This window comes from Kribbella italica (assembly GCF_014205135.1).
Taxonomy (GTDB): Bacteria; Actinomycetota; Actinomycetes; order Propionibacteriales; family Kribbellaceae; genus Kribbella; species Kribbella italica.
Genome location: NZ_JACHMY010000001.1, coordinates 4,948,196 through 5,004,546, shown reverse-complemented (window position 1 = coordinate 5,004,546; position 56,351 = coordinate 4,948,196). Strand labels below are relative to the sequence as shown.

At 69.9% G+C, this 56,351-nt stretch carries 52 protein-coding genes (2 of these 52 running past the window's edge); 27 read left to right on the top strand and 25 right to left on the bottom strand.

Annotated elements, in window-relative coordinates; translation table 11 throughout:
• Window positions 1-151: the beginning of a GNAT family N-acetyltransferase gene (locus HDA39_RS23275; protein ID WP_184798374.1), read on the bottom strand. 629 nt of this gene lie to the left of the window's left edge; 151 of the gene's 780 nt are visible here — the first part of the coding sequence; its start codon is at window positions 149-151; its stop codon lies off the left edge, out of view.
• Between the two features lie 86 nt (window positions 152-237).
• Between HDA39_RS23275 and HDA39_RS23270 the strand changes: the two genes are divergently transcribed.
• Window positions 238-1,020 carry an alpha/beta fold hydrolase gene (locus HDA39_RS23270; RefSeq protein ID WP_184798371.1) on the top strand — a complete coding sequence of 261 codons (783 nt, stop codon included), beginning with the start codon at window positions 238-240 and terminating at the stop codon, window positions 1,018-1,020.
• Here the strand turns inward: HDA39_RS23270 and HDA39_RS23265 are convergent.
• The 4 genes from HDA39_RS23265 to HDA39_RS23250 all read right to left on the bottom strand — a co-directional run bounded on the left by HDA39_RS23265 (window position 1,007) and on the right by HDA39_RS23250 (window position 3,034).
• Window positions 1,007-1,384: a DUF427 domain-containing protein gene (locus tag HDA39_RS23265; RefSeq protein WP_184798369.1), complete on the bottom strand. Its 378-nt coding sequence runs from the start codon at window positions 1,382-1,384 to the stop codon at window positions 1,007-1,009. The two genes, HDA39_RS23270 and HDA39_RS23265, sit on opposite strands and share 14 nt — an antisense overlap.
• A 63-nt stretch (window positions 1,385-1,447) precedes the next feature.
• A complete protein-coding gene (locus tag HDA39_RS23260) occupies window positions 1,448-2,254 on the bottom strand; it encodes a metallophosphoesterase (protein WP_184798366.1) in 807 nt (268 codons plus the stop codon).
• Window position 2,255: 1 nt separating this feature from the next.
• On the bottom strand, window positions 2,256-2,393 hold the full coding sequence (locus HDA39_RS23255) for a hypothetical protein (RefSeq protein WP_184798364.1): 138 nt from the start codon (window positions 2,391-2,393) through the stop codon (window positions 2,256-2,258).
• A gap of 20 nt (window positions 2,394-2,413) precedes the next feature.
• Entirely contained in the window at window positions 2,414-3,034 is a 621-nt protein-coding gene (locus HDA39_RS23250) for an SIMPL domain-containing protein (protein ID WP_184798362.1), read from the bottom strand.
• Between the two features lie 114 nt (window positions 3,035-3,148).
• On the opposite strand from HDA39_RS23250, the gene HDA39_RS23245 reads away from it, so the two are divergent.
• Window positions 3,149-4,090, top strand: coding sequence for a DUF6454 family protein (locus HDA39_RS23245; RefSeq protein WP_184798360.1), 942 nt, complete (start codon window positions 3,149-3,151; stop codon window positions 4,088-4,090).
• Here the strand turns inward: HDA39_RS23245 and HDA39_RS23240 are convergent.
• Both HDA39_RS23240 and HDA39_RS23235 read right to left on the bottom strand, forming a co-directional pair.
• Window positions 4,083-5,549: a restriction endonuclease gene (locus HDA39_RS23240; protein ID WP_184798358.1), complete on the bottom strand. Its 1,467-nt coding sequence runs from the start codon at window positions 5,547-5,549 to the stop codon at window positions 4,083-4,085. The genes HDA39_RS23245 and HDA39_RS23240 overlap by 8 nt on opposite strands.
• Before the next feature lie 157 nt (window positions 5,550-5,706).
• Window positions 5,707-6,900: an integrase core domain-containing protein gene (locus tag HDA39_RS23235; RefSeq protein ID WP_420488705.1), complete on the bottom strand. Its 1,194-nt coding sequence runs from the start codon at window positions 6,898-6,900 to the stop codon at window positions 5,707-5,709.
• 321 nt (window positions 6,901-7,221) lie between these two features.
• Here HDA39_RS23235 and HDA39_RS23230 point away from each other — a divergent pair, with 321 nt between their 5' ends.
• The gene (locus tag HDA39_RS23230) at window positions 7,222-8,847 is read left to right on the top strand and encodes an AMP-binding protein (protein ID WP_184798356.1); all 1,626 of its coding nucleotides are present in this window, start codon (window positions 7,222-7,224) and stop codon (window positions 8,845-8,847) included.
• Between the two features lie 26 nt (window positions 8,848-8,873).
• Here the strand turns inward: HDA39_RS23230 and HDA39_RS23225 are convergent, their stop codons facing one another.
• On the bottom strand, window positions 8,874-9,734 hold the full coding sequence (locus tag HDA39_RS23225; protein WP_273482841.1) for a LysR family transcriptional regulator: 861 nt from the start codon (window positions 9,732-9,734) through the stop codon (window positions 8,874-8,876).
• Between the two features lie 109 nt (window positions 9,735-9,843).
• Between HDA39_RS23225 and HDA39_RS23220 the strand changes: the two genes are divergently transcribed.
• Entirely contained in the window at window positions 9,844-11,049 is a 1,206-nt protein-coding gene (locus HDA39_RS23220) for an MFS transporter (RefSeq protein WP_184798354.1), read from the top strand.
• On the opposite strand, the gene HDA39_RS23215 is transcribed toward HDA39_RS23220, so the two are convergent.
• The 3 genes from HDA39_RS23215 to HDA39_RS23205 are packed head-to-tail and all read right to left on the bottom strand — an operon-like array spanning window position 10,980 to window position 13,502.
• Window positions 10,980-11,939, bottom strand: a complete 960-nt coding sequence (locus HDA39_RS23215) for a R2-like ligand-binding oxidase (protein WP_184798352.1) — start codon at window positions 11,937-11,939, stop codon at window positions 10,980-10,982. The two genes, HDA39_RS23220 and HDA39_RS23215, sit on opposite strands and share 70 nt — an antisense overlap.
• Window positions 11,939-12,517 carry a TetR/AcrR family transcriptional regulator gene (locus tag HDA39_RS23210; protein ID WP_184798350.1) on the bottom strand — a complete coding sequence of 193 codons (579 nt, stop codon included), beginning with the start codon at window positions 12,515-12,517 and terminating at the stop codon, window positions 11,939-11,941. Before HDA39_RS23210 ends, HDA39_RS23215 begins: the two co-directional genes overlap by 1 nt.
• Before the next feature lie 55 nt (window positions 12,518-12,572).
• Window positions 12,573-13,502: a TauD/TfdA dioxygenase family protein gene (locus HDA39_RS23205; protein ID WP_184798348.1), complete on the bottom strand. Its 930-nt coding sequence runs from the start codon at window positions 13,500-13,502 to the stop codon at window positions 12,573-12,575.
• Window positions 13,503-13,586: 84 nt separating this feature from the next.
• Here HDA39_RS23205 and larE point away from each other — a divergent pair, with 84 nt between their 5' ends.
• Together larE and HDA39_RS43375 are read left to right on the top strand one after the other, a co-directional pair.
• Entirely contained in the window at window positions 13,587-15,056 is a 1,470-nt protein-coding gene (larE, locus tag HDA39_RS23200) for an ATP-dependent sacrificial sulfur transferase LarE (RefSeq protein ID WP_337925858.1), read from the top strand.
• Between the two features lie 224 nt (window positions 15,057-15,280).
• Entirely contained in the window at window positions 15,281-15,664 is a 384-nt protein-coding gene (locus HDA39_RS43375; RefSeq protein ID WP_184798346.1) for a cold shock domain-containing protein, read from the top strand.
• Between the two features lie 120 nt (window positions 15,665-15,784).
• Here HDA39_RS43375 and HDA39_RS23190 read toward each other — a convergent pair whose 3' ends face one another.
• Window positions 15,785-16,495 carry a TetR/AcrR family transcriptional regulator gene (locus tag HDA39_RS23190; RefSeq protein WP_184798344.1) on the bottom strand — a complete coding sequence of 237 codons (711 nt, stop codon included), beginning with the start codon at window positions 16,493-16,495 and terminating at the stop codon, window positions 15,785-15,787.
• Between the two features lie 97 nt (window positions 16,496-16,592).
• Between HDA39_RS23190 and HDA39_RS23185 the strand changes: the two genes are divergently transcribed.
• A complete protein-coding gene (locus tag HDA39_RS23185) occupies window positions 16,593-18,122 on the top strand; it encodes an MFS transporter (RefSeq protein WP_184798342.1) in 1,530 nt (509 codons plus the stop codon).
• Window positions 18,123-18,402: 280 nt separating this feature from the next.
• On the opposite strand, the gene HDA39_RS23180 is transcribed toward HDA39_RS23185, so the two are convergent.
• On the bottom strand, window positions 18,403-20,274 hold the full coding sequence (locus HDA39_RS23180; protein ID WP_238356130.1) for an MFS transporter: 1,872 nt from the start codon (window positions 20,272-20,274) through the stop codon (window positions 18,403-18,405).
• Between the two features lie 86 nt (window positions 20,275-20,360).
• On the opposite strand from HDA39_RS23180, the gene HDA39_RS23175 reads away from it, so the two are divergent.
• On the top strand, window positions 20,361-21,248 hold the full coding sequence (locus HDA39_RS23175) for a DUF3027 domain-containing protein (protein WP_184798340.1): 888 nt from the start codon (window positions 20,361-20,363) through the stop codon (window positions 21,246-21,248).
• Between the two features lies 1 nt (window position 21,249).
• Here HDA39_RS23175 and HDA39_RS23170 read toward each other — a convergent pair whose 3' ends face one another.
• A complete protein-coding gene (locus HDA39_RS23170) occupies window positions 21,250-21,570 on the bottom strand; it encodes a DUF2530 domain-containing protein (protein WP_184798338.1) in 321 nt (106 codons plus the stop codon).
• A gap of 71 nt (window positions 21,571-21,641) precedes the next feature.
• Between HDA39_RS23170 and HDA39_RS23165 the strand changes: the two genes are divergently transcribed.
• Both HDA39_RS23165 and HDA39_RS23160 read left to right on the top strand, forming a co-directional pair.
• A complete protein-coding gene (locus tag HDA39_RS23165; RefSeq protein ID WP_184798336.1) occupies window positions 21,642-23,108 on the top strand; it encodes an NCS2 family permease in 1,467 nt (488 codons plus the stop codon).
• A gap of 92 nt (window positions 23,109-23,200) precedes the next feature.
• Window positions 23,201-25,267: a S9 family peptidase gene (locus HDA39_RS23160; protein WP_184798334.1), complete on the top strand. Its 2,067-nt coding sequence runs from the start codon at window positions 23,201-23,203 to the stop codon at window positions 25,265-25,267.
• On the opposite strand, the gene HDA39_RS23155 is transcribed toward HDA39_RS23160, so the two are convergent.
• Window positions 25,209-26,297, bottom strand: coding sequence for a hypothetical protein (locus HDA39_RS23155; protein WP_184798332.1), 1,089 nt, complete (start codon window positions 26,295-26,297; stop codon window positions 25,209-25,211). The genes HDA39_RS23160 and HDA39_RS23155 overlap by 59 nt on opposite strands.
• A gap of 91 nt (window positions 26,298-26,388) precedes the next feature.
• Between HDA39_RS23155 and HDA39_RS23150 the strand changes: the two genes are divergently transcribed.
• The 3 genes from HDA39_RS23150 to HDA39_RS23140 all read left to right on the top strand — a co-directional run bounded on the left by HDA39_RS23150 (window position 26,389) and on the right by HDA39_RS23140 (window position 29,642).
• Window positions 26,389-26,838 (top strand): MarR family winged helix-turn-helix transcriptional regulator, encoded by a 450-nt coding sequence (locus tag HDA39_RS23150; RefSeq protein ID WP_238356129.1) that lies wholly within the window; start codon window positions 26,389-26,391, stop codon window positions 26,836-26,838.
• Window positions 26,835-28,136, top strand: a complete 1,302-nt coding sequence (locus HDA39_RS23145; RefSeq protein WP_184798328.1) for an MFS transporter — start codon at window positions 26,835-26,837, stop codon at window positions 28,134-28,136. Before HDA39_RS23150 ends, HDA39_RS23145 begins: the two co-directional genes overlap by 4 nt.
• Before the next feature lie 105 nt (window positions 28,137-28,241).
• Window positions 28,242-29,642: a mycothione reductase gene (locus HDA39_RS23140; protein ID WP_184798327.1), complete on the top strand. Its 1,401-nt coding sequence runs from the start codon at window positions 28,242-28,244 to the stop codon at window positions 29,640-29,642.
• Here HDA39_RS23140 and HDA39_RS23135 read toward each other — a convergent pair.
• A complete protein-coding gene (locus HDA39_RS23135) occupies window positions 29,639-31,099 on the bottom strand; it encodes an LLM class flavin-dependent oxidoreductase (RefSeq protein ID WP_184798325.1) in 1,461 nt (486 codons plus the stop codon). The two genes, HDA39_RS23140 and HDA39_RS23135, sit on opposite strands and share 4 nt — an antisense overlap.
• 32 nt (window positions 31,100-31,131) lie before the next feature.
• Here HDA39_RS23135 and thpR point away from each other — a divergent pair, with 32 nt between their 5' ends.
• From thpR to efeB, 4 genes are read left to right on the top strand one after another with little or no spacing between them, the layout of a single operon-like run.
• Window positions 31,132-31,695, top strand: a complete 564-nt coding sequence (gene thpR, locus HDA39_RS23130) for an RNA 2',3'-cyclic phosphodiesterase (RefSeq protein WP_184798323.1) — start codon at window positions 31,132-31,134, stop codon at window positions 31,693-31,695.
• 42 nt (window positions 31,696-31,737) lie between these two features.
• Window positions 31,738-32,574, top strand: a complete 837-nt coding sequence (gene efeU, locus HDA39_RS23125) for an iron uptake transporter permease EfeU (RefSeq protein WP_184798321.1) — start codon at window positions 31,738-31,740, stop codon at window positions 32,572-32,574.
• A 28-nt stretch (window positions 32,575-32,602) separates the two neighbouring features.
• Window positions 32,603-33,745 carry an iron uptake system protein EfeO gene (gene efeO / locus HDA39_RS23120; RefSeq protein ID WP_184798319.1) on the top strand — a complete coding sequence of 381 codons (1,143 nt, stop codon included), beginning with the start codon at window positions 32,603-32,605 and terminating at the stop codon, window positions 33,743-33,745.
• On the top strand, window positions 33,745-35,013 hold the full coding sequence (gene efeB, locus HDA39_RS23115; protein WP_184798317.1) for an iron uptake transporter deferrochelatase/peroxidase subunit: 1,269 nt from the start codon (window positions 33,745-33,747) through the stop codon (window positions 35,011-35,013). Before efeO ends, efeB begins: the two co-directional genes overlap by 1 nt.
• A 47-nt stretch (window positions 35,014-35,060) precedes the next feature.
• Here efeB and HDA39_RS23110 read toward each other — a convergent pair whose 3' ends face one another.
• The 4 genes from HDA39_RS23110 to HDA39_RS23095 all read right to left on the bottom strand — a co-directional run bounded on the left by HDA39_RS23110 (window position 35,061) and on the right by HDA39_RS23095 (window position 39,617).
• Entirely contained in the window at window positions 35,061-35,900 is an 840-nt protein-coding gene (locus HDA39_RS23110; RefSeq protein ID WP_184798315.1) for an ABC transporter permease subunit, read from the bottom strand.
• Window positions 35,893-36,873, bottom strand: coding sequence for a carbohydrate ABC transporter permease (locus tag HDA39_RS23105; RefSeq protein ID WP_184798313.1), 981 nt, complete (start codon window positions 36,871-36,873; stop codon window positions 35,893-35,895). Before HDA39_RS23105 ends, HDA39_RS23110 begins: the two co-directional genes overlap by 8 nt.
• An 85-nt stretch (window positions 36,874-36,958) precedes the next feature.
• Window positions 36,959-38,275, bottom strand: a complete 1,317-nt coding sequence (locus HDA39_RS23100; protein WP_184798312.1) for an extracellular solute-binding protein — start codon at window positions 38,273-38,275, stop codon at window positions 36,959-36,961.
• Window positions 38,276-38,534: 259 nt separating this feature from the next.
• Complete coding sequence (locus HDA39_RS23095; RefSeq protein WP_184798310.1) at window positions 38,535-39,617, bottom strand: LacI family DNA-binding transcriptional regulator; 1,083 nt, start codon at window positions 39,615-39,617, stop codon at window positions 38,535-38,537.
• Between the two features lie 97 nt (window positions 39,618-39,714).
• Between HDA39_RS23095 and HDA39_RS23090 the strand changes: the two genes are divergently transcribed.
• Both HDA39_RS23090 and HDA39_RS23085 read left to right on the top strand, forming a co-directional pair.
• Complete coding sequence (locus tag HDA39_RS23090; protein WP_184798309.1) at window positions 39,715-41,400, top strand: acyltransferase; 1,686 nt, start codon at window positions 39,715-39,717, stop codon at window positions 41,398-41,400.
• Window positions 41,401-41,510: 110 nt separating this feature from the next.
• Window positions 41,511-42,614 carry a hypothetical protein gene (locus HDA39_RS23085; RefSeq protein WP_238356128.1) on the top strand — a complete coding sequence of 368 codons (1,104 nt, stop codon included), beginning with the start codon at window positions 41,511-41,513 and terminating at the stop codon, window positions 42,612-42,614.
• Here HDA39_RS23085 and HDA39_RS23080 read toward each other — a convergent pair.
• Both HDA39_RS23080 and HDA39_RS23075 read right to left on the bottom strand, forming a co-directional pair.
• The gene (locus HDA39_RS23080; protein WP_184798307.1) at window positions 42,550-43,887 is read right to left on the bottom strand and encodes an MFS transporter; all 1,338 of its coding nucleotides are present in this window, start codon (window positions 43,885-43,887) and stop codon (window positions 42,550-42,552) included. The two genes, HDA39_RS23085 and HDA39_RS23080, sit on opposite strands and share 65 nt — an antisense overlap.
• Entirely contained in the window at window positions 43,884-44,447 is a 564-nt protein-coding gene (locus HDA39_RS23075; RefSeq protein WP_184798305.1) for an ArsR/SmtB family transcription factor, read from the bottom strand. Before HDA39_RS23075 ends, HDA39_RS23080 begins: the two co-directional genes overlap by 4 nt.
• A gap of 156 nt (window positions 44,448-44,603) precedes the next feature.
• Here HDA39_RS23075 and HDA39_RS23070 point away from each other — a divergent pair, with 156 nt between their 5' ends.
• From HDA39_RS23070 to HDA39_RS23055, 4 genes are all read left to right on the top strand, one after another.
• Window positions 44,604-44,969: a hypothetical protein gene (locus HDA39_RS23070; protein WP_184798303.1), complete on the top strand. Its 366-nt coding sequence runs from the start codon at window positions 44,604-44,606 to the stop codon at window positions 44,967-44,969.
• 72 nt (window positions 44,970-45,041) lie between these two features.
• Window positions 45,042-46,307: a class I SAM-dependent methyltransferase gene (locus HDA39_RS23065; RefSeq protein ID WP_238356127.1), complete on the top strand. Its 1,266-nt coding sequence runs from the start codon at window positions 45,042-45,044 to the stop codon at window positions 46,305-46,307.
• Complete coding sequence (locus tag HDA39_RS23060; RefSeq protein ID WP_184798301.1) at window positions 46,304-47,422, top strand: hypothetical protein; 1,119 nt, start codon at window positions 46,304-46,306, stop codon at window positions 47,420-47,422. Before HDA39_RS23065 ends, HDA39_RS23060 begins: the two co-directional genes overlap by 4 nt.
• A 1,518-nt stretch (window positions 47,423-48,940) precedes the next feature.
• Window positions 48,941-49,582 carry a DUF1345 domain-containing protein gene (locus HDA39_RS23055; protein ID WP_184798299.1) on the top strand — a complete coding sequence of 214 codons (642 nt, stop codon included), beginning with the start codon at window positions 48,941-48,943 and terminating at the stop codon, window positions 49,580-49,582.
• 1,088 nt (window positions 49,583-50,670) lie between these two features.
• Here HDA39_RS23055 and serC read toward each other — a convergent pair.
• Complete coding sequence (gene serC / locus HDA39_RS23050; RefSeq protein ID WP_184798296.1) at window positions 50,671-51,795, bottom strand: phosphoserine transaminase; 1,125 nt, start codon at window positions 51,793-51,795, stop codon at window positions 50,671-50,673.
• Window positions 51,796-51,948: 153 nt separating this feature from the next.
• Between serC and HDA39_RS23045 the strand changes: the two genes are divergently transcribed.
• Window positions 51,949-52,419 carry a YkvA family protein gene (locus HDA39_RS23045; RefSeq protein WP_184798294.1) on the top strand — a complete coding sequence of 157 codons (471 nt, stop codon included), beginning with the start codon at window positions 51,949-51,951 and terminating at the stop codon, window positions 52,417-52,419.
• 1 nt (window position 52,420) lies between these two features.
• Here HDA39_RS23045 and HDA39_RS23040 read toward each other — a convergent pair whose 3' ends face one another.
• Window positions 52,421-53,254: a phytanoyl-CoA dioxygenase family protein gene (locus HDA39_RS23040; protein WP_184798292.1), complete on the bottom strand. Its 834-nt coding sequence runs from the start codon at window positions 53,252-53,254 to the stop codon at window positions 52,421-52,423.
• 79 nt (window positions 53,255-53,333) lie between these two features.
• Between HDA39_RS23040 and HDA39_RS23035 the strand changes: the two genes are divergently transcribed.
• A complete protein-coding gene (locus HDA39_RS23035) occupies window positions 53,334-54,194 on the top strand; it encodes a helix-turn-helix domain-containing protein (RefSeq protein WP_184798290.1) in 861 nt (286 codons plus the stop codon).
• A gap of 220 nt (window positions 54,195-54,414) precedes the next feature.
• On the opposite strand, the gene HDA39_RS23030 is transcribed toward HDA39_RS23035, so the two are convergent.
• Entirely contained in the window at window positions 54,415-55,527 is a 1,113-nt protein-coding gene (locus HDA39_RS23030; RefSeq protein WP_184798288.1) for a citrate synthase 2, read from the bottom strand.
• A 101-nt stretch (window positions 55,528-55,628) separates the two neighbouring features.
• Between HDA39_RS23030 and HDA39_RS23025 the strand changes: the two genes are divergently transcribed.
• Both HDA39_RS23025 and pdxH read left to right on the top strand, forming a co-directional pair.
• Window positions 55,629-56,255, top strand: a complete 627-nt coding sequence (locus tag HDA39_RS23025) for a hypothetical protein (RefSeq protein ID WP_184798286.1) — start codon at window positions 55,629-55,631, stop codon at window positions 56,253-56,255.
• A 25-nt stretch (window positions 56,256-56,280) separates the two neighbouring features.
• Window positions 56,281-56,351, top strand: the 5' end (the start) of a protein-coding gene (gene pdxH / locus HDA39_RS23020) for a pyridoxamine 5'-phosphate oxidase (RefSeq protein WP_184806458.1). 553 nt of this gene lie beyond the right edge of the window; only the first 71 of its 624 coding nucleotides appear in the window; its start codon is at window positions 56,281-56,283; the stop codon falls past the right edge of the window.

The window sequence follows — 56,351 nt, the reverse complement described above, 5'->3', positions numbered from 1 at the left end:
GCTCGACCGCACCGCCGCCGGGCAGCGGGCGGGCGTAGTACGGCCAGATGGTGGTCGTCCGGAAGAGGGTGAACGGCCCGAGCTGCTCGCCGGTCGCACCGGACAGCGGGACCGCATGTAAGTACTCGTCAACGCGCGTCAGCTCAGTCATCGCCCGCAGTGAAGCGCACCAGGGTCGATCATGTCGAGCAATTTCCTGCGGCTCCGACGTACCGACCAAGACCCAGGGAGGAACCGATGGAGAACGTTGTATCCGCCGACGGCACCCGGATCGCCTACGAGCGCTCCGGCAGCGGCACGCCACTGATCCTGATCGGCGGCGCACTCTGCGACCGCGCCGTCACCCGGCCGCTGGCCCAGGCACTGGAGCCTGACTTCACCGTCGTCTCGTACGACCGGCGCGGCCGTGGCGACAGCGGCAACACCAGCCCGTACGCCGTCGCCCGTGAGGTCGAGGACCTCGCCGCACTGATCACCGCGCTCGGTGGGACCGCAGCCGTCTACGGGCACTCGTCCGGCGCGGGCCTGCTCGTGGAGGCCGCGGCGACCGGCCTGCCGATCAGCAAGCTCGTCCTGCACGAGCCGCCGTACAGCCCGGACGACGCCGCGGCGCAGCAGGAGTCCGACGAGAGCGCGGCCGTCGTCGAGCGGCTCATCGCGGCGGGCCAGAACCTGCGGGCCGTGACCGAGTTCCTGCAGATGACTGGCATGCCGGAAGACGCCGCCAAGGAGTGGGCAGCGTCGAACGGCCTCGCGGAGCTGGCGCCGACCATCCTTCACGACTTCGCCGTGATGGACAGCTCACCCGGCGGCACCGTGCCGGTCGGCAAGCTCGCGCGGCTCACCCAGCCTGCACTCGCGCTGTGCGGCAGCGTCAGCCCGCCGTTCATGGTCGACGCCGCTCGGCTGGTCGCCAAGTCGTTGCCGAACGGGCAGTACGTCGAGCTGGAGGGTCACCACCACGTCGTACCGCCCGAACTGCTGGCGCCTGTGCTGACGAACTTCGTCAGTCCGCGATGATCTCCAGCTCGACCCGGTCGGCGTAGAACGCGACGTGGTCCTTGATGTCGGCGACCGCGGCGTACGGCTGCTCGTAGGTCCACACCGCGTTCACGCCGGCCTCACCGAGCGCCGGGATGCTGTAGTACGCCGCGTCGCCCTTGTACGGGCAGTACGTCGTGTGGTCGGTGCGCTCGAGCAGGCTCAGGTCGACGTCACCGCGCGGGACGTACTGCACGGCCGGGTACGTCGACTCCTGCAGCGACAGCGCACCGCGGGTGTCGGCCAGCACCTGGCCGGCCACCTTCACCAGCACGCGGTCCGGGTTCTTCTCCACCGTGATCGGGTGGTCCGGGCCAGGGATCTTGACCGGCTTGTCCGACATCTGGGTCTCCGCTCTCCGCAGGCAAATACGTCCTCGAAGGAGCAACCCCGGCGCCGGCCGGATTCATTCCCCGGAGTCGCCGAGCGGTTCGAGCTCGACCACCAGCGACGGCCCACCGTCGAAGGTCCCGGCGTCGATGCCGAGCACCAGGTCGTCGCAGTACAGCAGCGGGCCGGTGACCCAGGCCGGGTCGATGCCCATCTGGTCGGCGACGATGCTGTGCCCGTGCACGATCCGCTCGCCGCCGAGGTGCTGCAGCAGGGTCCGGGCGAGCTCCGGCCCCTCCGGCCCGCGGAAGGCGTAGCGCGACGTCATCCGGCGCCAGGTCTCCCACCACACGGTGATGTCGTCGCTGTGCAGGTCGGCCCGAGCGGACGCGTTGATCTCGTCGATCGTGCTGCCCCACTCGACGTACTCGGCGGTGTCGGAGTGCATCAGCAGGTGCCCGGCGTCGAGCCCGAGCATCGGCTGGTCCAGCAGCCAGGCGACGTCCTCGTCGGTGAGCAGCTCCTGGTCGCGGTCGATGCCGCCGTTCAGCGCCCAGCTGCGCTCGAAGCTGCGCAGCGTGATCCCGTCGTGCGGCACCGCCTCGTCGCCGAACTTGTGCATGCCCAGCGCGAGGATCTCGTGGTTGCCGAGCAGCATCCGGATCTCGCCGGTGCCCTGCGAAGCCTGCGCGCTCAGGCGTTGTACCAGGCGCAGGACGCCGATCCCGTCCGGGCCGCGGTCGAAGAAGTCGCCGAGCAGCCACAGCCGCGCGTCCCGGCCGGACCAGTTGCCCTCGGCGTCGACCAGCTCGGCCTCCAGCAGCGAGGCGGCCAGCTTGTCCGGGTGCCCGTGCACGTCGCTCACGACGAACGACGCGGTCATGTCAGCCTCGCGGCGTCAGCACGATCAGTACGACGTTGAGGACCGAGACGGCGGTGGCGACCAGACATGCGGTGAGAGTAGTCGGCAACCGGTTGACCAGGCTGCCCATGATGCGCCGTGTTGCCGTCGACTTCACCAACGGCCGACTGTCAGTTGGACTCAGGCCCAGTTCCAGCGGACCTCGACGGTGACGTCGACGGTCTGCTCGCCCGGGCTGACTCCCATGTCGGCAGCGAAGCCACCGGTGCTGGCCGCCTTGGCCGACATCTCCCGCAGCGGGACGTAGCCCTGCGACTCACTGACCGCCGCGATCCCGCCGATCGACTGGCCGGTCAGCTCCGCCAGCTGCTCGGCCTTCAGTTGCGCCTGCTTGAACGCGAGTTGCCGGGCCTTGTCGACCAGTGCGGCCTTGTCCTCCACGTCGAACTGCAGGAAGTCCAGGCCCAGGCTGTTGCCCACGGCAGCGACCGCGGCGTTCAGCAGGCGGCCGAAGCCGGTCAGGTCGCGTGTGGTCACCGCCATCGAGTGCGAGGCCCGGTAGCCGGTGACGGTCATCGACTCGCCGTACTGCGGGTGCACGGACACGGAGCTGGTGGCGATGTCGCCGGCGGCGACGCCTTCGGCCAGCAGCGCGGCCATCACGGACGCGGTGCGTTCGGCGACCTGTGCGACCGCGTCGGCGACGTCGGGCGCGTCCTGCCCGACGCTGAGCGTGAGACGCAGCAGATCGGCCGGCGCGGTGGCCTGACCGGTTCCGGTGACGGTGATCCCAGTGTCCATGCGTGCAGTCTGACACTTCACCCGGCGCACAGCCTCTGGTCAGCTGGTGTCGGCCGGACCTTCTCCGGCCGGGCAGATGCTGCCCGGACCACCAGACCGCCCAGGGAGACCACCATGCGCCGGAAGACCTTGCTCGCCACCGTCATGGCGGGCGCACTGCTCGTCGGACTGACCACTGCCGGGGCGGAGGCGGGCGGACGCGACGACAAGGTCGCCAGGGCCTTCGAGGCGACCACCCGCAGTACGCCGTGGACGCAGGTGGCCAAGATCCCGCTGAAGTTCCCGACGTACCACCCGCAGGGCTTCGCGCTGGTCGGCGACCTGATCTACCTGTCCAGCGTGGAGGTGCTGGAGGCGCCGGTGAAATACCCGGTGCCGGTGGACGGATACGACCGGAGCCCGGGCAAGGGCATCGGGCACCTGCTCGTGATCGACCGCCAGGGCCGGCTGAAGAAGGACATCCGGCTGGGTGAGGGCACGGTGTACCACCCGGGCGGGATCGACTTCGACGGCGAGAACGTCTGGGTCCCGGCCGCGGAGTACCGGCCGAACAGCAAGGCGATCGTCTACAAGGTGAACCCGAAGACCTACCGGGTCACCGAGCAGTTCCGCGTCCGCGACCACGTCGGCGGAGTCGTGCGCGACCGCCGTACCGGCCGGGTGCACGGGGTCAGCTGGGGCTCGCGGACCCTGTACGAGTGGACGGCATCGGGCAAGCAGCTGGACGCTCAGCCGAACCAGAGTCACCTGCTGGACTACCAGGACTGTGACTACGTCAGCCGGAGCAAGCAGCTCTGCGGCGGGGTCACCGGACTGCCGACGGCGACCGGTGGCGGCTACGAGCTCGGCGGGCTGGCCCTGATCGATCTGAAGGACGACAACCGGATCCTGCACGAGATCCCGTTCCCGGCGTTCTCCTCCGCCGGGCACAGCGCCACCCGCAACCCGGTGGCGCTGGAGGTCGAGGGCAAGAAGCTCCGGCTCTTCACCGCTCCGGACGACGGCGAAGAGGTCAACGGGACCGAGCTGTACGTCTACGAGTCGCCGATCAGCTAGCGCGCGGCACGATACGGGCCGGGATGTCGTGCTGGTGGCACAGCGCGAGCAGCCCGGTCCCGTCGATCAGCTGCAGCGGTTTGCCGTTGGCGAACTGGTAGCTGGACGGGCCGAACCCGCTGGTGGTGATCAGGATCCCCTTCGTCGCCCCGGCGTCGACCACGGTGCCGAACAGGTCCCGTACGGCGCTGGGCGGCACGGTCCGCGTGTAGAGCTTGGCCTGGACGACGAACTTGCCGCCGGTGATCGGCCGCGGGTCGTACGCGACGCAGTCGATCCCGCCGTCGTTGCCCCGCCGAAACAGCCGGGTCTCCAGCCCCATCCGGGTGAGCAGGTTGTGCACCAGATGCTCGAACTCCTCTGGGCTCAGGTCCAGCAGGTTCGGCCGGCTGTCGAGCTCGCTGACCACGTCGACCGGCTCCACCGTGCGCGGGTCGGTCAGGTCGAACTCCAGCACGGGTTCGACCGGCTGCAGCTCCTCCGGGTGCCGGGAGACCTCCGCACCGAAGTAGTGCCGCACACAGGCGACCGGGTCGAGCTGGTCGAGCACCAGCGAGGTGAACTGCTCCCGCGTGGCCCGCAGGGTGATCAGGCACGGCCGGACCGTCCGCCCGGTGGCCGCGTCGACTGCCTCGACCATCCCGTTGAAGACGACGGTGTCGACCACGCCGTACCGGTCGTGCGCGAAGACCAGGTGCAGCGCCCGCAGCGCGCACTGCGCGACAAGCTGCTGGTAGAGCAACCGCAGCTCGCGCTCCTCTCGCGGTACGGCGAGCACGGCGTCGGAGGCCTCGTCGTAGCGGTAGGCAACTGCCGGCGGGATCACGCTGATGTCCGGCAGGTCCCACTCGAGTGCCAGCAGCGTCGACTCCGGCACGTACCCGGCCCGCCGGTGCCGTGGGAAGTCGAGCGGCTCGGCCGTCCGGTCCAGCGCCTTCTGGAAGTACCGGCTGACCGCCCGCCGGTCCTTGGCCCGCACGCACCGCTCGTACTCGTCGACGCGGGTGTGCTGCTCGGCAGTCGCCTCGTCCAGCCGGCGCTGCTGGTCCGCCTGCTCCCGGACCGCCCGGGCGACCCGCAGCTGCCGGGCCTCCTCGGCCAGCCGGTGCCGCTCGATGGCTTCGGCGAACCTGTCCTCGGCGTCGCGCAATCGCCGGGCATACCGCCTGTTGCCACCGACCCAGCTCGCGAACGGGCCTGGTGGACTCGGTAGGAACGCCGCCCAGTCCGGGCCCGGGTGCGGCTGCAGGTCCGCCGTCGCCAGCCGTGGCGGAGCCCGGCGCGGCGCCCGCTTCAGGGTCTGCAGGTCGGTGCCGCGGACTTCCTCGGCCAGCGCCGAAGCCAGGACGCCCTCCAGCAGGCGGACACGCTCGTGCGCCGCAGCGGTCCGCTGCGCCGCCTCGGCCGTACGTCCGGGCGGACGCTCGCTGCGGGCATGTCGATCCACCGACCAGCCCATGGCCTCACACCTCTCCTTCTCCAGCGTAAGCGCGGCTTCACGCTCTGCGACCGCCGATGACGCAGAGTTGGTCATGACATTGCTTGCCGTCCACACCTGTGATGTCTCAGGACATGGGTGACAGTTCTGGATCAGGAGATCGGTGACACTGGATGTGTCAGGACATCGGTGACGGTTTAGAGGTTTGGCGTGGGCCGCTGGGGCGGCCGTTGCCGACGTAGGTCACTCCGGGCGCGGGCCTGGTGTGCTCGATGAGGATCTCGCCTTCGAGGTCGGCAACGGTGATCTTGTCGCCGGCTGTGATGACGAGGACCTGCTGGAAACCTCGTCGCCCGTCGACCATGTACTGGACCTTGTTCAGCATGAAGACGCCGTTGCTGGCCAGCTTCTTGACGACGGTGCCGTCGGGCAGGTCGGTAGGCACCGGTGTCCGGGCGGGTCGGGGCCGGGTGACGGGACGGCGGAACAGATCGCGGGTGGGGCGGGGTGCCTCGGTCTTCTCGGTGGCCTGCCAGGCGGTCAGGGGTGTGATGCGGCCGGGCAGTCCTTGGTGGGGGCGCTGGGTGTTGTAGATGTGGTCGAAGGCGTCGACCTGGGTCTGCAGCTGGGCCAGATCGGCGGCCAGTGGCTGCTTGTCGAGGTAGCGGAACAGGGTCTGGTGGAAGCGTTCGTTCTTGCCCTGGGTGGTTGGTTTGTAGGGCTTGCCGGTGATCGGCTCGACGCCTAGGGCCATCAGGTGGACGACGAGCTGGCCAAGGAGTCCGCGCCGCGAGGGGTTGAGCGCCGATCCGTTGTCGGACAACAGCCGCTGGGGCACGCCATAGGCGGTCACGGCCTTGTCGAACACGACGATCGCCGCCTCGGAGGTCTCGCCCCACGCGACGTGGGAAGCGACCGCGTAGCGGGAGTGGTCGTCGATGAGCTGGAAGATCACGCATTTGCGGCCGCGAGTGAGCACGTACTCGGTGGCGTCGAGCTGCCAGCAGGCGTTCGGGGCCGGATAGACGAACCGGCGCCACGCAGCCCTTGGCTTCTTCCTTGGTTCCAGCCGTGCCACGCCGGCCTCGCGGAAGATCCTGGCCAGCGACGCGACCGAAGGCACCACCTCTAGGCCCATCGCGTGCATCTTGTCGTGCACGCTGATCGGGCCGCAGTCCAGCCCGGACTGCTCGAGTGCAGCCCGGACCCCGATCGCCTGCTGCTTGACCTCATCGGCCAGCTTCGACGGGCTCGACTTCGGTCGCCGCGATCTCGGCTCCAGCGCCGCCGCGGGCCCGTCGGTGAGGCTGCGCCGCCGGATCTCATAGAACGTCTTGCGCGAGATGCCGTGCTCGGCACAGAAGGTCGTCACCGCCCCACGTGGAGCGTTAGACGGCCACTGTGCGATCGCGAGACGGACACGAGGATCAACAAGCTCATTCTTCGACACCCGCGGAGTCGACCGAGCCAGGACACCACCGACCCCGACGACTCACCGAAGTGTCACCACCAAGATCCCCGAAAGTGTCACCGATGTCCTGATGTGGATCCGTCACCTATGTCCTGCGACATAACACTTGCCGTCCACACCCTGTTCGCCTTCACTCGAACACGTGTTCGACTCTGCTGCTAGTGTATCCGCGACAGGCCGAAGGGGGTTGTCGCGTTGCTACCGCGGAGTCACTATGGCGCCATGGGTGTGCCTTCTTATGCGTCCGGAGTGTCCGACGTTGCGTTGCTGGGCGAGACGATCGGCGCGAACCTGCGCCGGACCGTCGCCGCGTACGGCGGGCAGGAGGCGCTGGTCGAGGTCGCCTCGGGCCGGCGCTGGACGTACGCCGAGTTCGGTGTTGCCGTCGACACCTTCGCGAAAGGCCTGCTGGCGCGGGGGATCCGCACGGGCGACCGGGTCGGCATCTGGGCGCCGAACTGCGCCGAGTGGACGATCACGCAGTACGCGACGGCAACGATCGGCGCGATTCTGGTGAACATCAACCCGGCGTACCGCACGCACGAGCTGTCGTACGCGCTGAACCAGTCCGGCGTGCGGCTGCTGATCTCGGCGACCGAGTTCAAGACCAGCGACTACCGGGCGATGGTCGACGAGGTCCGCGGTGACTGCGCGGCCCTCGAGGACACCGTCTACATCGGTACGCCGGACTGGGACGCCGTCGTCGCCGCGGCCGGCGGGACGACCGACGAGCAACTGGCCGCGCGAGAGGCGGAGTTGAGCTTCGACGACCCGATCAACATCCAGTACACGTCGGGCACGACCGGTTTCCCCAAGGGGGCAACGCTTTCGCACCACAACATCCTCAACAACGGGTACTTCGTCACCGAGACGATCGGCTTCACCACCGAGGACCGGCTCTGCATCCCGGTGCCCTTCTACCACTGCTTCGGCATGGTGATGGCCAACCTCGGCTGCACCACGCACGGCGCGTGCATGGTGATCCCGGCGCCCGCCTTCGACCCGGCGGCGACGCTGCAGGCCGTCCAGGACGAGCGCTGCACCGGCCTGTACGGCGTACCGACGATGTTCATCGCCGAGCTCGGGCTGCCGGACTTCGCCGACTACGACCTGAGCTCGTTGCGCACCGGTGTGATGGCCGGGTCGCCGTGCCCGATCGAGGTGATGAAGCGGTGCGTCGCCGACATGCACATGGCCGAGGTCGCGATCTGCTACGGCATGACCGAGACGTCGCCGGTGTCCACGCAGACCCGCCGCGACGACGACCTCGACCGGCGGACGTCGACCGTCGGTCAGGTGATGCCGCATGTCGAGGTGAAGCTCGTCGATCCCGCCAGCGGCCTCGTCGTACCGCGGGGTGAGCCGGGCGAGCTGTGCACCCGTGGGTACTCGGTGATGCTCGGCTACTGGGACGACGACGAGAAGACCGCCGAGGCGATCGACCGGGCCCGCTGGATGCACACCGGCGACCTCGCGACGATGCGCGACGACGGGTACGTGAACATCGTCGGCCGGATCAAGGACATGGTCATCCGCGGGGGCGAGAACGTGTACCCGCGGGAGATCGAGGAGTTCCTCTACACCCACCCGTCGATCGCCGACGTCCAGGTGGTCGGCGTCCCGGACGCCAAGTACGGCGAGGAGTTGTGCGCCTGGATCAAGCTCAAGGACGGCGCGGATCCGCTGGACGCCGACGCCGTGCGCGACTTCGCCACCGGCAAGCTGGCCCGCTACAAGATCCCGCGCTACGTGCTGCTCGTCGACGACTTCCCGATGACGATCACCGGCAAGATCCGCAAGGTCGAGATGCGCGAGCGGTCCGTCGAACTGTTGGGACTCACCAACTAATCAGGCGGCGACATGTCGACAAAGATCTAGTCGCCCATCAGTGCGGCCGCGAAAGCCTTCAGGGACGGGGTTTCCTCGCCGCGCCGCCAGACCAGACCCAGCGCCGAGTCCGGCAGCCCCGTGATCGGGATGTGCACGATGTCGGTGCGCTGGTTCTGCTCGGCGGTCGGCCGGCACAGCAGCATGCCGCCGCGGTTCGCGGCGATCATCGACAGCCCCTCCTGCAGCGTGCGGACCTCAGGGCCGCGCCTAACGAGCGCACCTGAGGGCGTCTGCGTCGGTGCCTGGGCCTGGCGCCAGTAGCCAGGCGCAGGTGACGCGACCGAGATCAGCACGGTGCCGGCGAGGTCCTCGACATCGAGCAGCGACCGGCCGGCCAGCGGGTGCTTCACCGAGACGGTCAGCGTCTGCGGCTGCTCCGAGAAGACCGGCCCGAGGATGAGATCGTCCTCGGCGACCGGCAGCAGCACCACCGCGCTGTCGACCTCACCGCGCCGCAACGCCCCGAACGGATCGTTGAGCGGCAGCTCCGTCACCTCGATCAGGCAGCACGGGTGCTCCTCCTGGAAGACGGCGACGGCCGCCAGGATGTTGTCGTTCGCCGTGCCCTGGAAGCCGATCCGCAGCTGCCCGCCACCACCGGCGGCCGTCTCCTGCGTGGTCGCGACCACCCGCTCCAACGCGGCGTACGCCGGACGCAGCGACTCCAGGAACTCCTGCCCGAGCGGCGTCAGCGACACGCGCCGACTGGTCCGCTCGACCAGCCGGCCGCCGATCCGGCGTTCGAGGGCACGCAGCAGCTGGCTGACCCGGCTCTGGGTCAGGTAGAGCCGCTCGGCCGTCCGCCCGAAGTGCAGCTCCTCGGCCAGGACCAGGAAGCACTCCAGCTCACGGAGCTCCAGGCTGATGACGGCCTCCTCGATCGATGAGTGTGACTACTCCAAGGATGACCACATCGTCGTTGTTCCCGTCCAGCAGGTCCCGTTGGCTGGAACCATGACAACCCTGTGCGTCGACGAGACTCGGACCGAAGGCTGGGCCGCGGCCGTGACGATGGCGGTCACCGTGTTCACCGTCGTCACTGCCGAGATGCTCCCGGTCGGCCTGCTGACCCCGATCGGAGCGTCGCTCGGCGTGAGTGAGGGCACCGCCGGCCTGACCCTCACCGTGACCGGCCTGGTCGCAGCCGCGAGCTCACCAGTTCTCCCGCTGCTCCTGGGCAAGGTGGACCGCCGAGCCGTGCTGGTCGGGCTGATGCTCCTGCTGGCCGGTGCCAGCCTGCTGGCGGCCTGGTCACCCACGTACGGCGTACTGATCGCTGCCCGCATCCTCACCGGCGTCTCGATGGGTGGTGTCTGGCTGCTGACCGTCGGGCTTGCCTCGCGCCTGGTCCCACCGCAGTCGGTCGGCCCGGCGACCTCACTGATCTTCAGCGGCATCGGCATCGCCTCCGTCCTCGGCATCCCCGCCGCCGCGTACGTCGGCGAGCTGGTCGGCTGGCGCTGGGCCTTCGCCTCGATCGGCATCCTGTCCCTGGTGCTGGCGGCAGCGATCGCCGCACTCCTCCCACCCCTGCCCGCCGCCGCCGCCGTACGCCTCGCAGATGTCTCAGCAGCCCTGCGCATCAAGCAGGTACGAGTAGGACTCGTCCTGGTCGCGCTCCTGGTCACCGCCCACTTCTCGGCGTACACCTACATCCGTCCCATGCTGGACGGGCTCGGCCCCTCGCTCGTCGGCACCCTGCTGCTCGCGTACGGCGTTGCAGGCGTCACCGGGAACTTCGTAGCCGGCTCGGCCAAGTCCTACCGCGTCATGCTCGGTGTGATCGCCGCACTGATCGCGCTGCCCGTCCTCGCCATGCCCCTCCTCGGCACCACCGTCCCCGGAGCCCTTGTCCTGCTGGCGATCTGGGGCTTCGGGTACGGCGGCACCACGGTCACCACGCAGGCCTGGAACCACGCCGCCGCTCCCACCGCGCCCGAGGCCTCATCTGCACTCCTGGTGGGAGTCTTCAACGGAGCCATAGCTCTGGGCGCCTTCAGTGGCGGCCGAGTGGTCGACCACCTGGGCACTACCGCCGTGACCTGGCTGACCGGACTACTGGCCCTCACTGCCCTAGCAGTCGTAGTCCGTCACCGGACAGCGGCCAGCGCCGCCGAGTCCTCGGCGCCGAAGTCGTCCTCGAGTTTCTCGGGGGAGTAGTCGAGGTCGATGCCGGCCACGTCCGCGCCGACCGCGGACTCGATCGCGCCGAGGCGACGGGTCGCGCGGTCGCCGGCGTACGTCATCAAAGCGGTCGGGTTGATCTCCGGCGGGAGCTCGGGGGAGTTCTCCAGCGCCCACTGGATCTGCACGAGCGCGTGGGGGAGCAGTTCCTCCATCGTGTCGGTGACGACCTTCCAGTTCGACTCGTCGGCCGCGACGTGCCGGCGGCAGGTGAAGGTGCCCCAGGCCATGTGTCGGCGCTCGTCGTCGCCGATGCGCCGGATCAGTTCCTGCATGCCGGGCAGGATGCCGCGGGCGGTGCAGAGCAGGTTCCAGGCGTGGTAGCCGGTGAGGGCCAGAGTCCCTTCCACCACGTGGTTGTACGTGACCGAGGCGCGGACCTGGTTGGCGGGCGACGGGTCGTCGGCCAGCGACTTGAGGGCCACCGGCAACGCTTCGTAGAAGATCGCCCGGTAGCCGGGGTTGTGCTCGACGTACCGGTGCAGGTCCTCGGTGACGCCGACCGCGTCCAGCCAGAGCCGGAAGACCGCGGTGTGCTTGGCCTCCTCGAAGCAGAACTGGGTCAGGTACATCTCGTCGCCGAACCGGCCCTCCGCGGCCATCGCCTGCAGGAACGGCTGCAGGTCCTCGGTGACCGCCTCCTCGCCGGCGATGAACTGCGCGCACAGCATCATCGCGTTGTCCTTTTCGTTCGGCGTCAGCCGCTGCCAGTCCTCCGCGTCCTGGCTGAAGTCGATGTCACGCGGGTTCCAGAACTTCCGGTTGCCCTTGTCGAACAGCCGCAGCGGCAGCGCGTCCCAGTTGAAGCCGCCTTCGCGCAGCGAGTTGAAACCCTTACGGTGCTGAGGATTCGCCGTGGTCGTCATCACTGCCTCCTGAGGAACGGGCCCAGCACCTGAGCCACCTGGGACGCGACGACCGCGGGTGCGGCGCCGGGGTTCACGATGTGACTCAGTACGACGCGCAGCGCGATGTCCACGCAGGTAGTCGCGTCCTGCGCCGGCACCTCCGGCCAGTGCTCCCGGACATGGGCGTCGAGCCGCTGGTGGCTCAGCTCCAGCACCTGCTGCCCCCGTGTGGTCAGCAGCTGACTGGCCTGGTCCGAACCGGGCTGCCCCAGTGCGGCCTTCACCAGCGGGTTGTCCGCGGCGAGCGTCAGTGCCCGCTCGACCGCGGCCCGCAATCCGTCGATCGGGTCGCCGTGCTCACTCAGCGCCGCGTTCACCTCGAGCAGGAACCGCTCGGTCTCCCGCGCCGCCACCGCCTGCAGCAGGCCCCACCGATCCTTGAACTCGTTGTAGACCGTCTGCCGGGACACCCCGACCCGGCGGCCGACCTCGGCCATCTTCAGCCCGTCGTAGCCGCCGGCCACCAGGACGTCGTACGCCGCGTCGAGCAGCTCGTCGTGCAGCCGCCGCTTCGTACGGTCAGCGAAGGTGTCCATGCCTCTCAGGGTTTACAAATCTGGCCTTGGTGTCAAGAGATCGGACGCGGGGGACTCAACTGTCAAGTGAAGAGAAGTGCGCCGCGTCGCCCGTGCGCGGCGTGCTCCGGACCCCGTCGACGCTCACCGGGACGTCGCCGGCCAGCGTGATCCGGTGCAGCCGCCGCGGCTGGTCGTCGTAGTCCGCGACGCCGAAGTGCTGGGTCGCGCGGTTGTCCCAGATCGCCAGGTCGCCCGGCTGCCACTGCCAGCGGACGGTGTTGTCCAGGTGGGTCACCCGGTTCTGCAGCAGCTGGAAGAGCTGCGTGGTCTCGGCCGAGCTGAGCCCGACGAAGCGGCGTACGAAGTGCCCGAGGACCAGCGACCGCTCGCCGGTCTCCGGGTGCACGCGGACCACCGGGTGCTCGGTCTCGAACAGCTGCGAGACGAACTGGTCGTAGTACTCCTGGAACTTCACGTCGATCCCGCCGATCCGCGTCTCGTCCCGCGCGCCGGCGTAGTCGTAGATGTTGCTGTGCACCGCCCAGAGCTTGTCGACCAGCGCCTTCAGCGGGACCGGCAGGTTCTCGTACGCCGTCACGGTGTTCGCCCAGCTGGTGTTGCCGCCGTACGCCGGCAGCGTGACCGCCCGGAGCAGGCTGATCGCCGGGATCCGGTCGACGAACGTGACGTCGGTGTGCCAGCTGTTCGCCTTGCTGTAGTCGGAGTCGATCGGCAGCACGCTGCTCGCGCCCTCGACGCTCTTCGCGGTCGGATGGGCCAGCGTCGGCGTCCCGAGGAGCCGGGCGAACGCGAGCTGCCCGGCGTCGTCCAGGTGCTGCTGGTCGCGGAAGAAGATCACCTTGTGGGTGAGCAGGGCCTGCCGGATCGTGGCGACGGTCGCGGGGTCCAGGTCGCCGCCGAGCCGGACCCCGCCGATCACCGCCCCGATCGCGCTGCCGGCCTTGGAGACGGTCACGGTGGGTGCTGTCAGTTGGGTGGTCATATGTTCTATATTCCACTGATTCGGTGGACTTTGCAGCGGGTTCGCCATCTGAGACGCCCGGCGCGACGACGTAGGATCTGGGATGTGTCAACCGCCGAAATGCCGTCCGCCGCCACTGCCACCGACGTACCGGAACTCGTGGTCGGGTTCGATCTGGACATGACGCTGATCGACTCGCGGCCCGGGATCCAGGCGGTCTGGGACCTGCTGGCCGCCGAGACCGGCGCGGAGATCGACACCGACCTGGTGGTGAGCCGGCTCGGGCCGCCGCTGACCTGGGAGATGGCGCACTGGTTCCCCGCGGACCAGGTCGACGCGATGGTCGCGCGGTACCGCGAGGTCTACCCGGCGCACGCGATCACCGGAAGCCTGCCGCTGCCGGGCGTCGCCGAGTCGTTGGCCGCGATCCGGGCGCTGCGCGGCCGGACCATGGTGGTGTCGGCCAAGTACACCCCGAGCGTCAAGCTGCATCTCGACCATCTCGGCCTCGACGTCGACGAGCCGGTCGGCGACCTGCACGGCGCCGACAAGGGGATCGCCCTGCGCGAGCACCAGGCGACGATCTACGTCGGCGACCACACGGCCGACATCGACGGAGCCCACGCGGCCGGAGCGGTCGCGGTGAGCGTGGCGACCGGGCCGTTCACCGCCGACGAGCTGCGGGCGTACGGCGCGGACGTCGTCCTGAACGACCTGACCGAGTTCCCCGCCTGGCTGGACGCGTACGTGCTGGAGCAGCGGCTCGAGGCGCTGATGGCCCGCCTGGCGTCGTACCCGAGTCTGGTCGTCGCGTTCAGCGGCGGCGCCGACTCGGCCTTCCTGCTGGCGGCCGCGGCCCGCGCGATCGGCCCGGCCAACGTGGTCGCGGCGACGGCGGTCAGCCCGAGCCTGCCGGTCGCCGAGCTGGAGCCGGCCGCGCGCTTCGCCGACGGTGTCGGCGTCCGGCACGTCACGCCGCCCACGCACGAGATGGACCGCGAGGGGTACCAGGCCAACGCCGGCGACCGGTGCTACTTCTGCAAGGCCGAGCTGGTCGAGACACTGCAGCCGATCGCCGACGAGTTCGGCATCGCCGCGATCGCGACCGGGACGAACGCCGACGACGCGATCGCCGGGTTCCGGCCGGGCATCCGCGCGGCGTTCGAGCGCGGCGCGATCACGCCGCTGAAGGACGCCCGGCTGACCAAGGCGCAGATCCGCGAGGCGTCGCACAGCTGGGGCCTGGAGACGTCGGACAAGCCGGCCGCGGCCTGCCTGTCGAGCCGGATCGCGTACGGCGTACGGATCACGCCGAACCTGCTGGCCCGCGTTGACCGGGCCGAGCAGGCCGTCCGCGCGCACCTGGCGCCGTACGGCGTGCAGAACGTCCGCGTCCGCGACCTCGGCCAGTCCGCGAGCATCGAGATCGACGCCGCGCTGCTCGGCGCGGTCGACAGCGCGGCGCTGGTCGAGCTGGTCCGCGCCGAGGGCTTCCTCGCGGCCGCGGTCGACCCGCGCGGGTTCCGTTCGGGGTCGATGAACGAGCGGCTGAAGGAGCCCGAGAAGTACCGCTGACACCAGCCGGTACTCCGGTTCCCGGGGATCGTTCCATCGGCGATCCGGTCGCAGCGCGGCGCCGCCCGGAATTACGAGACCGGGGAGTGTGGAATCGGTGCCTGATCAGGTAGTTTTCCACAGGCGAGGCGCACCCTGTTCACGTACGCTGGGTAGCCGGCCCGGGCAGCCCGTCCGGTCCCCTTTTCCGTCCTGTTCCGTCGATCGACACCGAAGAGGTTCCCGTGCCTGTTGGCAAGGTCAAGTGGTATGACTCCGAGAAGGGGTTCGGCTTCCTCAGCAAGGAGGAGGGCGGGGACGTCTACGTGCGCGCGGAGGCCTTACCGGCCGGAGTGACCAGCCTCAAACCGGGCCAGAAGGTCGAGTTCGGCGTCGTCGAGGGCCGCAAGGGTGAGCAGGCACTGCAGGTCCGGCTGATCGACCCGCCGCCGTCGGTGGCCAAGGCGATGCGCCCGAAGCCGGAGGAGATGGCGCTGGTCGTCGAGGACCTGATCAAGCTGCTCGACAACCTCGGCGAGGGCTACCGCCGCGGCCGCCACCCGGACGGCAAGGCCGCCCGCCAGGTCGCGACCGTACTGCGGGGAGTCGCCGACCGCTTGGACATCTGACCGGAGTACGACGCCCGCGCCGTCGCCCCGTCCCGGGCTCGGCGCGGCTCCCTCCTCGCGAGCAGGCCTCCGCGCTCTCCCTCTCTTTCCCCCCACCGCGGAGCTCGGGCCGATGGACCTTCAGCCCTTCCGCCGTTCGATCAGTTGCTGGATGCCGTCGAGGACGACGTCCAGCCCGTCGGTGAAGTCGTCGGCGTACTCGATGTCGAGGTCGGCCAGGCCGGCCGCGATCGTCGGGTAGCGGTCCGGGGTCGCGAGCATCGCGAGCCGCTGCCCGTAGAGCCGGTCGGCGCCGTCGTCCATCCGCAGGTTCGTGGTCAGTTGCGCCGTACCGCGGACGTAGATGTTGACCAGCATCATCGACGACAACTGGTCGTTCGGCGTCAGCGGCGTGTTCTCGAACGCGCGCAGCGCCGCCTCCATCCAGTCCAGCTGCCGCGGTGACAGCGGCGCCTCGAACACCGGCACCTGCAGCACCCACGGGTGCCGCGCCAGCGACTGCCGGAAGTGCTCGGCCCAGGCGGTGATCCGCCCCCGCCAGTCCAGCGACTCGTCCACCGGGGCGGCCGCGCCGAACGCCTCGTCGAGCATCACGACGTACAGGTCGTCCTTGGCCTCGACGTACCGGTAGAGCGACATCGTGGTGAAGCCGAGCGCGGCCGCCACCTTGCTCATCGACACCGCGCCGAGCCCGCCGGCGTCGGCCAGCCGGACCGCGGCCGCGCCGATCTCGCTGATGTGGAACGTCGGCTTCGGCCCCGGCCGGGCCGGGCCCTCCAGTCCCCACAGTTGCTGCAGCACCCTCGGCAGCTCGACCTCGCTCGTTTCCATGGCCGCAGTCTATCTGTTTACAACATAGACAGATAGCCGCTATGGTCTGCGTATGGCGCACACAGTGTGCGTCGTACGCAGATCATCTGGAGGGGTCATGACCGAACGCGCCGGCCGGAAGGAGTGGATCGCGCTGGGGGTGCTCGCGCTGCCGCTGCTGCTGGTCTCGATGGACGTGTCGGTGCTGTACTTCGCGGTCCCGTTCATCTCGGCCGACCTCGGGGTGAGTGCCACCGAGCAGCTGTGGATCTTCGACATCTACGGCTTCGTGCTGGCCGGGATGCTGATCACGATGGGCGCGCTCGGCGACCGGATCGGCCGGCGCAAGCTGCTGCTGCTCGGCGCGGTCGCGTTCGGCCTGGCGTCGGTCGCTGCGGCGTACGCGCAGACCCCGGAGCAGCTGATCGCCGCGCGCGCCGTGCTCGGGATCGGCGGCGCGACGCTGATGCCGTCGACGCTCGCGCTGATCCGCAACATGTTCCACGACGCCGGCCAGCGGCAGAAGGCGATCGCGTTCTGGAGTGCGGTGATGCTCGGCGGGATCTCGCTCGGGCCGGTGCTCGGCGGAGTGCTGCTCGAGCACTTCTGGTGGGGCTCGGTGTTCCTGATCAACACACCCGCGATGGTGCTGCTGCTGGTGATCGCGCCGATCCTGCTGCCGGAGTTCAAGGCGCCCGCGCTGGGGCGGTTCGACCTGTTGGGGTCGGTGCTGTCGCTGGCCGCGGTGCTGCCGGTGATCTGGGGGATCAAGGAGATCGCGGCGCACGGTGTGGACGCGCTGCCGGTGGTCGCGATCGTGGTCGGGCTGCTGATGGGCGCGGCGTTCCTGCAGCGGCAGCGGACGGCGGCGTACCCGATGGTCGAGCTGGGCATGTTCCGCAACCGGGCCTTCAGCGGCGCGCTCGCCGCGAACACGATCGGCATGCTCGCCCTGGTCGGCAACGCGGTCTTCATGACGCAGTACCTGCAGCTGGTCCTCGGTCTGAGCCCCTTGAAGGCGGCTCTGTGGGCGCTCGTCCCGTCGGTTGCTGTCGGCGGCGCCGCGCCTTTGTCGACCGTCCTGGCGGCCCGATTCGACCGTGCCTATGTCCTCGGCGGCGCCTTCCTCTTGTCGGCCGGCGGCTTCCTCGTCCTCACCCAGATCGAGGTCACCTCACGCTTGTGGGTCCTTCTCTCGGGCTCGGGGTTGCTGGCCGCCGGTCTCGTGATGGTGATGGCCCTGGTCACCGAAGCAGTCGTCGGCGCCGTCGCCCCCGAACGAGCCGGCTCGGCGTCGGCCCTGATGGAAACCTGCAGCGAGTTCGGCGGCGCGTTGGGCATCGCCGTTCTCGGGAGCATCGGTACGGCGGCCTACCGCTCGGACCTGAAGCTGCCGGCTGATCTCCCGGCTGGTGTCGCCGATGGTGCCCGGGAGGGCCTCCCGGCGGCCACCGCCGTCGCGGCCCAGCTCCCCGCGCAGGTGCACGACACAGTCCTCACCGCAGCAAGGCACGCCTTCAACCACAGCCTCAACATCGCGGCTGTCGTAGGAGCCGCGTTGCTGATCGTCACCGCGGTCACCATCACCCTCGTCCTGCGAGGAACCGCGGAGGCAAAGACCCCAGCCCACCCCGCCAACCTCCCCTAACCACCCCGGCCCCCGCCCCGGCTCCGGCCCCCGCCCCGGCTCCGGCACCCGACCCAGGCCCAGGCACCCGACCCAGGCCCTCCCACGACCCAGGCCCCGGCCTCCGGCCCCGACCCCCGGCCTCCGGCCCCGACCCCCGGCCTCCCGGCCCCCCTGCCCCGGCCCTGGCCCTCCCTCGGGCGATGACTGCTTCCTTGTTTGACGAGTGACGTGTTGTACCGCGCCAGTCGTCAAACAAGGAAGCAGTCGAGGCTAGGGGAGTGGCAGGGGTGGAGGTGGGTCAGGTTGGGCGGCGGCGGCGGAACAATCCCGGCCGGCGGCCGACGCGGGGTTCGCCGGTGGTGCGGGGCCCGTCGTCGACGCGGGGCCTGTCGTCGGGGCGCTGGCCGGCCGGTTGTTCGGCGGTGCGCTCGACGGTTGGTTCTTCGGCCCACTTCGCCGGCTCGGCGACGGTCTCGGCGACGGTGTCGTCGTCGTCCGGCTGGCCGCTCCACCAGCGGCCGGCGGGCGCGCTGCCCGGCGTCGGCCGTTCTCCGGCGGGCGTCTGCTCCGCCGGCTTGATGCGGAGCTCGACGGTGGGTTCGTTGGTCCGGGGGCTGTCGGTGCGCGGGCCCTCGGCCCGGCGTTCGCTGATGCGGGTGGTGGGCGGCTCGCTGGTCATCACCGTGCGGGCGGTGTCCTCGGTGCGGGGGACCGGGCGGGTCTCGGCGTGCGGCGCCGGAGTGCGAGGAGCCGACGGGCCGGACGGCGTACGGGGTTGGGGTGCGGGCTTGTGGCGGACGACCAGGAAGATCACCACCAGCAGGACCGCGGCGAGGAAGCCGAAGCCGAGGCGGGGGATGAGCGGGAGGACGATGCCGCAGCCGCCGCCGATCACCCAGGAGAGCTGGAGGACGGTTTCGGAGCGGGCGAAGACCGAGGTGCGGACGGTCTCCGGGACGTCGCGTTGGATCATCGCGTCCAGGGACAGCTTGCCCAGCGAGCTGCACAGACCGGCGACCAGGCCGAGCAGGATCAGGGTCGGGAAGCCGTAGAAGATCGCGACGGTGAGCGCGATGGCGGCGTCCGCGAGCAGGACGACGAGGACGACGACCTCAGGTTTCCTTGCCTTGAGCAACGACCCGGCGACGGTTCCCAGGCTGTTGCCGAGGCCGGCCGCCGCGATCACCGCCCCGGCCGCGACCACGCCGTCGAGGCCGCTGATCGGTTTGTCGCGCAGCAGGAACGCCAGGTACATGGTCAGGAAGCCCGAGACGAACCGCAGCCCGAGGTTGCACCGGATGCCGCGGGAGACCGCCGCCGTGATCGCGCGGCGGCGCGCCTCGCGTCCGGCCGAGCCGGTCATCTCCTCGCCGGCCGGCGAGTCCACACGGCTCGGCAGGCGGATCGCGAGGACCAGGCCGACGGTGTAGACCACGGCGGCCCAGCGCAGCGACCACTCCGGTCCGATCGCCGCGAACGCGCCCGCGATGCCCGCGCCGACCGTCGCTCCGGCGACTCCCGCGAGCGAGATCCGCGAGTTGGCGGTGACGAGGGTGATCCCCTTCGGCAGCAGCCGCGGTACGGCGGACGCCCGCGTCACGCCGTACGCCTTGGAAGCCACCAGACACCCGAGCGCCGCCGGGTAGAGCCAGGTCGAGCTGTCGTGGATCGACGCGGCCAGGCTCCAGACGAGGAAGCCGCGGAGCCCGAGCGTCGCGCCGATCGCCCAGCGGCGGCCGTGGCGGAACCGGTCCAGGATCGGGCCGATCAGCGGGGCCATCAGCGCGAACGGCGCCATCGTCAGCAGCAGGAACAGGGCGACGCGGTCGCGCGCCTGCTCACTCGGTACGGCGAAGAACACGGTGCCCGCGAGGGAGACGGCGAACGCGGTGTCGCCCGCGGCGTTCACCGCGCCGAGCTCGATCAGCCGCGACAGCCCGGACTCCCGCGCGCCCTGCGCGCCGGTCAGTCCCGAGATCCGCCGCCCGGTCGCCTTGCCCACGCGCCCGGTGGCCCCGGCCGTCTTCTTCGAGATCGAGGCGAACCCGGTGGCACCGACCTTGGACGCGTGCCCGACCTTCTTGCTCGCGCTCCCGAGCCGCTGCCCGGCCGTCCCCAGCCGCTCACCGGCGGTCTTCTTGCCGCTGCTCGTCGGGTCGGGAGTCTCCATACACCCATCCTGCCTTGTGCGGGGGACAGAGCGCAGGCGCGGCACGGTTCGGATTCCGTTGGTACGGCGTGCGAGAATGAGCGACTGTGACTCCCGTCAAAGCTCCGGAACCGGTCCGCGCCAAGCCCGACGCCGTCTGCGTCGGGGCGGTGGAACCTGCCCGCGACGCCGCGATCGAGGAAGCCGGCGCCGCGCAGGTCGGGGAACACCTCGGCCACTCGGTCGAGGGTGAGCGGCTCGTCACGCACTACTTCGCCTCCGCGCACCCGGGTTACAAGGGCTGGCGCTGGGCGGTGACGGTGACGCGTGCGTCGCGCGCCAAGACCGTCACGGTCAACGAGGTCGTCATGCTGCCGGGCGACGTCGCGATCGTCGCGCCCGAGTGGGTGCCGTGGTCGGACCGCGTCCAGCCGGGCGACCTGCGGCCGGGTGACCTGTTCCCGACGTTGCCGGAGGACCCGCGGCTCGAGCCGGGCTACACCGACACCACCGGCGCGCCCGACGAGGTGCTCGCGGTGGTCGAGGAGCTCGGTCTGGGACGCGAGCGGGTGCTGTCGCCGTCCGGTCGTGAGGACGCGGCCGAGCGCTGGTACGCCGGGGACTTCGGCCCGGCCTCACCGATCGCGCAGGCCGTGCCGTTCAAGTGCAACTCCTGCGGGTACTGGATCCGCCTCGCCGACAGCCTCGGCCAGGCCTTCGGCGCGTGCGCGAACGAGATGGCTCCGGGCGAGGGGCGCGTCGTCGCGTACGACTACGGCTGCGGCGCGCACTCCGACGTCGTGATCGAGGCGCCGGACCACCCGTCGACCGAGCACGCGTTCGACACCACCGGGTACGACGAGCTGGCGATGCCGACGGCTCCGGCCGAGTCCGGCGACGAGGTCGCCGAGGCGGACGCCGTACAGGCCGAGGTCGAGGCCGCCGCCGAGCCGACGTCGGACGACGAGGTGGAAGAGGTCGCCGCGAAGGACTGACTCAGTCCTCGTGGGCCGGGGCACCGTGCCCGGCCTGGATGCTCGACCAGCGGCGCTTGCAGTACGCCAGGCCGATCCATCCCAGCCCGAACCCCGCGACCGTGACCCACAGCCACCACTCGTCGCCGGACCGCTTCAGGTCGTCGCGGAAGATCAGCACGACGACGAACGCCAGGGCCCAGGCGACGATGCCGGCGATCACGGTCGGTACGCCGGACAGGTCGAGCGGCTTGACCTCGGCGTGCACCAGCTCGCCGCGGGCCAGCTGACTGGTCGGGTCGTTGCGCTTCTTCGACGCCGCTGCCGGCTTCTCGTCTGCCACGTGATCACCTTAACGCCTCGCCTCCCCGGGATCGCTCGCGTAGCCCCGGGGAGAACTGGCACGATGCGCTCATGAGCGAGCGCCCGGCTGTTGCCTCCCGCCCCGGTTTCCTGGACTCCTTCTTCAAGATCACCGATCGCGGCTCGACCGTCCCCCGGGAGATCCGCGGCGGTCTGGTGACGTTCTTCACGATGGCCTACATCGTCGTGCTGAACCCGTTGATCATCGGCACCGTCAAGGACAGCAGCGGCCAGTACGTCGGCGGCGGCACCGACCCGACCGCCTCGATCGCCAAGGTCGCCGTCGCGACCGCGCTGATCGCGGGCGTGCTCACGATCCTGATGGGCCTGGTCGCGAACTTCCCGCTCGCACTGGCCACCGGCCTCGGCCTGAACGCGTTCCTGGCCTACTCGGTCGCCTCGAAGATGACCTGGGCCGACGCGATGGGCCTGGTCGTGCTCGAGGGCATCATCATCTTGATCCTGGTGCTGACCGGCTTCCGCCGAGCCGTCTTCGAAGCCGTTCCACGCCAGCTCAAGGTCGCGATCAGTGTCGGCATCGGCCTGTTCATCGCGTTCATCGGCGTGATCGACGCCGGTTTCGTCCGGCGCCCGGCCGCACCCACCGGCCCGCCGGTCGAGCTCGGCGTCGGTGGCAGCCTGCGCGGCTGGCCGGTGCTGATCTTCGTCGTCGGCCTGGTCCTGATCGTCACCCTGTACGCGCGCAAGGTGAAGGGCGCGATCCTGATCGGCATCCTGGTCGCGACCGTGCTGGCAATCGTCGTCGAGGCGATCACGGACGTCGGCGCCCGGACCCCGGACAACCCCGGCGGCTGGGGCCTGAGCGTTCCGTCGCTGCCGGACAGCTGGTTCAGCAGACCCGACCTGGACCTGCTCGGTGAGTTCAGCCTGTTCGGCTCGTTCGCGCAGATCGGCGCGGTCTCGGCGATCCTGCTGATCTTCACGCTGATGCTGGCCGACTTCTTCGACACGATGGGCACGATGACCGCGATCGGTGCCGAGGCGAACCTGCTCGACGCCGACGGCAACCCGCCGAACGCGCAGCGGATCCTGATCGTGGACAGCGTCGCCGCGGCCGCCGGTGGTGCCGGCTCGGTGTCCAGCAACACGTCGTACATCGAGTCCGCGTCGGGTGTCGGCGAAGGCGCCCGGACCGGGCTGGCCAGTGTGGTCACCGGGATCTGCTTCCTGATCTCGATGGTGGTCGCGCCGCTGGTCACGCTGGTCCCGTACGAGGCCGCGACGCCGGCGCTGGTGCTGGTCGGGTTCCTGATGATGACCCAGGTGAAGGGCATCGACTTCGACGATCTCGAGGTCGCCATCCCGGCGTTCCTGACCATCATCCTGATGCCGTTCACGTACTCGATCTCGGCCGGGATCGGCGCCGGGTTCGTCTCGTACACGCTGCTCAAGGTGGTCCGCGGCAAGGCCCGCGAGGTGCACCCGCTGATGTGGATCGTGTCGGCGCTGTTCGTGGTCTACTTCGCGATCGGCCCTCTGGGCGACTGGCTGACCTGAGTGCTTGGTAGACTGAGGATCTCTTCGGGTTCTCCGAGCGTACGAAATCCCCCTCTCCGCGGTGTGCTGCTACGACGCCAAGGCTCTCGGTTATGAACAACTATCTGGAGACCTATCCCGCGTCAGCCGCCCGAACCCAACGCTTCAGCCTCGGCCTGCCGAAGGCCTTCGTCACCTCGCCGGACGGCGAGCGCGTGCTCTTCCTGCGCACCCGCGGCCCGGAGGACCGCACCAGCTGCCTGTGGATCCTGGACGGCGACGAGGAGCGCCTGCTGGTCGCTCCCGAGCAGCTCGGCGCCGACGGACCGGTCCCCGAGGCCGAGAAGATCCGCCGCGAACGCACGCGGGAACGCAGCAGCGGCATCGTCTCCTTCTCCACCGACGCCGGCCTCACGGTCGCCGTCTTCCCGGTCAGCGGCAAGCTCTGGCACCTCGACCTGCTGACGGGCACACTCCGCGCCCTGGAAACTCCAGGCGCGGTCGTCGACCCGCGTCTGGATCCGACCGGCCACCGGGTCGCCTACGTGACCGACGGCAGCCTCCACGTCCTGGAGCTTGCCGACGGCAACGATCGGGAGCTGGCCGCGGCCGACGGCCCCGACATCTTCTGGGGCCTGGCTGAGCACGTCGCCTCCGAGTCGATGAACCGCACCCGCGGCCACTGGTGGTCCCCGGACGGCACTCGGCTGCTCGCCACCCGGGTGGACCAGACCCAGGTCCAGCGCTGGTGGATCGCCGATCCCGCCAACCCCGCGAGTCGCCCGCGCGAGGTCGCCTACCCAGCAGCCGGTACGCCGAACGCCGTGGTCACGCTGCACGTCCTCGACCTCGACGGCCGCCGTACGGACATCGACTCCGGTGACTTCGAGTACCTCCCGACAGCCGCCTGGGACGCCCACGGCGTACTGCTCTCCGTCCAGTCCCGCGACCAGAAGACAGTGCAGGTCCTCGCCGCCGACCCGACCACTGGCCGGACCGCGGTGCTCCACGAGCAGCGTGATCCCGCCTGGGTCGAGCTGGTGCCCGGCACCCCGGCCAGGACCGCCTCCGGCAAGCTGGTCGTCGCCGACGACACCCCCTCCACCCGCCGCCTGCTGATCGACGGCCGCGCGGTGACGCCCGAGGGCCTGCAGCTCCGCGCGGTCCTGGACGTCACCGGCGAGACCGTCCTCTTCCAGGCGAACGACGAGCCCACCGAGCGCCACCTGTGGCTGCACGACCCCACCGGACTCCACCAGCTGACCAACAGCCCAGGCGTCCACACCGCAGCAGGCGGCGTGGTCACCTCCAGTACCGAGACGGGTCAGGCGTTCGCCGTACGGCGTACTGGTCGCCAGATCGAGTCCCTGGCGGTCCGGCCGGCTCTAGAGCCACGCATCACCTGGCTGCGCGCAGGCGACCTGCAACTCCGGACCGCACTCGTCCTGCCCTCCTGGTACGAGCCGGGGACGACACTGCCCGTCCTGATGACCCCGTACGCCGGTCCGGCGCTCCAGGTCGCCGTCCGCGCCGCCACCCCGCTGTGGCCGACCGCCCAGTGGTACGCCGAAGCAGGCTTCGCCGTGATCATCGCCGACGGCCGCGGGACACCCGGCCGCGGCCCGGCCTGGGACAAGACCGTGTACGGCGACACCCTGTCCCTGCCGCTCGAGGACCAGGTCACCGCACTGCACGCGGCGGCGGAGTACTGCCCCGACCTCGACCTGACCCGCGTCGGCATCACCGGCTGGAGCTACGGCGGCATCCTGTCGACCATCGCCGTACTGCGTCGGCCGGACGTCTTCCACGCCGCGGTCGCCGGTGCCGGACCGAGCGACCCGAGGCTGTACGACACGCACTGGCGCGAGCGCTTCCTCGGCCACCCGGACGAGAACGCCGAGGCCTACGACCGCAGCTCACCCCTCCCGGAGGCCGCCAACCTGTCCCGCCCGCTCCTGCTGGTCCACGGCCTGGCCGACGACAACGTGGTGGCCGCCCACACGCTCCGCCTGTCAGCCGCGCTCCTGGCTGCCGGCCGCCCACACCAGGTGCTACCCCTGTCCGGCGCGACCCACATGCCGACCGACGAGGCAACCTCCGAGGGCCTGATGCGCCACCAGCTCAACTTTCTGCGGGAAGCACTCGGGATCGCAGCTCCAGGTACTCCGCCCGGGCGGTGAACAGCGTGCGGAGCTCGTCGGTGACGTTGTCGAGGAACTCCGTGCGGTAGGTGGCATCCGTCATCAGTGAGATCGAGTAGTACAGCCCGGTGAAGTTCGCGATCCCGACCGCGACCTTCACCAGGGCCGCACTGATCAGCACGGGGTTGCCGAGCAGGTCGAACGTGTACGACCAGGAGCCGGCCTGGATGCCCCACTCGCCGTAGATCTTCTCGCTGATCGCGAGCATGCCGAAGGCAACGAAGAAGGCGCCGACGCCGGCGCTGACCACCAGGACCTGCATCCACTGACGGACCACCAGGCTGATGCTCAGGTTCAGCCGCTGGACCCGGCGCAGTGGTGGGCCGGTGCCGGCGTCGCGCTCGATCTTGTCCAGCTCCTGGGGCAGGCGCAGGACCAGGAACAGGTCGCTGAGCAGCGCGAACGCGATCGCCGAGAGCACGATGAACGCGATCGGCATGCCCGCGAAGACCTGCCACATCTCGGTGTTCACGAACAGCACGAGCGAGAACACGAGCAGCAGCGGCAGCGCCCGGATCAGGCTGGCCACCGAGTTCGCCAGCTCGCTCGCGAGCCGGCGGACGCCCCAGACCGTCGTACCGATCAGGCCGTAGCCGACGACGACGTACACGAGACCGAGCAGGACCAGGTTGCTGAGCGCGACGCCGAAGAACTGCTTCCACTGGAAGTGCGACACCACCGGCAACAGCGCCGGCAGCAGCACGAAGACGGCCAGCTCGGGCGTGCCGAGCCGGGTCGGGAACGACCAGAACGGCCGGCCGCGCATCCCGTTGAGCAGACCGAACCCGCCGATCAGGACCGCGAGCCCGCCGAGCACGGCCAGGGCGTTCTGCCACCAAGGCCAGGTCAGCTCGATCGCGCCGAGCACCTCGGCGAGGAAGACCAGCGCCAGCACCGGCGTGGCCCGGGCGAAGATGTCGTGCGTCGGCGAGAAGTCCTCGATGAACAGCGGCAACCCGGCCCGCCGGAACCGCTGCTCGTACTTCACCAGCTCGACCGGAGTCCCCATGGCCGATCACCCTACCGGGACGGCCGGACCACCCGGTGGAATACCCGGTCAATATTTTTCGTTAGCAAAGGTAATGAGTTATGCTAACGATATGCCCGAAGTCGTAGCCCAGCAGGTGAAGAGTGACGTCGGCCTGGCCAGCGCGTTGCGGTCGTCCACCCTGCGCCTGTCCCGGCAGATCCGGCGCCAGCGCGAGGACGGGCACGACCTGACCGCGAACCAGCTCGGCGTCCTCGGTGCTCTCGGCAAGCACGACGCGATGACGGTCGGCGAGCTGGCCGCGCACGAGCAGGTCAAGCCCCCGTCGATGACGCGCATCGTGTCGAACATGGAGGACGCGGGCCTGGTCGCCCGCCGTCCGCACCCGACCGACAAGCGCCAGATCGTGGTCGAGCTGACCGACGCCGCCCACGCGCTGCTGCGCGCCAACCGCCGGCGCCGCGACGAGTGGCTGCAGACCAAGCTGAAGAAACTGACTCCTGAGGAGCGCGACATCCTGCGCAAGGCAGCACCTGTTCTCGAACGACTGGCGGGCTCGTGAGCCCGACCTTCCGGGCCTTCAAGGTCCGCAACTTCCGGCTCTACGCCTCCGGCGCGATCATCTCCAACACCGGCACCTGGATGCAGCGGGTCGCCCAGGACTGGCTGGTCCTCGAGCTGACCCACTCCGGGACGGCGCTCGGCATCGTCACCGGTCTGCAGTTCCTGCCGGCCCTCCTGCTGTCGCCGTACGCCGGTCTGGTCGCCGACCGGTTCCCGAAGCGGCGGGTCCTGACCGTCACCCAGCTGGCGATGGGCTCGGTCGCGCTCGTGCTCGGCACGCTCGCCGTCACCGGGGTGGTGCAGGCCTGGCACGTCTTCGCGCTGGCCTTCCTGTTCGGCGTCGGCACCGCCTTCGACGCCCCGACCCGGCAGGCCTTCGTGGTCGAGATGGTCGGCAAGGACGACCTGCAGAACGCGGTCGGCCTGAACTCGGCGTCCTTCAACGCCGCCCGGCTGATCGGCCCGGGACTGGCCGGCCTGCTGATCGCCTGGATCGGGACCGGTCCGGTGATCATCATCAACGGCCTGAGCTACGCCGCGGTGATCCTGTCGCTGTGGCTGATGGTGCCCGACGAGCTGCACACGCCGAAGATGGCCGGTCGCGAGAAGGGCATGATCCGCGACGGCATGCGCTACCTGTGGCGCCGGCCGGACCTGATGATGGTGCTGGTCGCGGTGTTCTTCGCCGGGACCTTCGGGCTGAACTTCCAGATGACGTCGGCGCTGATGGCCACCAGCGCGTTCCACAAGGGCGCGGGGGAGTACGGCATCCTCGGGTCGATCCTGGCGATCGGCTCGCTGATCGGCGCCCTGCTGGCGGCGCGCCGGGTCCGGACGCGGGGCCGGCTGGTGATCGGCGCCGCGCTGGCCTTCGGCGCGATGGACGTGATCAGCGGCCTGATGCCGACGTACCTGTCCTTCGCCGCCGTGCTGCCGCTGGTCGGTTTCACCGCGCTGACGATGCTGACCGCGGCCAACGCGACCATGCAGCTCGGTATCGAGCCGACGATGCGCGGCCGGGTGATGGCGCTGTACATGACGGTCCTGATGGGCGGTACGCCGATCGGCTCGCCGTTCATCGGCTGGATCGGGCAGGAGTTCGGCGCCCGCTGGTCGCTGGTCGTCGGGGGCGGGCTCACCATCCTCGGCACGGTCGGCTCGGTGCTGTACTTCTCCCGCCGCCAGGGCCTCGCGATCCGGCCACGGCTGCTCCCGCGCCCCCGGCTGGAGATCCTCCCGCAGACCGAACTGCTCGCCGACAAGGCCACGGTGGAAACGAACCCGAAGGTCGCCTGACCACCGGGCACGGCGCCTTCAAGTACCGACCCCCGCGGCCTTTCGGTTCGCGAACGGCTGCCGGGGGTGGCGTGCCGGCGTTTGGCGACAAGGTCAGAATGGGGTGTGACTCACTACGACTTGGTGATCGTCGGCACCGGCTCCGGCAACTCGATCCTGGACGGGCGGTTCGCCGACCTGAAGACGGCGATCGTCGAGCGCGGCACCTTCGGTGGGACCTGCCTGAACGTCGGCTGCATCCCGACCAAGATGTTCGTGCACACCGCCGACCTGGCCAAGACCCCGTCGTACAGCTCCCGCTTCGGCGTCGACGAGGACCTGATCGGCGTCCGCTGGCCGGAGATCCGGGACCGGATCTTCGGCCGGATCGATCCGATCGCGGCCGGCGGCGAGGAGTACCGCGAGCACCACGCCGACAACGCAGGAGTGACCGTCTACCACGGCACCGGGCGCTTCACCGGCACCAAGGAGCTGTCGGTCACCGCCGCGGACGGGTCCGTCCGGGTGATCACCGCCGACCGCATCGTGCTCGCCGCCGGCAGCCGGCCGAACCTCCCGTTCGTGCCCGGCCTGGCCGAGGTCGGTTACCACACGTCCGACACGATCATGCGGCTCGGCGAGCTGCCGGCCCGGCTCGGGATCATCGGCAGCGGGTTCGTCGCGGCCGAGTTCGCGCACGTGTTCTCGTCGCTCGGCGTCGAGGTCACGCTGATCGCGCGCTCCGGCCTGATGCTGCGGCACGCGGACACCGAGATCGCGACGCGCTACACCGAGGTCGCCTCCACGGCGTACGACGTCCGGCTGAACCACGACACGGTCAGCGCCCGGCGTCTCGAGGACGGCTCGATCGGGCTGGAGACGCTGAGCCCGGAGGGCCGCGACGAGATCGTCGTCGACGAGGTCCTCGTCGCCATCGGCCGCCGCCCGAACTCCGACCTGCTCGACCCCGCCGCGACCGGCGTGACCGTCGACGAGGACGAGCGGGTCGTCGTCGACGCCCAGCAGCGGACGGTTGTCGACGGCATCTACGCGCTCGGTGACCTGTCGTCGAAGTACCAGCTCAAGCACGTCGCGAACCACGAGGCCCGCGTCGTCCAGCACAACCTGCTGCACCCCGACGAGCAGATCGAGTCCGACCACCGCTTCGTCCCGTCGGCCGTCTTCGGCTCGCCGCAGGTCGCGTCGGTCGGCCTGACCGAGGAAGAGGCGGTCGAGCAGGGCGTCTCGTACGTCGTGGGCCGCGCCGAGTACGCCGGCATCGCCTACGGCTGGGCGATGGAGAACACCACCGGCTTCGCCAAACTCCTGGCCGACCCGGCCACGGGTCTGTTGCTCGGCGCCCACATCATCGGCCCCCAGGCCAGCTCGATCCTCCAGCCCGTCATCCAGGCGATGAGCTTCGGCCTGGACGCGCACTCGATGGCCCGAGGCCAGTACTGGATCCACCCGGCGCTGCCCGAGCTGATCGAGAACGCTCTTCTCAACCTCCCGCTCGAGAGGAGCTAGCGGAAGGCGGCGATCACCTCGCCCGCGGTGTCGAGCGGGCTCAGATCGTCGTCCAGGTCCGGCAGGCTGAACATCACCTCGGCCGCCCCGGCGTCGGCGAGCTCCCGGAACCGGCTGACCTGGTCGGCGACCGTGCCCGCGTTCACGGCGGCGGCGTACTTGGCAGGGTCCTGGTTCCGCGGCCGCAACTGGTTGACCAAGGCATCGACCTCACGCTGGTCCCGGCCGATCAGCGTCGTCGACAGATGGGTGAGTTCGATCTGCCGCGGCCGGGTCTTCAGGTAGGCGGCCTTCTCCCGCACCTGGTCCGGGGTGCCGAACACGTTGGCCGCATCGGCGTACCGAGCCGCCAGCCGCAGCGTCCTCGACCCGCTTCCGCCCACCAGCAGAGGCACCCGCTCCTGCAACGGCCGCGGGTAACACGTCGTGTCCGGTACGTCGAGAACCTTGCCCCTGAAGGGTTTGTTGCCCGCTCCCCACATCGCCGGCAGCAACCGCAACGCGTCCTCCAGCAACGCGTATCGCTCACCGACCGCCGGAAACTCCCACCCGTACGCCTTGTGCTCGGCCTCGAACCACCCCAGTCCGACCCCACACACGGCCCGCCCGCCACTCAACACATCCAGCGTCGCGACGATCTTCCCCAGGTGCGCGACGTTCCGGTACGTGATCCCGCTGACCAACGTCCCCAGCCGCACCCGCTCGGTGCACGCGGCCAGGTACGCCACCGTCGTCCAGCTCTCCAGGAAGTCCTCCCAGGCCCGCCCCACCTGCGGGATCTGCCGGAAGTGATCCATCACGTACACCCCGTCGAACCCCGCCGCCTCAGCCCGTACGCCGACCTGCCGGATCCACTCGCCCGTGCTCTTCCGCCCACCCTTGTGCGTGTAGCTGCTCAGCTGCAGCCCGAACCGCAACCCCTGCGGCGCATCGACCTCCGCTCGCACCTCCGGGGTGACGAACACCTCCGGTACGACGCGAACCTCCGTCGCCGCCTGCAACACCTCGTCGAACCCGTCGCCCGGCAGCTCCTTCTTCACCACACCCCACGTCTTCAGCTGACTCGTGAGCGCCTCCGCCGGGATCCGCTTCGCACGCTCCCGATTCCGCCGCCGGCACTCGGCCGCCGGCGTATCGAACGCCACGGCCACACACGGCACCCCCTGCTCCCGAGCCAGCGCCAACCACCCCAGCCGCCGCTCGCGATCCATCCCCAACGTGTCGATGACAGTTGTCAGCCGCCGCTTCACGCGCTGCCGAACCACCTGCTCCAGCAACGCGAACGCATCAGCACTGGCCGCCAGGTCGTCCTCCCCGGCCCCCACCAACGCCCGCAGCCGATCACTCGACACCACCAGCTCCGCCGCGAACCGTTCCGCCGCCCAGGTCGACTTCCCCGCCGCCCCCGGTCCCACCAGCACCACCACGCACGGCGACGGCAACTTCCGCTCATCCATATCTCAGTGTGCAGTCTCGATATCCTGGGGTCATGCGATTGTTCGTGGCTGTTGTGCCGCCGGTGGAGGTTGTCGAGCATCTGAGTGAGTACGTGGAACCGCGCAGGTCCCATCCGGACGAGGACGTCCGGTGGGCCAGTGACGAGACCTGGCACATTACCCTCGCGTTCCTGGGTGAGGTGCCGGAGTGGAAGACCGACGAACTGGGCGAGGGGCTGGAACGGGCCGCCGCCAAGCAGAAGCCGTTCGACCTGAGTCTGGGCCGGGCGGGCGCGTTTCCCGGCGTACCGGATGCCCGGGTGCTGTGGACAGGCGTGCAGGACGAGAGCGAGGCGCTCAAGCACCTCGCGATGACGACGCGGTCGGCGGCCAACAAGGCCGGCGTGAGCGTCGACGGGCGCAAGTTCACGCCGCATCTGACGCTGGCCCGGCTGCGCCGGCCGATGGATGTGGTGCGGTACGTCCGGGTGCTCGACGAGTACCAGGGACCGGCTTGGCGGGCGGACAGCCTGCGGCTGATCTCGTCGCGGCTGGGCGAAGGGCCGGGCCACGGTGCGGCGTACGCCACAGTAGGCGAATGGGATTTCTTAGGTTAGCCTTCCGAAGGTTAGACATACCTAAGCTCCAGGAGTACCGCCATGCTCGCCAACTACCTCATCGGACTGCGTGAGGGACTGGAAGCATCCCTGGTGGTCAGCATCCTGGCCACCTTCCTGGTGAAGTCGGGACACAAGGACCGGCTCAAACTGGTCTGGGCCGGCGTGGCCGCGGCGGTCGCCGTCGCGGTCGCCGGCTGGGCCCTGCTGCAGTTCATCACCTCGCTGACGGCCAAGTCCTTCACCACCCAGGAGACGATCGGCGGCGTGATGTCGATCGTCGCGGTCGGCTTCGTCACCTGGATGATCTTCTGGATGCGCAAGGCGTCGCGCAGCATCGCCAGGGAGTTGCGGGACCGGATGGGCGCCGCCCTCGAGGTCGGGCCGTACGCCGTCGTGCTGCTCGCCTTCCTGGCCGTCTTCCGCGAAGGCATCGAGACCGCGTTCATCGTCTACGCCTCGGCCGCGACGGCGACCACCGCGACGCCGTTCGTCGGCGTACTGCTCGGTCTGGCCACGGCGGTCGGGCTCGGCTTCGCCATCTACCGCGGCGCGGTGAAGATCAACCTGGGCGTGTTCTTCAACTGGACCGGCGCCCTGCTGATCCTGGTCGCGGCCGGCATCTTCGCGTACGGCTTCCACGACCTGCAGGAGGCCGGCATCCTGCCCGGTCTGCAGACGCTGGCCTTCGACATCTCCCACGTGATCCCGCCGGACAGCTGGTACGGCGTGGTGCTGAAGGGGATCTTCAACTTCAACCCGGCCCCGACCGTGATCGAGCTGACCGCCTGGCTGGTCTACCTGATCCCGGTCCTGCTGCTCTACCTCCGCCCGGTCAAGCAGACGCCGGCACCGCCCGCGGTCCCCGCCCAAGCCTGAACCACCCCGTCCGTCGACAAGGAACGCCATGAACCCGATCACCACCCGCCGCGGTCTCGCTGCCGGCGCCGTACTGCTGCTGGCCGCCCTGGCCGGCTGTGCCGAGGACACACCGGCGGCCGCGCCCGGCGACACCACCGGCCCGGTCGCGGTGAAGGCTTCCGACGACGGCTGCGACCTGAGCCGGCGCGACGTGAAGTCGGGGACCAGCACGTTCTCGGTCTCCAACGGCGGCAGCAAGGTCACCGAGTTCTACGTGTACGCCGAGGGCGACCGCGTGATGGGCGAGGTCGAGAACATCGGCCCGGGCCTGAAGCGCGACCTGATCGTGGAGCTGCCGACGGGCAAGTACCAGGCGGTCTGCAAGCCCGGCATGATCGGCGACGGGATCCGTGGTGAGCTGACCGTGACCGGTGACGCGGCCGCGCAGGTCGACACCGACACCGCGCTGAAGGACGCCACGGTCAGCTACCAGCGGTACGTGAACTCCCAGGCGATCGCGCTGGAGGAGAAGACCACCGAGTTCGTGACCGCGGTCAAGGCCGGTGACGTCGCCAAGGCCAAGGAGCTGTTCCCGATCTCGCGCACGTACTGGGAGCGGATCGAGCCGGTCGCGGAGTCGTTCGGCGACCTGGACCCGAAGATCGACGCGCGGGTGAACGACGTCGAGCCGGGCACGGAGTGGACCGGGTACCACCGCATCGAGCAGGCGCTGTGGGAGAAGAACACCACCGCCGGCATGGCCAAGTACGCCGACCAGCTGCTCGTCGACGTCAAGACCGTGGTCAGCAAGGCCAAGACCGTCCAGCTGAACCCGCTGCAGCTGGCCAACGGCGCCAAGGAACTCCTGGACGAGGTCGCCACCGGCAAGATCACCGGTGAAGAGGACCGCTACTCCCACACCGACCTGTGGGACTTCCAGGCGAACGTCGAGGGCTCGCAGGCCGCGATCCAGGCCCTGCGCCCGGCCCTGCAGCAGCGTGACGCCGCACTGGTCACCACACTGGACACCAACTTCAAGGCCGTCTTCGCCGCCGTCGACAAGTACCGCGTAGGCGACGGCTTCAAGCCCTACCAGCCCACTGCCGACGAGCGGAAGCAACTCGGCATCGTCGTCGACGCCCTGGCCGAGCCGGTCAGCAAGGTCGCCGGAGTGATCGCGAAAAAGTAATGACAGACCAGCAGAAGGGCATCTCCCGTCGCGGCCTTCTCGGTGCGGCGGGAGCAGCTGTGGCCACCGGTGTCGCGGGGTACGCCGCGCACTCGGTCATCAGCAACGAGGAATCGCACGCAGCCGACACCACCGGGCCGGTCGAGTTCTACGGCGAGCACCAGGCCGGGATCGTCACCCCGGCCCAGGACCGCCTGCACTTCGCGACCTTCGACGTCACCACCGACAAGCGCGACGCGGTGATCGCTCTGTTGAAGGAGTGGACCGCAGCGGCAGCGCTGATGACCGCCGGGCGCGACATCGGCCAGTACGGCGCGGTGAACGGCCCCGCCGAGGCCCCGCCCGAGGACACCGGCGAAGCCGTCGGCCTGCCGCCGGCCCGGCTCACGCTCACGATCGGGTTCGGCCCGAGCTTCTTCCAAGATGCCAAGGGCAACGACCGGTTCGGCCTCAAGACCAAGCGCCCGAAGGCACTCGTCGACCTGCCGCACTTCATCGGCGACAACCTCGACCCCGCCCGCAGCGGCGGCGACATCGCCGTCCAGGCGTGCTCCGACGACCCGCAGGTCGCCGTCCACGCGATCCGCAATCTCGCCCGGATCGGCTTCGGCACCACCGCCGTCCGCTACTCCCAGCTCGGCTTCGGCCGGACGTCGTCGACGTCGCGCGCGCAGACCACGCCCCGCAACCTGTTCGGCTTCAAGGACGGCACCAACAACCTCAAGCTCGAGGACACCGCCAAGCTCGAGGACCAGCTCTGGGTCCAGCCCGAGGACGGTCCCGACTGGATGGTCGGCGGTTCCTACCTGGTGTCACGCCGGATCCGGATGACCATCGAGACCTGGGACCGGACGTCGCTCAGCGAGCAGGAGACCATCGTCGGGCGCGGCAAGGGCACCGGCGCACCGCTCGGCAAGTCCGACGAGTTCGACGCCATCGACTTCGAGGCCAAGGGCAACGACGGCACACCGAAGGTCGCCACCGACGCGCACATCCGGCTGGCTCATCCCCAGTTCAACAACGGCGCCGAACTGCTCCGCCGCGGCTACAACTTCGTCGACGGCTCCGACGGACTCGGCCGCCTCGACGCAGGCCTGTTCTTCCTCGCCTACCAGCGCGACCCGCGCAAGCAGTTCATCCCGATCCAGAACCAGCTCGCCCGCTCCGACGTCCTGAACGAGTACATCCGCCACGTCGGCTCCGGCATCTTCGCCTGCCCAGGCGGCGTACCAGCGGGCTCGTTCTGGGGCGAGAGACTCTTCAGCTGAACGCCGAAGCACCCGGCCCCAGGAAAGGGGCCGGGCGCAACGAGAAGCTACTTCACCGCACCCGCGGTGACGCCGGCGACGAAGTGCCGCTGGGCCAGCAGGAAGCCGATGACCACGGGGATGCTGACCACCAGAGCGGCCGCCATGATCTGGTTCCAGTAGATGTTGGTCTGGGTCGAGTACTGCCGCAACCCGACCGACAACGTCCGGTTCGCCTCGGTCGTCATCACCGACGCGAACAGCACTTCTCCCCAGGCCGTCATGAACGAGTAGATCGCGACCGCGATCACCCCGGGCCGGGCAGCGGGCAGTACGACGCGCCACAGGGCGCCCATCGGCCCGCAGCCGTCGACCATCGCGGCCTCGTCCAGCTCGCGCGGGATGCTGTCGAAGTACCCGGCCAGCATCCAGATCGAGAACGGCAGGCTGAACGTCAGGTAGGTGATGATCAGCCCGAGCCGGGTGCCGACCAGTTGCACGCCGAGCCCGTTGTTGATGTTCACGAAGATCAGGAACAACGGCAGCAGGAACAGCACGCCGGGGAACATCTGGGTGGACAGCACCGTGGTGGTGAACACCGTCCGCCCGCGGAACTTGAACCGCGACACCGCGAACGCGGCCAGGATCGCCAGCACCACCGAGAACGCCGTCGCGGCGACCGCGACGATCGTGCTGTTCACGAAGTACCGGGCCAGCGGCACCGTCTTCCACATGTCGATGAACGGCGCGATCGTCAGGTTCGACGGCCACCAGGTGAACGCGCCCTGCACGTCCTTCAGCGGCTTGAGCGACGACGTGATCATGACGTACAGCGGGATCGTCACGAACAGCCCGAGCACGATCAGGACGACACCGCGGTAGATCTTGAAGCCCTGGGTCTCACGCACGACGCGACCTCCTTCCGGTGACGAGCAGATAGATGCCGGTGACGATCATCAAGAAGATCAGCAGCAGCACCGACATCGCGGCGCCGGTGCCGAAGTTCCAGGTCAGGAACGACGCGTTGTAGATGTGGAACGTGATCAGGTCACCGGCCGGCGGCTGCGCCGTACCGAACAGCACGTACGGCGTGTTGAAGTCGCTGAACGTCCACAGGAACAGCACCAGCACGAGCACCAGGTTGACCGGCCGCAGCGACGGCAGCGTGATGTTGCGCCACTGCCGCAGGTTGCCGGCGCCGTCCACCGAGGCGGCCTCGTACAGGTCGCCCGGAATGCTCTGGAGCCCGGCCATCAGCGTGAGGAAGGCGAACGTCCACAGCTTCCAGGTCGCCACCGCGATCAGGGAGACCAGCGCGTTGCCGCCGATCAGCCAGAACGTGGTGCCGTCGCTGAGGTGCAGCTGCTCGAGCACGTGGTTCACCGCGCCGGTGTCGCGCTGGAGCATGAAGTTCCAGGTCAGGATCCCGGCGTACGCCGGGAGTGCGTACGGCACCAGGAACAGGGTGCGGAGCATGGCACGGCCCTTGAACGGCGGCTGCAGCGCGACCGCGGCGGCCATGCCGAGCACCCACGAGAGCGCGACGGTGACGAGGGAGAAGACCACCGTGACACCGAACGACTTCAGCAGGCCCTCACCGACGGCGTTGTCGAAGTCGAGCGCGATCTTGTAGTTGCCGAGCCCGGCGGCGGGCGCGGCGGACCAGTTCGCGATGAAGAACTTGGTCAGTTTCACGAAGCTCATCCAGATCCCGACGATCATCGGGATGATGTGGATCAGCAGTTCGGCCAGCACCGCGGGTGCCAGCAGGAGGTACGGAAGCCACCGGTTCAGACCGGGCCGGCGTTCGAGACCGGGCTTGCTCTTCTTCTTCGCAGGTCGCGCGGCGGCCGGCGTCGCTTCCTGTGTGGCGACGGACATCTCGGGAGTCGCCTCCTGTCTTCTGGATGGTGGGCTGACGCGGGCAGTGGCCCGGACGAACTCGCCCGGGCCACTGGTCACGCGGTCAGCTGCTCGCGGCCACCTGGTCCTCGGCGGTCTTCAGTGCCGCCTTGACGTCGTCGGCGGACACGGTCCCACCGGTGGCGATCTTGGCGAACATGCCGTTCATCGCCTTGCCCACGGTGGACTCGAACTGGTCCTCGGCCGGTACCAGCGGCAGCGGCTTGGACTTGGTGTTGTAGATGTCGGAGAACGTCGCCGCCTCCGCCGCGTCGGTGGTGAAGGCCGGCTTGGCGTCCTTGAGTACCGGCAGGGAGGCGAACGGCTTGCCCAGCGTGGTCTGGGTGCCGCCGTCGGTCATGTACTTGACGAACTTCAGCGCCGCGTCCTTGTTCTTGGTGTTCTTGAACACCGACAGGTTGATACCGGCCACGTGGCTGGCCACCTGCTCGCCGGCGGCCGGGGCCGGGAACGGCACGACGCCGTACTCGCCGGCCTTCATGCCGTTGGCAACGATCGAGGAGTTGGCGTTGTTCTGGTTGATCACCATCGCGACCTTCTTGGTCGCGAAGTCGTTCACCGACTTGGTGCCGTTGTCGTACTGGGCGTTCGAGGGGTTGGCGACCTTGTCCTTCTGCATCAGGTCGAGGTAGCGCAGCACGCCCTGCACGTTGCCGTCACCGGTGAAGGTCGGCTTGCCGTCGGCGTCGAACCAGTCGGCCTTGTTCTGCGCGGCGTTGATGAACGCGAAGTGCACGTTCTCGGTGTAGCTGCCGGCCGCCAGCGCCATGCCCCACTGCTTCTTGGCGGGGACGGTCAGCTTCTGCGCGGCGGTGACCATCTCCTCCCAGGTCTTCGGCGGCTGCAGGCCGGCCGCGGCGAACATCGCCTTGTTGTAGTACAGGCCGTAGGCCAGACCGTAGAGCGGGACCGAGGTCGGGTCGGTGCCTTCCTTGCCGCCGGTCGCCAGAGCCGTCGGCACGAACTTGTCCTTCCCGCCGATCGCCGTCATCGCGTCGCCGTCGAACGGCAGGAACGCGTCGGTCGCCTGCAGCGAGGCGGCCCAGGTGTTGCCGATGTTCACCACGTCCGGGGCCTGGCCGGAGGTGATCGCGGTCTGGATCCGGGTCTGCAGGTCGTTCCAGCCGATCACCTCCAGGTTGACCTTCACGCCGGTCTCCTGGGTGAACTTCTCCAGTACCGGGGTCAGGACCTGCTTGTCGTTGTCCAGGCTGGTGCCCTGGTTGCTGGCCCAGTAGGTCAGCGTGGCGTCACCGCCACCACCGCCGGAGGAATCACCGGAGTCGCTGCCACCACAGGCGGCCAGGCTGATTCCCAGGGCGGACACCGCTACTGCGGCTACAAACGAACGCAGTCTCACGTCGGACTCCCTCGTCCCATCGAGCCTCCGGCAGGGAGCGGAGGCTGGTTGTTAGGGCCCAGAGTGGCCTAACCGGTTAAGTTGGTAAACCCTAACCGGTTCAGTCGGGTCGTGTTCGTTACTGGTCCGTGACCAGAACGGAACCGGCTGCGGGTTATCGGCAGCTTCGCGCACGAGTGCGCAAGGTGCGGTTGCGGCCGTGTTGCGGTTCGGTCTGGTACGGCCCGCTGTGGTGGTCTGTACGGCGCGCGGTGGTGGTCTAGTACGGCGCGCGAGCGCTGGACTCGCGGGTGCGCAGCACCCCGCCGGGAGCCTCGACATGCAGCTGAGGGTCGCCGGCGGCGATCCGGAACAGCAGGTCGGCCGCCGCCCGGCCGCGTTGCATCGTCTGCTGGTCGACCGCCGTGATCCCCGGCCGAGCCAGCTCGCACAGGGGCGAGTCGTCCCACGCCACGATCGACAGCTCGTCCGGTACGACGGTGCCGAGCTCGGTGGCGACCCGCAGCGCCGCCACGGCCATCAGGTCGTTGCCGAGCACCAGCGCGGTCGGCCGGTCGCCGTCGGTGAGTACCTGGCGCGTGATCTCGGCGCCGTCCTCGTACCGGTAGCTGCCCTCGTGGTGCCGGACGCGGATGCCCCGCCGTACGGCGTGCTCCTGGAGAAGCTGCACCCGGAGCTTCTCGTGCACGAAGTGGAACGGCCCGCTGACGTGGGCGATGTCCCGGTGGCCCAGCTCGACCAGGTGGTCGAGCAGCAGCGCCACGGTCTCCTCCGGCGAGCTGATCAGCCGGCCGACGCCGTCCGCCGGTGCGTTGGAGCTGACCACGACGCTGGGCACGCCCAGCTCCTTCAGCAGCGGGATGCGTGGGTCCTCGTGGTGCTCGTCGAACAGGATGAACCCGTCCACCCGGCCCTGCCGGCTCCAGCGCCGCAGGACGTCCAGGTCCTCGCCGTGCTCGCCGGTCAGCCGCAGCAGCAGGGAGGAGTCGACCTCGTTCAGGTACTGCTCGATGCCGACCAGCGTGCGCATGTAGAACGCCTCGGTGGAGATCAGCGCCGGGTCGCGGGCGATCACGATGCCGATCGTCCGGGTCCGGCTCGCGGACAGCGCGACGGCCGCCGAGTTCGGGTGGAAGCCGAGCTCCTCGGCCAGCTCGAGCACCCGCCGCCGGGTCTCCTCGCTGACGCCGGACCGCCCGTTCAGCGCGTAGGAGACCGAGGCCTTCGAGATGTCCAGGCGGCGGGCGAGGTCGCTGATCGTGACCCGCCGGCCAGGGCGTGCGGCACCGCCGGCCGGGGTGTCGCCGGCGGTCTCGCCGTCCGAGGACCCGGTGTCGATCATCTGTGTCTCCCGCCCCGCATGTCCCGGAGAGTAGCAGCGCGTCTCAGCGACTGGCCGTCGTGAGGCGGCTGTCCCGAGTTACGGATAGCGTTATCCCATGGTCGATCGCCTGGATTTCCTGCCCTGGGAGTACGCCCGCCGTGCCACCGCCGAGGAGCGTGCCGAGCAGGCCGAACGCCACCGGGAGCTGGGCGGAAAGGTCGAGCTCGCCGAGGATGTGTACATCGCGTCGACGGCGGCCGTCTTCTGTGACGAACTCCGCATGGGCGAGCGGTCGTACCTGGCCGCGAACAGCTACGTGACCGGCGAGGTCAGCCTCGGCGCGGACTCCACGGTCAACCCGTACGCCGTGGTCCGCGGCAAGATCACCATCGGTGACGGTGTCCGGATCGGCGCGCACACGTCGCTGCTGGCCTTCAACCACGGCAGCGGCCGGACCGACCAGCCGATCTTCCGCCAGCCGCACACCGCGCTCGGCATCACTGTCGGTGACGACGTCTGGATCGGCTCGAACGCGATCGTCCTGGACGGCGTCACGATCGGCCCGCACAGCATCATCGGCGCCGGCGCGGTGGTCACCAAGGACGTCCCCGCCTGGTCGATCGCCGCCGGCAACCCCGCCCGCGTCCTGCGCGACCGGCGGGAACCAGCCGCGTCCCGCCCGGCCGCCGCCTCCCCGGCGTCCGCCAGTCTCCGGACAAGTACCGACCTGCCCGAACGCTTGGCCGCCTTCGCCTCCCGCGCCCGCGACCAGGTCGGCGACGTACTGGCCCGCTCGTACGACGGCGACCGCTTCATCGACCGTCCCGGCATCGACGCCGAGCCCGCGATCCGCCCCTGGTGCGACGCCGTCGAGATCTCCGACCTCCTCCTCCGCCGTACGCCGGAGGGCCACACCGCCGACGACCTGATCCGCCGTCTCCGCTCCCGCCAGGACCCGGCGACCGGCCTGCTCGCACCGGGCGACCTGGCGGGCGACGACAAGCCCGACTTCACCGGCCTGAGCGTCCTCCAGGGCGCGGCCAGCTACCACATCCTCTGCGCCGGCTACGCCCTCCAGCTCCTCGGCAGCAGCTTCGAGCACCCCATCGTCCTGCCCACCGACCTGCCCGCCAAGCTCGACGCGTTGCCGTGGGCAAGGAACTCGTGGAGCGCCGGCAGCGGACTCGACGCCCTGGGCACCGCGATGGCCCGGAACATCTACGACCACGACGTCGACCCCGGCGACACGTTCTTCACCACCTTCGGCTGGCTGACCACCCGGGCCGACCCGGCGACCGGCGCCTGGGGCAACCACCACCCCGACGACGGCTGGCTGCAGGTCGTCAACGGGTTCTACCGGCTCACCCGTGGCACGTACGCCCAGTTCGGCCTGCCCCTGCCGTACCCGGAGCAGGCGATCAAGACCGTGCTCACCCACGCCCAGGACCGCACGGCCTTCTCCGGCGACGGCTACAACTCCTGCAACGTGCTCGATGTCATCCACCCCCTCTGGCTGGCCGGCAAGCAGACGGCGTACGGACGCGCCGAAGGCGAGCGCTGGGCCCGGGAGATCCTGGACGGCCTCCTGGACCGCTGGGTCGACGGCGAGGGCTTCGCCTTCGCCCCGGACGGCACCGACGACCGGTCGATCCCCGGACTCCAGGGCACTGAGATGTGGCTGGCCGTCATCTGGCTGCTCGCCGACTACCTCGGCACCGCGGAACCCCTCGGCTACAAGCCCCGCGGTGTCCACCGGCCCGACCCGCTGGTCACGCCGCCCGGAGGTCATCTACTAGCCTGAGCCGGTGGACCCCCGGACCCGACGGCTCGTCACCTCTGTCGTACTACTGGCCCTCGTCGCCATCGTGGTGGTCGCCTCGCTCACGCGCTGACGGGCTACCCTGGCCCGCCATGAGCACCCCGACGCGGTCGCCGTACCTGATGAGGGCGGGGCTGGTCCGCAACGTCCGCAGCGGCGAGCACCTGACGACCTTCGTGGTGTCCGGGGTGGCGACTGTGCTGATCACGCGGCTGATCCTGCAGCTCAGCGGCTACCCGCAGATCGGTGGCAAGGGCCTGCACATCGCGCACGTGCTGCCCGGCGGCCTGCTGATGCTGGTCAGCATCGTCCTGCTGCTCGCGTACGTCGGCCCGGTCGTCCGCCCGGCGGCCGCCTTGGTCGGCGGGGTCGGCTTCGGCCTGTTCATCGACGAGGTCGGCAAGTTCGTCACGTCGGACAACAATTACTTCTACCAACCCACCGCCGCGATCGTGTACGTCGTGTTCGTGCTGATCGTGCTGGGCAGCCGGTTCGTCACCACCCGGCGGCCGATCGACCCACGCGAGCAGCTGGCCAACGTGGTCGACCACGCCGTCGAGGGGGTCGCCGGTGGGCTGTCCCGGCGTCGGCTGGCCCAGGCGTCGGAGCAGCTGCGCCAAGTGGGGTCGGACGTTGCCGGGCGGCGTGAGACGCGCGCACTGCTCGCTGCGGTCGAGCCGGACGAGGTGGAGCTGGCCGCACCCGTCGACGCGGCCTGGCGGGCGGTGCGGCGGGGCTTCGACCGGCTGGCCACGCATCCGTACGCGCCGGCCGTTGCTGTCGGCGTACTGGTGGTGCAGGCGCTGGGCGCTCCTGCGATCGCCGCAGGCATCCGCTTCGACCGGGGGCAGCTGCTGACGGACTTCCCCGTGCTGGGCGTGGCTGCTGGGAGCGTGCTGTCGGCAACCTTCACCGTGCGAGGGGCGCTGCGGCTGCGGGCACGCGATCGCGCCCGGGCTGTGCGGCTGTTCGAGCTCGCCGTACTGGTATCGCTGCTGGTGACTCAGGTGTTCCAGTTCGCCGGGACGCAGTTCGCCGCGGTCGGTGGGATGCTGCTCGACCTCGTGCTGCTCGGTCTGCTCGGTGCCGAGCGCGACCGGCTGCGGCGCGAGGCCGAGCCCAGTGTGGAGACTACTGCGATGAAGCAGCTGCCACCTGACGGTCCTTTGTTTCCGGAGGATCCGAACTCGGACTAGCGTGCCGTTGCCGCCCGCCCCAGTTCTCGCCGCGGCCGAAGACGAGTGGTGACGTGGTGGCGGCGAAGTAGACGGCACCGGCGGCGAGCAGCGCCGGAGCCATGCCGATGCCGGCGATGGCTGCTCCTGCGACCACACCGCCCAGCGGTACGCCGGTCCAGGCCAGGGCGTCGCCGAGCGAGTTGACCCGGCCCAGGAGCGGGCGGGGGATCCGCTCGATGAACAGTGCGCCGAGCACCGGGTTGATGAAGCCGGCGCCGACTCCGGCGATCGCGCAGACCACCATCAGGCTCCACAGCGGACTGTCGAACGCCATCACGAGGAAACGCGGGGCGCCGCAGATCAGGAACGCCGCGGTGAAGACCAGCTTGCGCGGGACCCGCTCGCCGACCGCCGCCGCGACCAGGGCGAAGAGGGTGGCCGACAGGCTGAAGACGGCGAGCACCAGGCTGAAGTGCTCGGGGCCGTAGCCGTGGTCCCTGATCCAGACGGGCAGCAGCACCACCGAGAAGGCTGCGTCGAGCAGGTTCGTGATCGCGATCATGATGATCAGGGACAGCAGCAACTTGTCGCCCCTCAGGAACTGCCAGCCCTCCCGCAAACGCTCCAAGTACCGGCCCTCGACGGCCTGACCTTCGGCTCCTTCACTCGTGGTGCTCTGGCTCTGGTCCTGGTCCGCATGCCTGCCAGGGATCCAGCGCTGGATCAGCAACGCACACAGCCCGAACGACAGCGCGTCGATGATCAGCGCGTTCGCCTCCCCGACCAGCGCGATCAACGCCCCCGCCACCGCGAACGCGATGAACCCCGCGAGCCGCTCCGTCGTACTCTCCAGCCCGGTCACCCGCTCCAGCGGAGTCTTGGCCGCCGCCGCGATGTCCGGGATCAGCGTTCCCTTCGCAGCATCGCCCGGCCCTCGCAGCGCACCCGCGACCGCGACCAGGACCAGCAGGACCGGGAAGCTCAACGCCTGCAGGTGATGCAGCAACGGGATGAGTGCAACGACCACCAGGCTGGCGGTGTCCGTGGTGACGCTGACCCGCTTCGGCCCGATCCGATCGATCAGCGGCCCGCCGAGCGCTTTGCTGAGCACCAGCGGCAGCATCTCCGCCAGCGCGACCACACCGGTCTTGACCGGCGACCCCGTACTCATCAGCACGAACCAGGGGATCGCGATCGTGCTCACGCGCGTGCCGCAGACCGACACCACGTTGGCGATCAGGAACGCGATCAGCGGCGCCCTGTACGGCGTACTGGCTTGCTGGGTGCTCATTGCTGCTCCCAGGGGAAGGTCTGGATCTGGACGGTGACCTTCTCGGTGCCCTCCGGAGCCGGCTGGGTCAGGTCCGTCCGGTACTTCTCGAACACGGCCAGCAGCTCGCCGTTGAGGGCCTTGGCCTGGTCCGGCGTCAGGTGGAAGGCCCAGTCGGACAGCATCGTCGCCTCGCGCCACTCCGGCTCCAGCGTCTGCCAGCCGTTGATCGCGCGGAACATGTTCTCGGCGTAGGTCTGGCCGACGCCGTGCAGGAAGCCCATCGTGAGCTCCGGCTCGGTCTGCAGCAGTGCGGCGGCGTCGAACTCGGTGCTCTGGTGCGACGCCTTCCACCACCGGTCCCGGGCGTTGCCGCGGCTCTCGTCGTCCTCCACCAGCCCGGCCTCGGCGAGCTGGCGCAGGTGGTAGCTGGTGGCGCCGGTGTTGACCCCGAGCCGCCCGGCCAGCGTGGTGGCGGTCTGCGGGCCGTGGATCCGCAACAGGCCGACGATGCGGTTGCGCATCGGGTGCGCCAGGGCCCGCAGGACCCGGCCGTCCAGCTGGACGTTGTCGTCACTCATGATGCTGACTCTAGAACTACAAATCATCTTTGCAAAGCTATTTTGCAAACTAGCTTTGCGGTTGTTGTCCACAGCTCTCGAAGTTGCGTCATCGGATCGCCTCTCGCGCGGCACCTTGTTCACGAGAGCGAGCAACCAACACCTGGAGGTAGAACCATGCTGCGCGTGATGCTCGAGGACGCCGACTACTGCGACGTCCCCGCCGACCTGATGACCTTCGACGACGGGGTGGTCGTCTTCTGGCGCGAGGGCGAGGAGGTCGGCCGCCACCGCCAGCTCCGGATCCGCTCACTGGAGGTGATCAGCGCCCGCTCGATGACTCGCAAGATCGAGGAGGCCCGCAAGGCTCATCCGAACGCCTTCCGCGTCTGGACCGAGGACCAGGAGCAGCTCCTCGCCAAGCTGTGGCACGAAAAGTCCACGCTGGAAGAGCTCGTGGCCGCTCTTGGCCGCCAACCAGGCGGGATCATCACCCGGCTGAGAGCCCTCGGCCTGCTCGGCGAGGACGAGAAGTTCGCCTGACGACAACCCTCCGGACAGTGGCCGAGCGAGACCCTTTTGTGACGGAAGGAAGTGGTCGGAGACAATGGCCCGATGCGTACCGAGCTGGAGCCGGTCTCGACCCCGGACATGGACCCGGAGGCCACGGACGAAGAGTCCGGGCCACTGGGGGCGATCCGGGGTGCTCTGCTCGCCCAGCAGACCCTCGTCCGCGCGATCGGATCCGGGCGGCGGCGGGGTGCGGAGGCACCGGCGTACCACCGCGTCGAGCTGCGGTACGTCGACCTCAAGTCCGGTCGTCACCTGCAGGTCACCGAGTTCGACGAGCGGCAGTCGCACACCCGCAACGCACCCGCCGACAGCGCGGAGGCGGGGCAGGTGGTCGACGAGCTGCTGCGCGCGCCGTACGGGAACTGGCACGTCGAGACGACCGGCGAGACGCTGCGCCTGCGGTACACCAAGAAGGGCAAGCTGCTGCTGCACCGCGAGCAGGACAGTCGCGAGCAGTGGACCGACCACGACCGGACCAAGCAGCGGGTGCTGGACCCGGCCGCGCCGTTCCTGGTCGAGCTCGGGATCAGCGATCACCACGGCAAGGTCAAGCCGTCGCGGCAGTCGAAGTACAAGCAGATCGAGGAGTTCTGCAAGCTGCTCGCGCCGGCCCTCGACGAGGCGATCGCGGCGGGCCGGATCGCGACCGGTCGGCCGATGGAGGTGGTCGACCTGGGCTGCGGCAACGCCTACCTCACGCTCGCGGCGTACCACCTGCTGACGGCAGCCGGCCACGACGTGCGGATGACCGGGATCGACCACAACCCGGCGGCCCGTGCCCGCAACACCAAGCGGGTCGCGGCACTCGGCTGGCAGGAGCACCTGCGGTTCGTCGACGCGACCATCGCCGACGCGCAGCTGGAGGTCCGGCCGGACGTCGTACTGGCGCTGCACGCCTGCGACACGGCGACCGACGACGCGCTCGCCCGGGCGGTCGGCTGGGAGGCGCCGCTGGTTCTCGCGGCACCTTGCTGTCACCACGACATCCAAAAGCAGCTGAAGAGCGTCGTACCACCGGCGCCTTATGCCTTGATGACGAGATATGGCATCGTTCGGGAGCGGCTCGCCGACATGCTGACGGACTCGTTGCGTGCGGCGGTGCTGCGACAGGTCGGCTACCGGGTGGAGGTGGTGCAGTTCGTGGACAGTGAGCACACGCCGCGGAACCTGCTGCTGCGCGCCGCCCGGACCGGAGCGACCGCGGGACCTGAGGTCCGGGCGGAGTACGAGGAGCTCGTCGGCGCGTGGCAGGTCACGCCCCGCCTGGCGACGCTGGTCCAGGATCTCGACCGCGAGGCGGTGTCGTGAGTTTGCTGCGCACAGTCCTGACCGTGACGGCGGCGAGCCTGCTCAGCCTGACCGGAACGGCTCTCCCGGCGGGAGCAGTTGGTACTCCTGACCAAGGTCTGGTGATCCAGGCCGAGCGGGCGGCGGATCCACCGCCCGCGCCGAAGAAGCGGTTCTCGATCAAGGACGACCGGGTGGACCAGTCCTCAGGTCTGGCCAGGAGCCAGAACTACGAGGGCATCTGGTGGACGGTCAACGACTCCGGCGAGTCGCCGGAGGTGATCGGCATCGACAACGAGGGCAAGGTCCAGGCGGTGCTCGGCCTGAAGGCGCCGGTCAAGGACGTCGAGGCGATCGCGGTCGACAAGAGCGGCACGATCTACGTCGCCGACATCGGCGACAACAAGAAGAGCCGCTCGATGATCGAGGTCTACACGATCCCCGAGCCGAGCAGCCTCGAGGACAGCGAGAGCGTGAAGTTCCACCGCTACGACTTCGAGTACCCCGACGGCGCGCACGACGCCGAGACACTGCTGATCGACCCCGAGTCGCGGCGCCTGTTCTTCGTCACCAAGGTCAGCTCCGGCAAGGCCGGCATCTACGCCGGCCCCGAGCAGGCCTCCCGCGAAGGCACCAACGAACTGAGCAAGATCGCCGACGCCCCCGCCGGCGTCACCGACGGCACCTTCCTCCCCGACGGCAGCACCGCCGTCCTGCGCAGCCTGACCGACGTCGCCACCGTCGAGTGGTCCGACGAACCCAACGTCATCGCCCGCGCCACCACCCCCACCGCCCAAGGCGAGTCGATCGCCCTCAGCGACTCCGGCAACGCCATCATCATCGGCAGCAAAACCTCGACCATCTACGAGGTCGCCGTCCCCACCCGCAAACCCGCCGCCACCCCCACCACCCCCAAAGCAACCCCCACCCCCGCCGCCGACGCAGCAGACTCCGGCGCCCCCAAGAGTTCCCACAACCTCCGCTGGATCCTCATCGGCGCCGCCGTCTTCGCCATCGTCATCACCTTCCTCACCTTCCCCCCAGGCCGCCGCGAACGCCTAGACCGCATGGCCGAAAACGCCCGCCTCACCGGCCAACCCCCACCAGACCCCCACGGCCGCCGCCGAGCCGCCTGATCTACTGACCACCGGCACGCCGCACCAACCACCGGCACGCCGCACCAGCCGCCGCCTGCCCTCGCCAGCCCCCGGCATTCCTCGGCAGCCTTCGGCAGTCCCGGCGCGCCACCCTCCGTCCCGGCCCACCGCCCGCACACCGCGACCAGCCCGTGCCGCACAGCGTGCAAACGCCCAGTGGCCCGGTGCCGATCCGGGGCGACCCGGCCGTCACCGCTACTCGCGCAGGGCGCCCACCCCGACCCGCCCCCTCCCGCGCAGCGCGCCAACCACCCCTCGCGGGCGCCCACGGCGTCCCCCCACAGCCACACAGCTCACGCCGGTGACCGTCCCACACGAGCGACCGGCTGCACACCGCTGACTACCCCGACACCGGTGACCACCCCATGCCGGTGCCTATGCCCGCTCACCCCCATGCCGTGACCACTCGATACCGGTGGGCCGCGACCGCCGGTGCCCCGCGCCGACCTACGTCGCCCCTGGCGCTTCGGCATACCTGCCCTCCCACCCGCCGCCCGCACACTGCGTGCGCCACCTCGCCTCTCCGCTCGCCACCCACACAACCGCGCGCTCACCACGACCCCGCCCGCGCCGGTGCCCCTCACGCCGACGCCGGTGACCACCCCCCACGCAGACGCCCCTACGCAGACGACCGCCCACGCCGGTGACCACCCACGCCCGACGACCACCCACGCAGACGACCGCCCACGCCGGTGACCACTCACGCCGGTGACCACTCACGCAGACGACCACTCACGCAGACGACCACTCACGCAGACGACCACTCACGCAGACGACCACCCCGGCCGGTGACCCGCGCGCCCGCCGGTGCCCGTGCCGACCTCCGTTGCCCCTGGCGCTTCGGCACACCCTGCCCTCCCACCCGCCGCCCGCGCACTGCGTGCGCCACCTCGTCCCTCCGCTCACCACCCACACAACCGCGCATCACCATGACCCGCCCGCGCCCGTGCCCCCTCACGCCGATGCCGGTGACGACCCCACGCAGAAAACCGCCCACGCCGGTGACCACCCGCGCCGACGAGCGCCCGCGCCGACGAGCGCCCGCGCCGACGAGCGCCCGCTCCGGCCGACGCCACCCACGCAGACGCCACCTACGCCAGTGACCACCTACGCCGGTGACCACCCACACCCGACGACCACCCGCGCCGACGACCACCCACGCCCGACGACCACCCACGCCCGACGACCACCCACGCCCGACGAGCGCCCGCGCCGATGAGCGCCCGCGCCGATGAGCGCCCCGCGCCGACGACCGCCCGCGCCGGCCGACGCCACCCACGCAGACGACCGCCCGCGCCGATGCCAGTGACCACCCACGCCCGACGACCGCCCCACGCCGGTGACCCGCGCTCCCGCCGGTGCCCCTGCGGACCTCCGTCGCCACTGGTGTTCGGCACACTTGCTCCTCGACCACTCGCCGCCCGCGTAGCGCGCCGCCTCGCCTCCCCGCGCGCCGCCCGCACAAGCGTGCTCACCGCGGGGCTGGGAGGATGCAGCATGCGCTGGTGGAATCGTGAGTCCTCTCGGCAGTTGTTGTCGACGCCGTTGGCGTTCTTGTGCGTGCTGGTGCCGGGGGACACCTTGGTGAGGGTGCTGGCCGCCTGGGACTTCTACGCCTGCGGGTATCTGCTGCTCACCTGGTACGCGTACCGCGGAGCCGACGCGGCGCGGCTGCGGGCGATCGCGCTGGCTTCGCGGCGACGGAGGTTGACCGATCGGCTGTTCGCGTCGCCGCCGGAGCAACTCTCGCAGGCGGCCGCGGCGTTCGCCCTGATCGCGACCGTCTACGCGATGCCGCAGGCGCGGGATCTGGGGGTGCCGTCAGGGCTGGTGCTCGGGATCTGTGTTGTCGCCGTCCTGAGCAGCTGGCTGTCGCTGCAGTCCGGCTTCGCCGTTGCCTACGTGAGTCTGTACGCCGAGGACGGCGGCCTGGATTTCCCAGGCGACGAGGAGCCGGCCTTGGTCGACTTCGCCTACTTCGCGGTCGCCGTCGGCACCACCTTCGGCACCACCGACATCACCGTCACCAAACCCCGCATGCGCCGCCAGGTGCTAGCCCACGGTGTCCTGGCGTTCCTCTTCAACACCCTCGTCCTCGCCGTAGCGATCACCATCATCACGTCGTACATCGCCGCCTGACCCACCCAGGCCCCGCACGACACCCCGCAGACGACAGCCTCACGACCCGCGCGCCCCTGCGATTCCCCGCCGCCTTGCCCACATCCGCGTTGACCATCGCCCACCATTTCGCGGGTTGACCCATCAAATGCGAAGGGCGAGGGGACCGGCGGAACCAGCTGCGAGAGTCGGCCGGGGCCTGCCCGGTGTACCCGCCAGTTCCCGGGCCGGGGACCCGCCGGATGCCGGGCGGGGACACCCGGGCTTCCCGGACGTGCATCCATTGCATGCGGGCGTCGGCCCACCGGTTCCCGGACGGAGATCCATCGCGTGCGGGCACGGCCCGCCGGCTCCTGGGCATGGGCCCGCGGGATTCCGGGCACGGGCCCGCCGATTCCCGGACACGGCCCGCCAGTTCCCGGGCGGGGACACCCGGGCGTCGGCCCACCGGTTCCCGGACGGAGATCCATCGCGTGCGGGCACGGCCCGCCGGCTCCTGGGCATGGGCCCGCGGGTTCCCGGGCACGGGCCCGCCGATTCCCGGACACGGCCCGCCAGTTCCCGGGCGGGGACACCCGGGCGTCGGCCCACCGGTTCCCGGGCAAGGACCCCGCCGATTCCCGTGCACGGGCGCGCTGGTTTCCGGCACGGACCTGCCGGTTTCCGGGCAGGGACCCGCCGATTCCCGGGCACAGGCCCGCCGGTTCCCGGGCGCTGACCTGCCGGTTCCCGGGCGTGCATCCGCGGTACCGGGCCGATGTTTGCGAGGGCCCAGCGGATCTCCACCACTCAGTAACCTTGTCAGAAAGGGGCTGCGGCGGGAGGTTTGAGCGTGGCCGGTGCTCGGTTGCGGGGGTTAGTGAGTGGTGCAGGTTCGGGCTGCGTGGGTACGCGCCGGGAGCCCTGGCGCTTGGGGTGTGGGCCGGCGGCGCCCGGTGGTGGTGCTGGGCGCAGGGGATGGTCTGGCGCTGCGGGCTGCCGCGCTTGGCCTGCCTGCTGTCTGCGCGACGTCCCACCTGCCGCCGGCTCGAGCAGCTGGGCCGACTGTCCTGGCAAGGGGAAAGCGCGAAGCCCCCGACCAGGTGGCCGGGGGCTTCGAGACAGGTGGCTCAGCGCAAAGCGTCGACGGTGTAGTCGATGGCCTGGGTGAGTTTTTCCACGTCGTCGGGGTCGACGGCGGGGAACATGGCGACGCGGAGCTGGTTGCGGCCGAGCTTGCGGTAGGGCTCGGTGTCGACGATGCCGTTGGCGCGCAGGGTCTTGGCGACCGCGGTGGCGTCGATGGAGTCGTCGAGGTCGATGGTGCCGATCACCAGGGAGCGGGCGTCGGCGTCCTCGACGTACGGCGTGGCGTAGTCGGACTTCTCGGCCCAGGTGTAGAGCCGGTTGCTGGAGTCGGTGGTGCGGGCGACGCTCCACTCCAGTCCGCCCTGGCTGTTGATCCAGTCGGTCTGCTCGGCCATCAGGAACAGCGTGGACAGCGACGGTGTGTTGTACGTCTGGTTCTTGCCGGAGTTGTCGATCGCGGTGGCCAGGTCCAGGAACGCCGGGATCCAGCGGCCGCTCGCGGTGATCTCCTCGACCCGGGCCAGCGCGGCGGGGGACAGGATCGCGATCCACAGGCCGCCGTCGGAGGCGAAGCACTTCTGCGGGGCGAAGTAGTACGCGTCGACGTCGTTCAGGTCGACCGGCAGACCGCCGGCGCCGGAGGTCGCGTCGATGGCGACCAGCGCGCCGTCGTCGGCACCCTCGACCCGCTTGACCGGCGCCATCACGCCGGTGGAGGTCTCGTTGTGCGGCCAGGCGTACAGGTCGACGCCGGCCTCGGCGACCGCGACCGGACGGGTGCCCGGGTCGGCCTTGATCACCGACGGCTCACCCAGGTGCGGCGCCTGCTGGGACGCCTTGGCGAACTTCGAGGAGAACTCGCCGAAGCTCAGGTGCTGGCTCTTCTCCCGGATCAGCGCGAACGTCGCGATGTCCCAGAACGCGGTCGAACCGCCGTTGCCGAGCACCACCTGGTACCCGTCAGGCAGGTTGAACAGGTCGGCCACGCCGTCCTGCACGCGCTTGACCAGGTTCTTCACCGGGGCCTGGCGGTGCGAGGTGCCGAGCAGCTTCGCGCCCTCGGTCGCCAGCGCGGCGACAGCCTCGGGATGGACCTTCGACGGCCCGGCGCCGAACCGGCCGTCGGCGGGCTTGAGCTCTGCGGGAATGACAATGTCGCTGGTCACCAGCGGTGTCCCTTCGTCGTCTGGCTGGTTCCTCGCCGACGACGCTGTCAGCACTTCTCAGTCTTCCACACCGCCGACACGCCGCTCCACCCGCCCCAGATCCCGGACACGGAAGAACCGGTGGGTGGGAGCGTGCGCCTCTAGAGTTGGTGGATGGTGTTCTTCGGTGGACTGCTGGCGTTGATCGGGCTGGTGACGCTCGTCTTCAGGGACGGGGATGTCGCCGGGGTGCCGGCGGTGGGGCTCGGGATCGGCCTGCTGGTGGTGGGAGCGGCTGCGGCCGCGCTGGGGGTCTGGCGGAAGAAGGTCGTACGCCGGCGCAGGCGCGAGCGCGGAGAGCCGGAGCCGGTGGGCGACGTGTTCGAGCGGGCGAAGGCCCTGCCTCGGCTGATCGGAGCGGCCCGGCGCGGGGAGTACCCGGGGCTGCCGACCAGCCGGATGGCGTTGTGGGGTTTCGCTGTGCTCTACCTGGTGTCGCCGATCGACGTACTGCCTGAGCTGCTGCCGATCATCGGGGTGGCCGACGACGCCGGTGTCGCGGCGTGGCTGTTCACCAGCGTGTCGACGGCCGCCGGGCTCTACCTGCGCCACGAGCGGGACCAGGACAAGCACCTCCGCCCCTGACCTACTCGTGCTTGCGGAAGAACGACTCCGTCCCCGTCAGTACGGCGACCGGCCCGTCCGCCGTCTCCACCCACTCGCCGCACGCGCCGCCGCCCACGGAGACACCGAGGTCGAGCGCCGTACCGTCCATCCGCAGCGCCGGGTGGTAGTACTCCGCGACCTGCTCGGCCTCGCCCTGGATGTAGTGGCCGATCAGCGCGCGCCGGAAACGGTCCTCGGTGACGTTCGGCGCGCTGCCGTGGACCAGCGCGCCGTGGAAGAACAGCACGTCGCCGGGCTCCATCTCCACCGGTACGGCGGCGTCCGGCGCGGGCAGCGGCACGGTGACGTCGGTGAAGCTGACCTTAGTGTCGGCCTTCTCGGTGCACAGGATCGGCCAGCGGTGACTGCCGGGAACGACCTGGAGACACCCATTCGCGACGTCGACACGATCGAGCGCCATCCACGCGGCCACGCACGTCCCCGGCTCGGCCTTCAGGTAGAAGTTGTCCTGGTGCAGCGCCTGCCCGCGCGACCCAGCCGGCTTGAAGTAGAGCATCGTCTGGACGGCGTACGGCGACCGCCCGAGCAGCCCGGTCATCACCTCGTCGAGCCGCGCGTCGATCAGCCACTGCAGCGACACGTCGTCCCAGCGGTGCATCTGCGCCATCCGCGGGTACCGCTTGAGCGGGTCGCGGGCTCCGGCCGCGACCCCGACCAGGTCGTTGGCGTACCGGTCGCGTGTGCGCAGCACCATGTAGTGCTCGCGCAGCCGCTCGGCCTCGTCCGCGCTGAACAGCCCGCGCACCAGCGTGTACCCGTCGCGGTCGAACTCTTCCTTGGACGAAACGCTCATCCCAGCCTCCTCGGTTGCCTCTAGTCTGTAAGCCGGCAACGCGAACAGCGATGCACGAACGACGCAAGAGGATGAACTTTTGGCGCAACCGATCGGGATCAGCAGCGGCGTGCGACTGCTCTCGCCGCCGACCTTCTGGCGGTGCGAGCCGGGCTGGACGTGGGTGTCACCGCCGCTCGGCGACCACCTGCTGTGGTGCGTGCTGGACGGGATCGGCCGGCTGGAGCTGGACGGACGGGTCCAGGAGTTGGCGCCGGGCAGTTGCGCGGTGTTCGCGCCGGGGGATGCGCCGACAGCGGGTCACGATCCCAAGCGCCGGTTGCTGGTCTTCGGCATGCACTTCGAGCCGGAGTCCGGCGACTGGCGAGCGGGGGAGCGGCGACCGGCATGGCGTACGGCGGACGTCGTGCCGGCACGGCGACCGGCTTGGCGTACGGCGGACGTCGTGCCGGCGGCGCGGTGGGGTGAGGTGCAGGACCGCGTGCTGCTCGGGGCGCTGGCCAAGGCGGCAGACGCGGCGTACCGGCGGCAGGACGCGCTGGGTCACCGGCAGGCCGAACTTTGCCTGGGGCAACTACTCGCGATCGTCTGGGAAGCCGCGCACGACACCGGGCGCACCACGACGGACCAGGCGATCGACGACGTGGCGCAGGCGATCCGGCAGGATCCCGGGCGGGACTGGTCGGTGGCGGGGATGGCGCGGGACGCCGCGCTGTCGCGGGCGCAGTTCACTCGCCGGTTCGTGGCGCAGTACGGGAGAGCGCCGGCGCAGTTCCTGATCCAGGCCCGCATCGACCGCGCCCACCAGCTGCTGGCCGAGAGCGGGATGACCGTCACCCAGACCGCCGCGGCCCTGGGCTACACGGATGTTCCGTACTTCAGCCGCCAGTACAAACAACGCACCGGCCGATCGCCCAGCGACGACCGACCGGTGCGTTGAGCGACTGTCCGGTGCGACGACCGACCGGTGCGTTGAACGACTGTCCGGTGCGATGACCGACCGGTGCGTTGAACGACTGTCTGAGGCCGGGGGACTGCGCCGCCGCCCGCCGCCCTGTTCTTCCTTGTTGATGATACAAGCGGGGGAGTGGTGAGGCCCGAAGTTATCCACAGGACAGGTCGAGAGCAGCCCGACCTAGGCGCGAATGTCGGCGCGGTCCTCAGGCCCAGCTGGTCTTCCAGCCTTCGATCTCCGTGGCCGGGCGGGTGGCCGGGCCGGAGTAGATCGCGGACGGGCGGATCAGGCGGCCGGTGCGCTTCTGCTCGAGCACGTGCGCGCTCCAGCCCGCGGTCCGTGCGCAGGTGAACATCGACGTGAACATGTGCGGCGGCACCTCGGCGAAGTCGAGCACGATCGCGGCCCAGAACTCCACGTTCGTCTCGAGTACGCGGTCCGGGCGGCGTTCGCGCAGTTCGGCGAGGGCGGCCTTCTCCAGTGCCTCGGCGACCTCGTAGCGGGGAGCGTCGAGCTCGCGCGCCGTACGGCGCAGGACGCGGGCGCGCGGGTCCTCGGCGCGGTAGACGCGGTGGCCGAAGCCCATCAGGCGTTCGCCGTCGTCCAGCAGGCCCTTCACGTACGCGCGGGCGTCGCCGCTCTTCTCGACGCCCTCGATCATCGTCAGCACGCGGGCCGGCGCGCCGCCGTGCAGCGGGCCGGACATCGCGCCAACCGCACCGGACAGTGCCGCGGCCACGTCCGCACCAGTGGACGCGATCACGCGGGCGGTGAAGGTCGAGGCGTTCATGCCGTGCTCGGCGGCGGACGTCCAGTACGCGTCGACCGCCTTGACGTGCTTGGGGTCGGGCTCGCCGCGCCAGCGGATCATGAACCGCTCGGTGATCGTGGTGGCCTTGTCGACCTCGCGCTGCGGGACCATCGGCTGGCCGGTGCCGCGGGCGGCCTGGGCGACGTACGACAGCGCCATCACCGCGGCGCGGGACAGGTCGTCGCGGGCCTGGACGTCGTCGATGTCGTACAGCGGCCGCAGGCCCCAGGCAGGAGCCAGCATCGCCAGCGCGGACTGGACGTCGACGCGGACGTCGCCGGTGTGCACCGGCAGCGGGAACGGCTCGGCCGGCGGCAGACCGGGCGTGAAGGCGCCGTCGACCAGCAGGCCCCAGACGTTCTCGAACGGCACCCGGCCGACCAGATCCTCGATGTCGACGCCGCGGTAACGCAGTGCCGACCCTTCCTTGTCCGGCTCGGCGATCTGAGTGTCGAACGCGACGACTCCCTCGAGGCCGTGCTGGACTTCGGTCTTCGGATCTGACATCAGCCTGTGACTCCCTTGTCTCGTGAGGCGCTCCGGCAGCATAGTTCGCCGCCTCGCCGCACGGACAGATCTGTGACCGGTTCGGCGCTTAGGCTCGAAAGATGACTGCCAAGGCAATGATCGGTGTGGTGACCGGGGTCGTGCTCGGCTGGCTGACGGTGGCGCTGGCCTCCCACACCGGGACCGAGGTCTACCTCCGGCGGGTGCAGCAGATCGAGTCCACTCAGTCCGAGACGCTGGCCTGGCTGCTGGCGCTGGTCGCCATCGGACTGGTGCTGGGCGGGCTGATGTCGATCCGGTCATTCGGCTCAGGCGTGATGGCCGGCGCGGGCCTGCTGATGACGGTCGCCGGGGTGACCGTCCAGGTCCTGCCGATCGGAACGGCGATCGACCTGATGCAGTTGTTCGAGCTGCCGGGGCAGCCGGTGCGCGGGAGCGTTCTGCTGCTGGATGGCGTGCTGGTGGTGTTCGGAGTCCTGCTGCTGGTGGCCGGCGTACGGCGGATGGTGGTCGACGCGAAGCGGGAGATGCCGCTGGCGTACCGGGACAGCCAAGCGCAGCCGGGGCTCCACCCGGGCCAGTACCAGCCGGCCCAGTACCAGCCCGGTCAGTACCACCCAGGCCAGCAGCCGCCGAGCCAGTACCACCCGGGCCAGCAGCCAGGCCAGCACCCGGGCCAGCAGCAGCCAGGCCAGACCTTCCCCGGCTCCCAGGACCGCCCGCACTAGTCTCAGCTGTGTGGACCTAGCAGAGATGCGGCAGACCTACGGCCTCGGTGAACTGCTTGAGGACCAGGTCGACGCCGATCCGATCAAGCAGTTCGG

Coding starts and splice junctions, on each gene's coding strand:
- HDA39_RS23025 (WP_184798286.1), top strand. CDS start 55,629: ATGACTGCCAAGGCAATGATCGGTGTGGTGACCGGGGTCGTGCTCGGC.
- HDA39_RS23055 (WP_184798299.1), top strand. CDS start 48,941: ATGCGCTGGTGGAATCGTGAGTCCTCTCGGCAGTTGTTGTCGACGCCG.
- efeU (WP_184798321.1), top strand. CDS start 31,738: ATGCTCGCCAACTACCTCATCGGACTGCGTGAGGGACTGGAAGCATCC.
- HDA39_RS23080 (WP_184798307.1), bottom strand. CDS start 43,887: ATGAGCACCCAGCAAGCCAGTACGCCGTACAGGGCGCCGCTGATCGCG.
- HDA39_RS23095 (WP_184798310.1), bottom strand. CDS start 39,617: ATGATCGACACCGGGTCCTCGGACGGCGAGACCGCCGGCGACACCCCG.
- efeO (WP_184798319.1), top strand. CDS start 32,603: ATGAACCCGATCACCACCCGCCGCGGTCTCGCTGCCGGCGCCGTACTG.
- HDA39_RS23165 (WP_184798336.1), top strand. CDS start 21,642: ATGAGCGAGCGCCCGGCTGTTGCCTCCCGCCCCGGTTTCCTGGACTCC.
- HDA39_RS23090 (WP_184798309.1), top strand. CDS start 39,715: ATGGTCGATCGCCTGGATTTCCTGCCCTGGGAGTACGCCCGCCGTGCC.
- HDA39_RS23245 (WP_184798360.1), top strand. CDS start 3,149: ATGCGCCGGAAGACCTTGCTCGCCACCGTCATGGCGGGCGCACTGCTC.
- HDA39_RS23105 (WP_184798313.1), bottom strand. CDS start 36,873: ATGTCCGTCGCCACACAGGAAGCGACGCCGGCCGCCGCGCGACCTGCG.
- HDA39_RS23250 (WP_184798362.1), bottom strand. CDS start 3,034: ATGGACACTGGGATCACCGTCACCGGAACCGGTCAGGCCACCGCGCCG.
- HDA39_RS23040 (WP_184798292.1), bottom strand. CDS start 53,254: ATGAGCGTTTCGTCCAAGGAAGAGTTCGACCGCGACGGGTACACGCTG.
- HDA39_RS23210 (WP_184798350.1), bottom strand. CDS start 12,517: ATGGACACCTTCGCTGACCGTACGAAGCGGCGGCTGCACGACGAGCTG.
- HDA39_RS23075 (WP_184798305.1), bottom strand. CDS start 44,447: ATGAGTGACGACAACGTCCAGCTGGACGGCCGGGTCCTGCGGGCCCTG.
- efeB (WP_184798317.1), top strand. CDS start 33,745: ATGACAGACCAGCAGAAGGGCATCTCCCGTCGCGGCCTTCTCGGTGCG.
- HDA39_RS23030 (WP_184798288.1), bottom strand. CDS start 55,527: ATGTCAGATCCGAAGACCGAAGTCCAGCACGGCCTCGAGGGAGTCGTC.
- HDA39_RS23065 (WP_238356127.1), top strand. CDS start 45,042: ATGCGTACCGAGCTGGAGCCGGTCTCGACCCCGGACATGGACCCGGAG.
- HDA39_RS23220 (WP_184798354.1), top strand. CDS start 9,844: ATGACAACCCTGTGCGTCGACGAGACTCGGACCGAAGGCTGGGCCGCG.
- HDA39_RS23135 (WP_184798325.1), bottom strand. CDS start 31,099: ATGGATGAGCGGAAGTTGCCGTCGCCGTGCGTGGTGGTGCTGGTGGGA.
- HDA39_RS23085 (WP_238356128.1), top strand. CDS start 41,511: ATGAGCACCCCGACGCGGTCGCCGTACCTGATGAGGGCGGGGCTGGTC.
- HDA39_RS23205 (WP_184798348.1), bottom strand. CDS start 13,502: ATGACCACCCAACTGACAGCACCCACCGTGACCGTCTCCAAGGCCGGC.
- HDA39_RS23270 (WP_184798371.1), top strand. CDS start 238: ATGGAGAACGTTGTATCCGCCGACGGCACCCGGATCGCCTACGAGCGC.
- HDA39_RS23180 (WP_238356130.1), bottom strand. CDS start 20,274: ATGGAGACTCCCGACCCGACGAGCAGCGGCAAGAAGACCGCCGGTGAG.
- HDA39_RS23185 (WP_184798342.1), top strand. CDS start 16,593: ATGACCGAACGCGCCGGCCGGAAGGAGTGGATCGCGCTGGGGGTGCTC.
- HDA39_RS23070 (WP_184798303.1), top strand. CDS start 44,604: ATGCTGCGCGTGATGCTCGAGGACGCCGACTACTGCGACGTCCCCGCC.
- HDA39_RS23230 (WP_184798356.1), top strand. CDS start 7,222: ATGGGTGTGCCTTCTTATGCGTCCGGAGTGTCCGACGTTGCGTTGCTG.
- HDA39_RS23265 (WP_184798369.1), bottom strand. CDS start 1,384: ATGTCGGACAAGCCGGTCAAGATCCCTGGCCCGGACCACCCGATCACG.
- HDA39_RS23155 (WP_184798332.1), bottom strand. CDS start 26,297: ATGGGGACTCCGGTCGAGCTGGTGAAGTACGAGCAGCGGTTCCGGCGG.
- HDA39_RS23190 (WP_184798344.1), bottom strand. CDS start 16,495: ATGGAAACGAGCGAGGTCGAGCTGCCGAGGGTGCTGCAGCAACTGTGG.
- HDA39_RS23160 (WP_184798334.1), top strand. CDS start 23,201: ATGAACAACTATCTGGAGACCTATCCCGCGTCAGCCGCCCGAACCCAA.
- thpR (WP_184798323.1), top strand. CDS start 31,132: ATGCGATTGTTCGTGGCTGTTGTGCCGCCGGTGGAGGTTGTCGAGCAT.
- HDA39_RS23150 (WP_238356129.1), top strand. CDS start 26,389: ATGCCCGAAGTCGTAGCCCAGCAGGTGAAGAGTGACGTCGGCCTGGCC.
- HDA39_RS23045 (WP_184798294.1), top strand. CDS start 51,949: ATGGTGTTCTTCGGTGGACTGCTGGCGTTGATCGGGCTGGTGACGCTC.
- HDA39_RS23215 (WP_184798352.1), bottom strand. CDS start 11,939: ATGACGACCACGGCGAATCCTCAGCACCGTAAGGGTTTCAACTCGCTG.
- HDA39_RS23240 (WP_184798358.1), bottom strand. CDS start 5,549: ATGGGCTGGTCGGTGGATCGACATGCCCGCAGCGAGCGTCCGCCCGGA.
- HDA39_RS23260 (WP_184798366.1), bottom strand. CDS start 2,254: ATGACCGCGTCGTTCGTCGTGAGCGACGTGCACGGGCACCCGGACAAG.